Source organism: Coleofasciculus sp. G1-WW12-02 (genome assembly GCF_040219735.1).
Classification (GTDB): Bacteria; Cyanobacteriota; Cyanobacteriia; order Cyanobacteriales; family Coleofasciculaceae; genus Coleofasciculus.
Genome location: NZ_JAVJRX010000198.1, coordinates 1 through 57,671, shown reverse-complemented (window position 1 = coordinate 57,671; position 57,671 = coordinate 1). Strand labels below are relative to the sequence as shown.

The following is a 57,671-nucleotide window of genomic DNA, read 5'->3' as shown; positions in this document are numbered from 1 at the left end:
TCTGGAAGCTGATAGCTGGAAGTTGATGGAGTATTGTGGCAAACCTATTGATTTTTGGCATCTTCGAGATTTTTAGTTAAAAGTCTATTTTAAATGTTGAATTTTTGAATACATTGGGCTGATACTATGGTTTCAAATCCACAATTATTGATTCATATCGGTTACCCTAAAACAGCTTCAGGATGGCTACAGAATGGTCTCATTAAAGATGAGACCCTAGGCTTTTTGGCTCCGTGGGGATCACCCTCTGCTGAAGCTATCGAACAATTTGTTATTCCGAACACCTTCCGTTTTTCTGCCGAGTCAGTACGTAGAGTATTTGAACCGGGATTAGAGGAAGCAGCTAGACGGAAACTTGTCCCAGTTTTGTCTCACGAACACTTAGGGAGTTGCGGCTTAATAATATACCAATCAAGCTTGGCTGAGTTGATGAATACAGCTTTCCTCACTGGTACTTTATTTTTACGCAGCTCCCTTAGCTGGTATTCAAATAATAGGAATATATCATGCTAAAGAGGTAGCAGATCGGATTCATACTGTATTTCCAGAAGCCCGGATTCTCGTCTTTATACGTGAACATCCTCCTCTGTTTGGGCTATAAAGGCAACCTGATCAGTTTGAAGTAACAGTTGACTAAAAAGTTTGCTTGCTGTATGGTATAAGAACAATACTACGCAACAACCAGATAGAAAAATGCCAACAAAAAACCTTACAACAAAACAATCTATCTATAAAAAAATCAAGAATATCATTGCAAAAAACGTCTATAAAATAACAAGATTTTTTTTAATACCATCCTATCCGCTAGAAAAGTTATTTCCTAATGCTGAAAAATTACATCCGATTAAGCCAGAAACTGTCCCGACTCCAGAATTCAAGCAAATAGAAAATGAAGGTTTAAAGTTCGATAAAGCTATACATAAAGAGGATTATTCTCTTCCAGCTATCTATACAGCAAATCTCAGTGAAGTCATTTATTACCCCAGATATGACCTGATCTTTACAAAATCAGGGAAAATCATCAAAGAAACTATCTCTACCCTATATTATCTAAATCCCTATCAAATACTGGATTTAATAAAAAAGGTTAATATAAAATTTACTAATCTATTTCATTTTGCTAGTAAACCCGAAAAAATATCAGGTACTTGTAGCTTAATTAGGGAATATGGTCGTCAAAAAAATCATGCTCATACGCTGGTAGATATAATACCGAAGATTTACTTACTGAATCAGCCTGAATATCAAAATATTGATGAAATTAAGTTATTGTTTTCAAGTGAACCTACGAATACCGAGCGTTTTTTGATCGAAAAACTTGCTCCTCAAAACATTAAATTGACTGTCGTTGAGAATGCAGAAAGACTTTATTCCATTGATAAACTAATATTTTCTACTAAAATGACTCGTTCAACTCGTTTATATTTGCCGCAAGAATATATTGAATATTTTCGACGAAAAGTATTACCCAAACGAGAAAGTAAGAAGGTTAACCGAATTTTTATTTCTCGATCTAAGGCAAGACACAGAAGAATGATTAATGAAGCTGAACTATTTGAAGCATTAAAATCCTATGGATTCAAAAAATATTTTCTCGAAGATATGTCAGTAGAAGATGAAATAGAACTGTTTTATGATGCTGAATATGTAGTCGGTACATTCGGTGCCGGACAAGCTAACATTATTTTTTCTCGTCAAATTAAAGTGTTAGAAATATTCGCAAATGAGTATTTTATGCCTGATTTATACTATCTAGCAAAATCCCTCGGACACACCTATAGATACTATAATGGATACTGTGCCGGACTGGATTCGGAGAAAAAACTAATAGGTAAAGATGATATGATCTGGTATAAACGTACCGCTGATTTCAGGGTAAATGTATCAGAAGTAGTAGAGTGCTTGCTTGAATTAGAGAAGCAACATCAGTTTTAACTAATGGAATGGTAAAATAAAAAATGTGTCAAACTCAAAAGGCAAGAGTTTTCTGTTGTCTGGGAAGCGCTCAATTCCCCAACCCCAAACTACAAAATATCCCTTTTTTTGAACCACTTTCTTGGTCTTTGAGAGAGTAATTATAACTTCGCCGTTTATATTTTTATCGGAAAGGAAAGACTGAATAGCAATAATGAAAATGAACACTATCCCCGTCGCCATTCTATGTGGTGGCAAAGGCACCCGCCTCAAAGAAGAAACCGAATTTCGACCCAAACCCATGGTCATGTCATGGTCGGCGATCGCCCCCTAATCTGACAGGGTGAATATGGAGAGACACCTTCATCATATCTATCGATTAAAACATGCGTTTATTAATAGTTCAGCATGCAGGAGATTACCGTGAAGCCGCCCAGCGTTTAGCTGAAGGGGGCGCAGAAACTTATTATGCCCAAAAGTATTCAGTTAACACCATCGCCGAAATTGCTAAACGGGTTGAAGACGTTACCGTTCTCTGTTTTTGTACAGCCACCGCCTATAATCAAGTCCTGCCCAATGGGGTGCGAGCAATCGGTGCAGGATTTCAGCGCCAACTCAACACCAAACACCTGATTAATATCATTGAAGCCCAAAATCCCAATCATTTAATTCTGCGTACCAGTCTCCCCCATATCCTCAAGTGTGTCGTCAACAAAAAGATTAGAACCCTGGCTATTTTTGCTGAATCATTTCAACGTAAAACTCTCCGCAAGAGAGCAAAATACTATTTTTTATCAAGACTTTTAAATCAAAACCCGATTGAATGGATTGCCAATCATAATCTGAATTCCTGCTTATCGCTTCAGCAAATAGGCGTTAATCCAGAAAAAATAATTCCCTGGGATTGGCCCCCTGTGATTACCCCAGAATCTTTTCCCGAAAAACGCCTCCGCCGTCATGAACCTCCGTGGCATCTTCTGTACGTTGGTATTTTGAGTGAAGCTAAGGGAATTGGCGATACATTAGAAGCAATAGCCTATTTAAAAGCCCAGGGATTATCCATCAAGTTAAAAATAGCCGGGATCGGCGAAACCGAGTATTTTGTCAAGAAAGCAGAAACTCGGCAAATTCAAGACTCTGTAGACTTTTTGGGATTAGTTTCCCATCATGAGGTGATGCAGTTAATGAAAAACGCCGATCTAATCATCATCCCCAGTAGACATACCTATCCAGAGGGTTTACCCATGACCCTATACGAAGCCCTCTGCACCCGCACGCCAATTGTCGCTTCAGACCATCCCATGTTTAACCAGGTTTTGCAACATCAAAGCAACGCCCTAATCTTTCCCTCCGGTAACTCCCTGGCTTTAGCCGCTTGTATTGAAACACTCGTGGCTAACCCCGAACTCTATCAAACCCTTTCTACTGCTGCATCCGCTACCTGGGAACGGCTGCAAATTCCGGTAAAATGGGGAGACTTAATTCAACGTTGGTTAAATAATTCCCCGGACGATCGACAGTGGTTGTTTGACCATAGACTGGCTTCAGGACGCTACAACTCATACCCACCTGTGGAACAATGAAACCCAACTATATGGTCATCGGTGCGGGAAAATGTGCCACAACCACACTCTGCACGCTTTTGGGACACCATCCTGATGTGTTCATGGTTAAGTGTAAAGAACCCAACTTCTTCTCCCATGATCCCATCTATGCCCGAGGATTTGACTGGTATGAATCCCTGTACAATGAAGTGGGGTCGAAACGGATGCGGGGAGAAGGGAGCAACTGCTACACAGCCAAGGAACGTTATCCGCACACCCTTTCTCGCCTTGTGGCTTACGCTCCTGACTTAAAGCTAATCTACATTGTCCGCGATCCGATCGCCCGCATTGAGTCGTTGTGGTTACAGAAACGATCGCACGGCGGGGAAGAGGTTCACTATGATTTCAATACAGCCGTGCGAATCAATCGGGATTCCCTGGTGGATACCTCCAACTATTGGCAGCAAATTGACGCCTATCGGACTCATTTTCCCGATGAGCGCATCCACATTATCTTCTACGAGGATTTTCAAGCCGATACAGAAGCGGTTATGCGTCGCTGCTTTCAGTTCCTAGATGTCGATCCCGATGCCCCCCTAGCTGATCCTCAGCTTCACCTGAACCCCTCAACGGGCAAAAAAGTACCCAGCCATACCCTTTCGCGCCTGCGTTCATTCTCTCTATTCCGCGCCACAGCCAAGCTAATTCCCCCATCTTTACGCCATCGACTCAAACAACAGCTATTCTTCCAGGAATTCTCAGGACGACCGCAATGGCAGCCCCAAACTCGTGAGTGGGTGGCAGATATTCTAGAAGCCGACACCTCTAGGTTCTTAGAGTACTGTAACCAACCCCAAGACTTATGGCAGCTTCGGGGTTGAAAATCTGCCGATAGCGGGTACTGAATTGCTAAACTTGACTAAAACACTATCTTATGCAAGAATTATCAACCCAAAAGCCACTACCCTACCCGGTGTACTTCATTAGCAAGAACATCCAAGTGTGGCAGGATGTCATGGAAAGCCCTCACCCACCCCCCGTAGAACAAATCATCGACCGATTCCGAGATGGTAATGATTCCTGGTCGGTGCAAACCTACGTCCAGCTAAAACGACGCGGCTTGAACGTACACCTAGTTCCTCGCTATATTCCGGGTCAGATCTGTGTCACCAGTTATGATCATCTAGGACTCAGGGACTATCCCTTCCACAGCTATGTTGTCGCCTGCCAACATGACCGAGGTAGACCGGAAATCTGCGAGCAACGGATCGTTCAGAATCGCTTAAACGTGATTGATTCGACCGACCACTTTATACCATTCTGGCCCCAAGTGGCACTCAAACCCCGCGATCGCTGCCGAGGCAGCAAAGTTGAAACCATTGTTTACAAAGGTAGGAGTATCTATTTTGCCCAACCCTTTCAGAGTCCAGAATTTTTGCAGCAACTGCAATCCCTGGGAATGACCTTATCCCTTAGCACAGACTTATCCCAAGGGGGGCATAGGGTTTGGACAGATTATCGTCAAGCCGACGTAGTGTTGGCAGTCCGAAACTGTACGGAGTATGATTTATCGATTAAGCCAGCGAGTAAATTGATTAACGCTTGGTTCGCTGGGTGTCCCGCCTTACTCGGTCCAGAACCCGCCTTTGAACACCTGCGGCAATCGGAACTGGACTATATTGAGGTAAGGAGTCCCCAGGATGCGATCGCGGCACTAAAGCGTTTGCGGGATGAGCCAGAGTTGTATGCAGCAATGGTAGAAAACGGTTTTCGACGGGCTAAGGACTTTACACCAGATCGCATCGCTTTGCTCTGGCGTGATTTGTTGGCAGGTTCGATTGCAGAAGGTTATAATCGCTGGCTGAGCCAATCTCCAATTCAGAAACTAATTGGACGACCTATTAAGTTTATGGGGAGGGCGATTAAGCACAAGCGTGAAAAACAACGTTTTTGGGTCAGTATCCGCAATAGTTGAAACAGAAACATTTAATTCAATTCTTATACATTGGAGACTATTTTCGTTTAAGTGCTTTTTTCACAACACGACCGCAATTCAAGCAATTTTGGCAGGTATAGTGGGGTTTAACAGCAACCGTCGCTACACCGAATACTTTGCCAAAATACTCAAGCCAGCAACGCAATAAACTTCCGGCTTCGGTAGTGTCCTTAATAACTTAGCCGCTTATAATTTGATTAAAAAGGGAGGACTGAATACTAATGAACACTATCCCCATCGCCATCCTATGTGGTGGCAAAGGCACCCGCCTCAAAGAAGAAACTGAATTTCGACCCAAACCCATGGTCATGGTCGGCGATCGCCCGATGATCTGGCATATCATGAAAACCTACGCCCACTATGGCTTCACTGACTTCCTCCTCTGTTTGGGCTATAAAGGCAACCTAATCCGCGAATACTTCTTCAACTATGACTGGAATCACAACGACGTGATGCTAGAATTAGGCAACAAGCGAGTCACCCGACTCAACTCCAGTCATCCCGAAGAAAACTGGCGGATTTGGTTAATCGACACCGGACAAGAAACCATGACTGGCGGACGCCTAAAACGCCTCGCCCCCTACCTGGATCAAATCGGTAGTGACCTATTCATGGCGACTTACGGTGATGGTGTATGTAATGTTAACATAAAAGACCTACTCGACTTCCATCGCAGCCACGGCAAACTAGCCACAATGACCGTCGTTCACCCCGCCTCCCGATTTGGGGAAATGAGTATCGAAAATAACCTAGTCACGTTCTTCCAGGAAAAACCGCAAACCAGTGCCGGTTGGATTAACGGTGGCTATTTTGTCATGCACCGCCAGGTGTTAGATTTAATTGAGGGAGACGAGACCATATTTGAGTCAGACCCCTTAAAAGCCTTAGCCGCCAAGGGAGAACTCGCCGTCTACAAACATGATAGCTTCTGGCAATGTATGGATACCTATCGCGAACTCGAACTATTGAATAAACTGTATAATTCTGGCGAAGCCCTGTGGAAAGTATGGTAATGGACTCATTTTGGCAAGACCGTTCTGTTTTCGTCACCGGCTGTACTGGACTCCTGGGAAGCTGGATGACACAGGAATTGGTCAATCGAGGGGCAAACGTTGTCGGTTTAGTGCGAGATTGGGTGCCCCAGTCTCGCCTATTTACAGAAGGGTTATCCCAAAAAATTGTCACCGTCTATGGGCGGGTGGAAGATATCGCCACCTTAGAACGAACCCTGAGTGAGTACGAAATCGATACCGTCTTCCATTTAGCCGCCCAAACCATCGTCGGCGTCGCCAACCGGGAACCTCTAGGCACCTTTGAAGCCAATATCAAGGGGACTTGGAACCTCCTAGAAGCCTGTCGCCGAGTTGGGGGAGTTAGTCGTATCGTTGTCGCCTCCAGTGATAAAGCCTACGGCGACCAAGAGATTTTACCCTATGACGAAACCACCCCCCTCCAGGGAGAGCATCCCTACGATGTGTCCAAAAGTTGTGCTGATTTAATTTGCCGCACCTACTTCGTCAGCTACAACTTACCCGTCTGTGTCACCCGCTGCGGTAACTTTTACGGTGGGGGTGATCTCAATTTTAACCGGATTGTCCCTGGCACGATTCGCTCAATTTTACGGGGAGAACGCCCGATTATTCGCAGTGATGGTAGCTATATTCGGGATTATTTTTATGTGAAGGATGGGGTATTAGCCTATCTCCATCTCGCCGAACAGATGGAACGCCAAGAGATTTGGGGAGAAGCGTTCAATTTTAGTAATGAACTGCAAATTACGGTGCTAGAACTGGTTGAGAAGATTATACGGCTTATGGATAGAAAGGATCTAGAGCCATTGATTCTCAACCAAGTCAAGAATGAAATTATCCATCAATATCTTTCGGCGCAAAAGGCACGACAATTGTTAAACTGGGAGCCTCAATACTCCCTTGATGAAGCCTTAAAAGAAACCATTGATTGGTATCGGGCGTTTTTAATGCCCCATCTGGAACTGACATCCTCTGTCACTCGTTGATAACAGTAGCGGCGAAACATTGTAGGGGCGCACAGACGTGCATTGGTGTCAACTTAAGGTAAAAAGCACGACTGGCAAGCATTTCACCCTCATCCCCTAACCCCTTCTCCCATCAAGGGAGAAGGGGAATTGGAACAATCAAGGATGAAAAATGAATGTAGGTGGCTACGCCTGCAATATATCGCTCTTTTGTCACTCTCGCCAGAGCAAACTCTGGAAGCCTTACACAGAGCGACTTTCACTCTAGAGGCTTAAGACATGGGTTTCTATTAGTTTGCGATCGCTCTATTGTCCATGGGGTTTGACTTTCATCAGTTGGCAATGATTTTACTTTTCCCAGAATGACAGAAGAGGGATAACACCTTTCTTGCTCCCCTCTCCCCGGCGTGGGAGAGGGGCTGGGGGTGAGGGGTTTTCCGCTTAAGTTGACAACAGATGCAGATCTTTACTTGCGCCCGATTCAATGGTCAAATCTATTTCAAGTTTCCTCTGAGCAGCTAGAGCCGCGACTACAGGAGGCAGAGCCTCCCCAAGGGCATTCCCAGGCGGAGCCGGGGAACGAGTGTGACACCTACTGGCTGGCGTGCCGTATGTTCGGATATAATAACGGTCATGAGTTACCTGAATCAACTAAAAGACCGTCGCGTATTAATCACGGGCGCCAGCGGTTTCATTGGTCGCCATGTTGTCGAACTAGGTCAAGCGGCTGGCGTGGACATTCACACTCTATCCCGTCACTCAATCGACAAACCGGGACTCACCTCCTGGACAGGCAATTTGACCGACGACAACTGCATCGCCGAAATTATTACCAATATTCGCCCTGATGGTATCCTCCATTTAGCCGCTGGCGGTGTAGCCTATGGTACTGGTAAACCCCCCGATTTACTCCGGGTCAACACCGTCGGTTTAGCCGTCTTGCTAGAAACCGTCACATCTCTCAACTTACAGCCATCAATCGTCATCGCGGGGTCAGGATTTGAATACGCCCCGCAAAATCGCCCCCTCAAAGAAACTGATCTCATCGCCCCCCCCTCCGCCTATGGCGTATCCAAAGCCGCCTCAACCCTCCTCGCCCAACTCTACGCCACTCAGTTACCGATTACCATCCTGCGACTATTTAGTATCTATGGTCTTGGGGAAAAAGAACCCCGCCTCACCCCTTATATCATCGCTCAAGCCCAACGGGGTCAACCCGTAGAAATCACCCCGGGCGAACAACTTCGCGATTATACTTATGTCAAAGATGTCGCCCAAGCCTTTTGGCGGGCATTAACGATTCCCCCGGATAATCAGCAACTCCGGGTATTAAATGTGGCGTCTGGTCAAGCCATTACTCTGCGGGATTTTATCCAAGCAATTGCCAATGAACTCAGCCGCCATCATATCACCGCTGATCTACGATTTGGGGCTAAACCCTACCGACCCAATGAACTGATGAACTATACTGCAGATATCAGCAAACTTCAAAACCATCTCAATTGGTTGCCCACAACCTCACTCCAACAGGGACTAGCGGAAATGGTAGAGGAACAACTGTGAATAAACTAGACAAGGTTAACTTAATCCCCAGAACATTGAGAAGTGACGACCGAGGTTGGTTCCTCAAAGTCATAGATGGCAAAGAACAGGGACTCCCCCATCACACCGGCGAAGTTTACCTCACTCTAGCTGTACCCGGTCAAAACCGGGGCGGTCATTACCACATCAAAGCCCATGAATGGTTTACCGTGGTTCAAGGTAGCGCCCTGGTCAGTTTAGCCGATACCTCCACCCATGAACAACGGGACATGACCTTAACCGCCACTGAACCCGTCACCCTCGTGGTTCCGCCCGGTGTTGCCCATATCTTTTGTAATCCCCCAGATAGCCATGAGCCGATGCTGTTAGTCGCCTACTCGGATGAATTATACGACCCCGCCGACACCATCCCCTATTCGTTCAACTCATAAGCATGACCACTCAGCTTGACATTAAACATCCAACCCAACCCGCCATCGGCATTCAGCCCACAGTGACACTGCTGATTCCTGTGTATAAGGGTGGTGCGTACTGGCAAGAGTGCTGGCAAAGTGTCACCCCCTTAGCCCATAAATTTGATCGCATCCTGGTTAGTTTTAATTATAGTGAGTTACAACAGCAAGACTTGCAGGTGGTTGAAGCCGATAAACCGGATAATGTGGAGGTCATCGTTCAACCCCAACTCCTCCCCACCATCACCGCCCATCTTGTCTCCCTGATTGACCACGTTGACACCGATTATATTTTTTTCTTATGTGCTGATGATTGGCTGCTGGAAGCGGGATTAGTAGAAGCCCTGGAACTGTTACGGAATCATGGCAATCAGCATATCTCAATCGTCGGGTCTCATGAATGGTATGAAACCACTGAGTGCTATTCAATCGTAACCCAACATCTATCAACGTTTCCCCAAGGAATGCAGCCGCCCGACTATATCCTGATGGATATGCACAGTCGCTTTTTCATCCAATTATCGGGTCTAATTACATCAACATCTAGCCTAAGAACCTGCCAGCCCATGATGAAGATGTTTTCCACAGGCTGGCGATTGGATGACTTTGTCGCCGCCCACCCCGGAATCAACCGATTACAGCAAAGCTTACAACCCAGCGTTAGGATTAGGAGACATCCAGGACAAGTGAGTCAACAAGGCGCTCTGGTTAGACTCAGTACGGTGACAGACAATGTGAGCTATTATTTGATCCAAGCCTTCCACAGTTCAGAGCCTCTATTAATCTCTCGTGCTGTGGAAAAGGTATATCGAATTTGGAGCCAATGTCAACTTATTCCTCATTTTCTCCCAGCTGGTTGGCACATCCTGCGCCTGGTGCTAGCTAGCTTAACTTGGCAGAATTGTCCGGGTCGCCTAAAAACGATAGGCTATTTAGGGCTTTATGCGCCCCAAGTCTTCTCCGGCGTTTTCAATCAAATCGTTTCTAGAATAAGAAGGAGATTATCTCCATGAAGATAGTCTTTACCGTTGGTTCTTTATCGAGTCAAGAGGACTTAGAATTCCAGGGGGAAACCAACCCCGATGCTCAAACAGGATTATCCCCCCTCCACCAATTAAAATCCCGATTGTCAGGCTTAGGGTTTCACGTCGTAATAACTCGCCAGCCAATTGCCTTAGAGCAAGCCGATATAGCTGTATTTTGGAATATAGACAAAACCTTGTATAAAGACTGTCTTTCCCTACCCGAACAACTCCCTTGCCTGCTCATATCCAATCAATCTCATCTTGATGGGGGATATAACTTGGAGACTCTTTCCAGCAAAGGCTGGGTCGCTGTCTTAACCTGGAATCGCTCCTTCCAAGCTCCTCACATTTTACACTATGATATGCCCTTTTTCTACGATAAATCAGTCCTAGAAAAAAAAGTTTGGGAAGCCGATGTAGGCTCTTCCCGTTTAACTAAGAGTTCGGCGCGAGGCGTGGCGTTGAGCCATGCTAAACAGGACAAAAGGGGACTAATACCCCAAATAAATTCCCTTTATCGAGAATTGGCAACGGCTGGACATATAGATTTAGTCGAAGTTACTGGGACTTTACCACAAAACAAAATAGAGACACTAAGAAAATATCCCTACTCCCTTGTGGCGGAGGAAGCACTTTGTCCTGGCTACGTCACCAAAACACTAGCGGATAGTATCATCGCCGGAATTCCCGCGATTTACTTGGGCGATGTCACCACAGCCGAACGACGATTTCCGGGATGTTTTGTTCAGCTTAAGGATTTATCGGTGGATTCGTTCCTGCAAGCTCAGCAAGAGTTGCTCGAAAGCTATGATAGTCTACAGCAGAATATTCTCAGCGTCCGCCAAGACTCTCACACTTGGGGGCAAAACTTCTTAGGGGTTGTTGAAACAGAAATCCTGAAGATAAAACAAGAAAATGTTGCCAATAAGGCTGAAATTTAAATTTAGCTGCTTGAACAACTCTACAGCTAGTTAACTTGAGTCCAAGGTTAAAATCATAATCCAATATTCTTAATTAATTGTTCACCATGACTACAGTTTATCTTCACATTGGTACGCATAAAACAGGAACAAGTGCTATACAAAAGTTATTATTAAACAACCGAGAACAACTTCTCAGTAAGGGTTTATTCTTGCCTTTATCGAAAGGTAGTCACCACAAACTCATTCAAAAAAATGATAATGATAAAGATTATGGTCTCAACGCGGAAAAATGGGAAGCGCTGCTCCAGGAAATAAGGTCTCAGGAATCTAATAATATTGTCATTAGCTCAGAAGATTTTTTTAGATTAGACTCTGGACTAATTCCTAAGTTGAAAGATTATCTGTCAAATTACGAAACCAAGATAATAGTTTACCTAAGAAGACAGGATAATTATTTGATATCCTTATACTGTCAAGCTGTAAAAACAGCTCACCATTGGGATAGCCTAAATCAACATATTTTAGATAATAAATATTATGCTGATTATTATCAAAGACTAGAACCTTGGAAACAAGCCTTTGGTAAGGAAAACCTAATTGTCAGGGTGTATGAGAAAGATCAGTTATCTAATGGGTTATTCAATGATTTCTTGAAATCCATACATATAAACTCCGATGGTTTAGACTTGAAAAAAGCCCAGTCAATAAACATTTCTCCAACCCTAAGAACAATAAAAGTAATTCGATTTTTGAGTGGTATTGCTATTGGTCAAATGTCTATTTCAAAAAAGAAAATGACTGGACTCTACTATACTTATTTAATTCCCGATACTAACCTGTCCCGACTAATAGCAAGTTTACCTAATTTTTTGCTCAGTAATGAATTGATGACAACTCAAGAGCGAATTGATCTCCTCAAGGAATTTGAAGAGTCTAATCGAAAGGTAGCTCAAGAATACTTAGGGCGACCCGATGGTCAGTTATTTTATTCAACTCCCATTGTAGGATAATATTCTTTCTCAAAGGGACTCTGGCGACTGAAAGTCGCAGCTACACAAACAACGTCCGCCTACACGGACTAGACTATAAAGGGGGTAGTAAACCCGGATTGGGTATGAGATGCACCCTAATCCTATCGAAAGCTGTATACGGCAATGGTGGAAAATGGCAAAATAGCCTCGCTGTGGCGCGAATTGTTAACTAGACCCATTGCCATAGGGTATGAGCAGTGGCTGCATCAATCACCCATTAGACCACTCGTAGGACGACCGACTCAGTACGTTTGGTGAGCGATTAAGCACCAGCGCCAACGTCGGTATTTCTTTACCCATTTCACAAAGGCTCAAGGCTGTTTCCTGAATGAAAATTATACCTGTTGCGCGATCGCGAGTCTATCCTCATGTCTAATATCACTGAACCCAATTCCCCTTACCCGGTGTTAGTAGTTATTCTTAACTACCGCACTCCCAGCATGACTATCGATTGCCTCCACTCCATAGTCGATGAAGTCCAATCCCTACCCGGTACTCGCGTTGTTGTGACCGACAACGCCTCTGGCGACGGGTCAGTCGAACAAATCAGCACCGCCATAGAAACCGAAGGTTGGAGTGACTGGGCATCGGTTATGCCATTAGACCACAACGGCGGCTACGCTTTTGGCAACAACGCAGCCATTCGTCCAGCCCTTGATTCAACTAATCCCCCTCCCTACATCCTACTCCTTAACCCAGACACGATCGCACGTCCCAATGCCATAAAAGCGTTGGTAGACTTCATGAATGACCATCCTGATGTAGGAATCGCTGGAAGTCGCTTAGAAGAGCCCGATGGCACCCCCCAATGTTCAGCATTTCGCTTTCATACAGTTCTCAGTGAAGTGGATAGCGGTTTCCGTCTAGGCGTCGTCTCGAAACTATTGACCAAATGGGTGGTATGGCCCCCCGTTCCCGAACAAGCCTGTCCCACCGACTGGGTTGCGGGTGCTAGTATGATTGTCCGTCGTGAAGTATTTGAACAGGTGGGCTTACTTGATGAAGACTACTTCATGTACTACGAAGAAATGGACTTTTGCCTACAGGCAAAAAAAGCCGATTGGAGTTGCTGGTATGTCCCTGAAAGTCGAGTCGTCCACCTCGTTGGACAAAGTTCCGGCGTCACCGACACCAAACGCCCCCGCAAACGCCGTCCCCAATACTGGTTTAATTCCCGGCGACGGTACTTTATCAAAAACTACGGTTGGCTGTACGCTTCCCTGGCTGATATATCGTGGGCTTCAGGTTTTGCCCTGTGGCGCTTGCGCCGAGTGCTTCAACGTAAAGCTGATAATGATCCGCCCCAACTGTTGGCAGATTTTGTCCGCAATAGCGTATTTTTCAAGGGCGGTGTATCATAGCGATCAAACTATTGTCGTGTTTAAGTTTAAGTCAACTTTAGCCATGGCGATTGGAAATCGCGGCTAGACAAACAAAGTCCGCCTACGCGGACTAATACCGAAAAACTAGAGGGAGCATTCCGATTTTGCGCGTTAGCTCTTTTTATAGGGCTGAAACCATTGAAATATCGTTGCTTTGGGGAATAGGGTTTCCAAAATGGGATGCTCCCAAACTAGAGATGTGGAAACCCGCGCAGGCGGGTTTAGTTTGTGTAGCTGCGGTTACCCTACGGGAAGCCGCTCCGCGTCTACAACCGCCCAGTTAACAAGAAAAACTATGGTCGTGCAACCAGAGATACAATCTAATATAGAGGAATCAGTCCCTAACAATCTTGGACTCTGGCAACAAATCAAAGAAGACTGGATTGCCCATGGACGCGATTGGACAAGACCCGGATTTCGCGCTATCGCCGTTCAGCGCTTTGGTGTCTGGCGCATGAAAATCCAACCCAAACTATTGCGAGCGCCCTTTAGCATCCTTTACCGGGCATTCTATCGCAAAATTCGTAACACCTACGGAATTGAATTACCTTACACGGTTCAACTCGGTCGCCGCGTTATCATAGAGCATCAGCATGGCATCATCATCCATGGAGACTGTGCGATCGGCGACGATTGTATTATCCGCCAAGGTGTTACTCTCGGCAATCGTTACCTGGATCAACCCTTTGATGCACCAAAATTGGGAACTCATGTCAACGTCGGTGCGGGTGCGAAAATCTTTGGCAATGTCACCATTGGAGATAATGCCAATATTGGTGCTAATGCAGTGGTTCTTTGTGATGTTCCAGCCGGTGCAACTGCAGTGGGAGTCCCTGCCAAAATTATCACTCCCCTCAGGTCAGATGCCAATCTTGGAGACTATCAGCCAACTTAACATAGGAGTTTCCCTGTGATGTCAACCAATCAGCCAATAGTTCTAATTGTGGAAATTATCCTATCTGTAATAGCCTTGGCATTGCTTATCCCCATCGCCACTCTGTTTATCGAATGTCTGGCGGCGTTCTTCCCACCGCGTCAAGACACAGAAGAAACGCCAACCCCCCGCCCCAAGGTTACCATTTTAATACCAGCACACAATGAAGCCTCTGATATTGCTGTCACTCTGAAGACAATACTCCCACAATTAACTGACTCAGACCGACTTATCGTCATTGCTGATAACTGCACTGATAACACAGCCGAGGTTGTGCGTCAAGTCGGCGCAACGGCGATTGAACGAGAAAATCCGGATTTAAGGGGTAAAGGATATGCCTTAGATTACGGCTTACGCTGCATCAAGACAGAACCCCCTGACGTACTGGTACTCGTTGATGCCGATTGCCAAGTTAGTCCCGGTTCAATTGATAAAATCGCCCGACTAGCAGGGGCTTCAGAACGCCCGGTTCAAGCCACTTACCTGATGACTCAGCCCGACAATCCTGGAGTCAACGATTTGATCTCAACCTTATCACTGCGGGTGAAAAACTTAGTTCGTCCTGTCGGACTCACGCGACTGGGATTACCTTGTTTGTTGATGGGTTCAGGAATGGCTTTACCCTGGTCGCTGATGAGTAAGATATCCTTAGCAGGATGTAAAACAGTGGATGATATGCAGTTGGCTGTGGATTTAGCCATTGCTGGACATCCGCCCTTATTTTGCCAAGATGCCCATGTCCAAGGGCGTCTGATGAAAGATAAAGCTGCCAAAAGCCAAAAAGCCCGTTGGGAACATGGTCACTTAGAGATGTTGTTCACTGAAGTCCCTCGACTGCTGCAAGAATTTATCTCTCAAAGACGGTTTGATCTACTCGCCCTCGCCCTAGAACTGGCTGTACCGCCCCTTTCGCTGTTACTCTTAATCTGGGCAGCAGTTACAGGAGGAGCATTCGTAGCGGCAGTATTGGGAGTATCCTGGATACCAGGGATTGTGTTGGCATTAGAAGGACTACTGATTCTGATCTCAGTTATTGGCTCTTGGGCTAAGTTTTGCCGTGCAGATATACCAGGACGGACGCTTTTGGCTGTTCCCTTTTACATCCTCTGGAAGGTTTCCCTCTACCCGGCTTTTCTAATCAAGCCTCAGAGTCGCTGGTTAAAAACCGAACGGGATACAGTGGATGTCACTGAGTCGTGATTAGCTTGAGCTATAAGGTTTATTGCTAGTACGTGGTTGTTTTAGCTATTAAACTTGTCCTAACCTTTATAGCGACAGCTATACCTCTTTACCTGTTAGTCATGAGTTGGAGCTTTTCTTTCAGCCAGAAATCGATAGTAAGCATCAGTTGTCTGTTTTATCTGCTGCTGGATACTTAGTTGTTCTTCCGCCAAAGCCCGTGCAGCAGGTCGCATCTGCTGTAATGTCTCTCGGTTTCCCAATACTTCAAGACCTTTAGTGATAAAACTGTCTCGATCAATCTCGCAGCTAAAACCTGTAATGCCTTCACGGATTGTAAATTCCCAGCCACCAGTACGAGTACCTAAAACTGGACATCCGCAGGCTAATGCCTCAACTGTTACAAGTGCAAAACCCTCCTCCAGACTAGGTAAGAGTAATATGTCTGCTGACCAGTAGGCTAAACGTGGATCATCCACCCAGTTATGGAGTTGGCATACATCTTCCAGATCCAAAGTGTGAATACGTTCTTGTAATGCCTCTTTCAGCGAACCCATTCCAAACAGAGCAAACCGTAAGGCTTTTAAACCAACATCCCGCGCTGCTGCTGCTAATGCCACGACCGCATCAGGTTGCTTTCGTTCAATAAAATTACCCAGGAATACAGCCATTATTTCATTTTTACCTACGCCAAATCGCATCCGGGCTTCCTCACGTTCTACTTCAGTAGGTGGGCGAAAATGATCACAATCTGTACCATTGGTAATGAATTGAACATCTTTTGGTTTAACGCCGAGTTTTGTCGTGACATACTCCACAGCTTTGGGGTTGAGTGCGATTATCCGGTGTGCTAGGGGGGAAAAGTATTTACGAACGAATCCCAGGTCTAATGCTCCTACCTGATCAACAAAGATAGAATTGTGCAGGGTGAAAAAATCAGGTTTGCGACCAGCGAGTATGCACATTAATGAAGGAGCGCGACCATGTACGTGAACAATATGGGGTTTGAACACTTTGAGGTAGTGTCGGACTTGTCTCACGCAGCCCAGCAGCTTAGGAATCTTCCTAACCGACTACGGGTAAAGAGGGCCAGTCAGGATTGCAATCATCAGCAAGGATTAGTACGCGCATAGTTGATTCAATTCCTGTTTTATTAATCCACCAACTGACTACGCTACCCTAGCAATCGGCTCAGATGGATTAGTAATACACTAAACAATACTCTAATTCGCTATAAAAGTCTACTGACTTGTTGATGATTAGTTAGGATAAAGGGTGGGCATCGCCCACCCTACTACATCGGCAAGGTTAAAATTGTGGGTAAAATTTTTCTGGATAGCTACTCTCATAAGGGTTTGGCGAAAATACTTGACCAACGTTTTAACCTTGCCAGTGTACTACCCATGTAACCTGGAGTTAAACAACCTAACCGAGAAGAGAACTCTAACTCAACGCTTCCAGATAATCCCGCACCCGATTCCGCCGCTTGGGTTGGCGTAACTTCTGCAACGCCTTAGCCTCAATTTGCCGCACCCGTTCGCGAGACAGTTCCAGCGCCCGCCCAATCTCAGCCAAGGAGTAGGGATGTCCATCGCCCAAACCAAACCGCATACAAATCACATCCCGTTCGCGACTAGTCAAATCAGCTAGGAGTTGCTGTAAGTCCCGCTGTAAAGCCTCACGCATCAATACGTCTTCTGGGGAGGTTTCCTCGGTTTCGAGTAAATCACCCAGTTCTGTATCCTTCTCCTTCCCGACTTTAATCTCTAAGGAAACCGATCGCGGAACTCGCATCAGCACTTCCCGTACCTGCGGCGCATCCATTTCCAACTCTTTGGCGATATCCTCAATCGTGGCTGTACGTCCTCGTTCCTGAGAAATCTTCCGCTGGGCTTTCTTAATCTTATTCAGCTTTTCGGTAATATGAACCGGTAAGCGAATTGTCCGACTTTGAGTCGCGATCGCACGAGTAATTCCCTGACGAATCCACCAATAGGCATAGGTACTAAACCGATACCCCTTAGTCGGATCAAACTTCTCAACTGCCCGTTCTAATCCTAAGGTTCCTTCCTGAATCAAATCTAGCAGTTCTAAACCGCGATTTTGATACTTCTTCGCCACCGACACCACCAGGCGCAGGTTAGCTTTAATCATGTGTTCCTTCGCCTGCAAACCTTGGGCTTGAACCTGTTCCAGTTCCTTAACCGTCAGTTCCGCTAAATCCGCCCAGCGCCGTTTCCCCGCCACCAGACTTGGCTTCAGGGTAGCCACATCCACCCCAGCAGTTGTCGCCCAGCGTTCTAAGGAGGGACGATGTCCTAACTGAGAGGCTAAACGGTCATGGGTTTCGATTAAATGAACGAAATGCTCAATAACTGGCTCCTCTGGTGTGGCGAACTTGACGCGCAAGTCCAGTAGTCGCATATAGCGCTGAACTTTTTGAGCTTCTGAGACTTCCTCATCTCGTCTCAATAAACGAACCCGACCGATTTCTTGAAGATATAGCCGCACCAAATCGGTGGTGCGGCGGTTGGCACTTTTAGCAAAGCTAGTCGTGTCGATGTCCTCTTCAATATCTGGATCAACGAAATCATCCACAGGATTGTCTATATCGCCGTGGGTATCATGCAAATCCAGGCTGTAGGTAGGTTGGTCGTGGTCGAATTCGGTGTCGGTAAAAGGAGTGGCTGGCATAGTGATCTCTTAGATTACGACCGATAACGACACTTGATCGAAGTGTGTCATCACTTATTACTAGAATTCCCACCCTTGATGACCGGATAACAGCGTTTTTCGTTTTTCTCAGCGATAAGGGTTACCTGTTTTGCCAGGAAACCCTTACTGAGATTTACTGCTAACGCATCGCCACAGTTTCCGTTTTTACAGAATTCTCAGCATTTTGGGCTTAAAATCTGTCTTAGGTTAGATGACTGGGCTTCTCCTCTAGCAGATAGTATACGCGATACCCTCTTGGGGAATGAGTGACCTTAGTCAAAGGCTGTATTAATCTACATCACCCATCAGACGGATTCCAGAAAGATTATTGAGACTTGTTTGGGAAACCGTTTTTTGACCAGAGTATCATCCGCGAAAACTGGATGGATAGCATGGGGTTATAACGCTAACTCCATCTCTTTCTATTCCATTGTATAGAACAGGCGATAGGAAGTAGGTAACAATTTATATTTTGAACCCGTTTGTCGGGTGTCGGGTATCGGTTATGGGGAAAAACCAAAGCCCTTAGAGTTCCCTCCCTGAAGGGGTGACAAGCAGTCTAAAACCTTTTAAAATCAGGCTTTGAGCGACATTAGTATCTCCAAAGATGAAGCCTTATTGACACCCTTATTGACACATAAATACCACAGCCATGAGATATATTCTAGCGTTGCGTTGCGCAGGGGGTATGGGGGAGGCGCTCGTCCCCCAGATAAAACTGCTATCTTTGACCCTATCTGTGACAAGAAGAAATGGTCTAAAAGCAGGATGGCTCAACACTTCAGCGAGCTTGTCACCCCGTGAGGTTCCCTCCCCTTGCGAAGGGGAGGGTTAGGGAGGGGTCTGTCTCAAGGTATTGCTTTCTTTTTGAGCTTAAGTTGACACAGATGCACGTCGGGAAAGGGCGCACGTCGGTGCGCCCCTACGGAATACCGCTGATTTTCAAAACGTCACTCAGGGTAGGACAGTATGTTGGTAAACCGAATGTCTGGGGATTCACTGGGTTTTGATAAGTGAAATGGCGATAGTTGAGGCAAAATCGATCCCACGCCGCCATCTGAATCCGGAATAAGATAATTAATAGATTCGCTAGTCCAATCGATAACGGGACTCGAACATAAATTTTTTTACCGAAATAAGTACAGACTTCTTCTACCGCCTGATTCACGGTGAGGCGCGGATTTCCTAAGACTAAACGATTTGTCAATAATACGTCGTCTGTGTTCGCTGTCAACTCCTGACTCGGAGGATGATCAACCAGATAGCGCACTACCTGAGCGATATCCTGGGCGTGCATAAAGTGGAAACTCCCATCGGCTTTGAACCAACGAATTAAGTCCATCCATTTCACCACATCCTTAATCCCTGATGAAATATGGGAGTAAGGTTTACGCTCATCTCCCCCCAATACCAACGTGGGAAACACTGTAGTAATTTTAGGCGCGATCGCGAGTTTTGAGAGCTGCTGTAAACAGTCATATTTGGAACGGATATAGTCGGTTCCCAGTTGACCGGCTTGTTTGAGTAACTGGTTTTGCTGATTGAGAATGCTAGCAGTGGAAAAATAAATGACTTGTTCACAACGTTGAGTATCCAGCAAATCCAGCAACCGCAGGGTTTTGACCACATTAATATCAAAAACTTCCTGTACTCCTCCCCAAGCCGTTGCTGCCAAAATAGCTACATCTACAGTTTTAAGCAAATCGCCAAACTGATCAATCTGCCGTAAATCAGCTTGACAAATTGTAATACCCGGACGAGCATGGTAGTCAAATCCTAATTTATCTGGATTTCTGACCAATAAATACAACTCGTGATCTGTTTGTTGAATTAAAGTTTCGGCTACATACTGACCGATACAACCACTAGCACCGGTCATGAAGATTCGCTTGGGAGCCATTTGATTTTAGATCTTGAACAAAAGTTGAGCGCAGTCCCCATCTAAAATCGCAAGATTTAGGTGGGGGAAAGCGAAACACTAACAATTTTGGTATATAGCACTACGCACTAAGGTTAGGACATATCAAGAAAAATTTAAATCGCTCAATCCCTTGTCAGGTAAGCTTTTTTCTTCACTATTGCCTATTGCCTATTCCCTATTCCCTGGCGCGTAGCGCTATAATTCCGACAGGTACGGCGGCATTTATTTGTTCGGCACGACCTACAGAACCTAGAAAACTTAAGATTAGGGGGTTCCAGTAGAGATTATTTGTTACAATAACGCATCTACTGGGTAAAAATAAGAGTGCGTTTTTATGGCTTTTCAGTCTTAACTCCGATTCAGAAATGGCGAGGAGGGGCATAAAGGACCCAAGTTCCTGATGTCCACCGAGAACAGCGGCTCTTCGTGGTAACAGCAGGGGAGAATCCCCAACTAATTGCTTGCAATTAGTTGGGGTCTGTTCAATATCCTAATCCTAGCTCAACCTCTATTCCACAATTTTAGCTGTATCACGCTAGTAGTGGCGTCACCTGCATTTGTGTCAGGGGCGGGTTTAGTCAAATCGGGGTGAGGGAAGAAACGATAGTAGTTAAACCCGCCCCTACATTAAAAACCAGGTTCCCTCGATCAAAGGGAAGGGTTTACCCATCCCCAATCTCTTACGCATGAACGGTGAGCAATTGATCAACTTGTTTGGCTGTCTCAAAGAAGAACCTGACGTTATCTTCTGGGGTTCCCGGTAATACACCATGACCCAAATTAAAGATATGACCTCGGTTTCCAGCTTTACGAATCGTATCCAAAATGCGATCGCGGATGAAGTCCTGTGACCCAAATAGCACGCCAGGGTCCATGTTACCCTGAACGTTCTTATGATAGCCTAACCGCTGTCGCGCTTCTGCCATATCCACCGTCCAGTCTACGCTGATAATATCCACACCGGATTTACTCATACGCTCTAATATACCTGCACTCCCACTGATATATAAAATCAGAGGCGTATCTGGATGGGTGGCTTTCACCTGCTCAACCACTCGCTGCTGATAGGGTAAGGCAAAGGTATCGTAGTCTTGGGGACTCAGTTGACCCGCCCAGGAATCGAACAGTTGCACGACTTGAGCACCATTATCAATTTGATAACGCACATAAACCGCGATCGCGTCGGCTATTTTCCCCAGAAACTCATGCAGCATGGCAGGTTGGGAAAATGCCATCCCTTTAATAATCGAGTAATTTTTGGAACTTTTCCCCTCAATCGCATAAGCGGCTAACGTCCAAGGTGCACCGACAAAGCCTAATACAGCGGCTTCGTTACCGACTTCCCGGCGCAGCGCTTGTAAAATCTCCCCGACAAATGTTAATTTTTCTAACTCTAAGGGATGAAGCCCGTCAATTTGTGCTTGGGAGCGAATCGGCGGATCAATAATTGGTCCTTTGCTTTCGATAATATCAAAGGGAATACCGAGTCCGGGTAGGGGAGTGAGGATATCAGAAAATAGAATCACTCCATCAGGGCGAAACGCCTTCCAGGGTTGGAGAGAAATTTCAATAGCAATTTCGGGAATTTCCGAGCGTTCCCGGAAACTGGGATACTTATCGCGTAAATCCCGATAGGCTTTCATATATCGACCCGCCTGTCGCATCATCCACACCGGCGGACGTTCTAATTCTTCACCACGAGCGGCTCGTAATAAATAAGGAACCTGGGTTAACCCAGTCATCAAAATACCTCCGATGTAGGAAACTCCGTGTCTTTTGACCAGAGAGGAATACAACAACAGCAGTGTTAACCGCCTCCCCCTTGCGGGGTGGATGAATAGGGTACCCCGTTACTTTCGTGCGGGTTGCTGACACTAGACCTACCCTATGTGACAGACTCTCCAACTCAATCGAAGATTAGAGTTGAAGATTCTAAGTATCACTACTTAGATTTCCTGGTTATTTCCTGGTTTTGGTTTTTCACCACTTATCTAGAACAGCCCCATGGCTTATTCCCGACAGACCGATTGCCCAGGCAGTTTCCTTTCCGCACAGTCCATGCGTACTTGCTATAAAGTTTTCGATGCATTTGTTAGCTTACCATTCCGGGCTGACGATTATTTATTAATTTTTCCAACATAATGTTCCCTGATCCCCATCCAGTTCAACCCAGCGTCCCACAGGCAAAGCCGCGTTGACACCATCGTGACCAAAGGGAAAATCGGAGACAATGGGGATATCGAGACCCATTAAGCGATCGCGTAATACCTCTTCAACCGTCCAACTTGGTATATTCTGGGGGGGATAGCAGCGGCTAAACCGTCCCAAGGCAATACCCTTAACCTTGTGTAACATGCCACTCATCCGCCATTGAGTCAACAGGCGGTCAATTCGATAAGGCGCTTCAGTTACATCCTCTAACGCCAGAATCGCCCCATCTAGCGGTGGAAGAATCGGCGTACTCAGTAAATGGGTTGCCACAGTCAGATTCCCTGGCAAAAGCCACCCCCTAACCTTACCCCCGCCCCAACCCTTCCCAGTTAAGAGGGACACAGAACGTCCTTCTACACAGTCAAATAAGCGATTTAGCGACCATTCCGGTTCACTGGCTAATGTAGTTAAGACTGGACCATGAACACTGCCAATTCCCACTCCAGCTAGACTCCACAAGAGACAAGTTATATCGGAAAAGCCAATCAGCCATTTGGGGATATGGGATTTTGGCTCAAGACTCCCCTGTTCCCCAAGCAGGGCGGGTTTAGTCAAGTTATCGGTTTCTTGAGTAGCGTTATCGGTCAAACCCGCCCCTACAACCTGGGGTGGTATCGGAGACGTCCACGTCCAGTCTTCCAGAAGACGAGCGCTACCATAGCCGCCTCGGATACAAAGAATCCCCTGACATTCTGGGTCATACCAAGCGGCGGCTAACTGCTGGCGTCGTTGGTTATCTGTACCCGCCAGGTAACCATCCCTAGCATCCCAATTAGCTGGCAATTCAACTCGATAACCTCGACGACGCCAAATTTCCACTCCCTGATGGAATGCGTCAACCTCTCTTAACGCACCACTCGGAGCAATCACCCGTAGCAAATCGCCCGCTTGTAAGGGATAGAGCTGATTTATATTCACCAAATTTACCTCACGGTAGAGACGTAGCATACTACGTCTCTACACATCACCATCATCGCCATCATCACCATCTTTCCCATCTACTAATACAGTTACTCACCCTCTAACTCAACCGCGCCGTGCATTCAAGAATCAACTTTTGATTAACTAAAGAATAGGGTTGAATTTCCAACGCCCTACGAAAGGCTGTAATTGCCGCTTGATAATCTCCCAACGCCGCATGGCACAATCCCAAACCATGCAGCGCCCCAAAATGAATAGGATTAAGTTGGATAACCTGCTGACAATCGTCTCTTGAGTTTTGATACTGTTTAAGTACGTAGTAAAGAACGGCTCGTCGATTCCACGCTTCGGCAAAATCAGGTTGCTCTCTAATAATCTGGGTCAGCAGCGCTTCAGCTTGGGCTGCTTCCCCACGTTCTAATAAAATCTGTGTTCGTTCCAGCCGTTCCATACCGGAGATTCCCTTTTGATAGAACCAGATACGCCATAATGCTTCGGTTGCCTGCTTGCGGACATTTTCGTCAGGGTTTTTTAAGTCCTCCAGTAAGGAATTGATGGATGATTCACTCATATCTTGTCCTCTTATCTAGTATGTAACGGATTACTCAGATTGATACCCACTACCCTATTTTCCCGCCAAAATTTGAATAGAGTCCAGATTGTTGCGAGTAAAGATTCCATAAACTTTACGGATGTACCAGTCTTATGACTGCATTTTGTAAAATGGGCAGACTGATACTAAGTTCGCTTACTGTGCTGGTTTTTTGCGGGAAACATAGCTAGGAGAGTCATTCTAGCTGTTCCACTCCAGCAAGGATGTTGAACAAACTAGAATTCAAGCAGTCAGTCCAACTCCCACAAGGGAATGTGTCTCCGCCGCTAGGAGGTTATATGAGTCCTTCTGTGAATCGGTCTTCCGACTCACCCAAGTCTTCTGGTGAAAATCTGCCAGAAGCATCCAGTGTGCAACCGCCACACCCAGCCCCGCCCAATGGCAATTCTCAAAACGTGACTAACTCATCTACTACAACGGATTCAACCGGGACAATGCCATCAGATGTCCAACGACAACAACCTATTCCTCCACCCAGTGAACCCATGCAGTACCGAGCAATCGGTCTGATTCGGGGAAAATATATGCCCTCTGCTGAGCAATTGACACGGGGTACTCTACTCGCAGATGACGGTACCTTAATTGATGCCGTCTTACTGGGTCGGGTCATGAGTTTGGTGAAAAATCATCTTGATTTAGCTCTATCCCATCTTTGGGTAGTTTATCCTCGCACGAGACAACAAGACGGAAATTTGCACGTCCAAATTGTCGGTGTTTGGGAACCTGAAACACTCAATCAAAATCAAACAACGGCTTCGGAATCAACCGACTCGCCACCGGAAGAGTCAACCCCTGAGGCGCAAACGTCTCCAGATGATTCTCAACCTGAACCAACAGAGCAACTACCAGAAGGTTATTTTTCAATTCGGGGTCAAGTCATTTACCAGTCGCGGGAGAATGAAGACGTGATTGTCAAAATCAAACAGTCTCCCCGTAAAGAGTCAGAGAAAACCAAATTTTTCAAGCTTCAGCTCAAGGGATTGCTTGGGGAAAAGGTGATTAATCACTTTTGGGATTTGCACGTCAAACTGCATACCAATACCCTGATGATTGAGGAAGGCAATGATATTGGTATGGTTCATGCACCCAAAAGGCGATCAAATAAGAATTTTCGCCCACGCCAAGGGTCAAGACCTAAAAAGAGTTCTCCCCGTCGTGGTGCGGGCGAAACAACAGGAACAGGAACCTCACTCAAGCGTTCAGAACCCTTATCCAAACCGGTTCAACGTAGGGACAAGCCAGGTAAAGGTAATTCCTAAGAGCGATTCCTGATAGGCATGGATCAGGATTCCGCCGCCTATTGTATCGTAACGTGGGGGGGAGAGGGGGAGCTATAGAACCCCATCCTCAACCCAACGAAGTGGAGTAGGGTGGGGATGCCTTCACTCCCCCAAGTAAAAAGCAGGCATATTGAATACCTGCTTTTTACAATCTCTCCCGTCCTATGCTAGGATGTCCGACGAGACACCAACGCCGCCATCAATATTTTGATGTTAGCGTTGCCCGGTCTTGCACAACTACCGTCGGGCAGACGGAAAGTTACGCCTGGGGATGAGATGACCCCCTGCTCTTCTGGGGAAACCCAAACGAGTAAGGTTGCTCGACGAGCCAGGAAACCCCGTCAGTAATGATGGGAATCCCCACCACGACTCGCAAGCAGGGTGGGGAGGATGTCAAGCTTCTACCTCATCGGTGAAGTGGTAGTTAGGGGCGGTTATAGGACGTTAAACCTGTAAAGTGCTAATATAACAAAGGACAAATGACAGATGACAGATGACGCCAATCCCACGACTGAAGGTCGTGGGATTGGCTTAATCTATAGTTATTTGAGCGCCCCAGCGATCTTGAGGCAGAAAGGAACGATCCATGGGAATGGATGCCACGGGTTCGGTGAGAGTAAATTCTCCCCTTTCAATCCATTGCTTTAATTCCAAAGCAACTTGCCGTGAGAGAAATAGACTTGCCAAGGGCGCCGTCCGCACAGATTTGCCGTCAATAGTAATGCGCCCCTGCTTCAGTTGGGCGTAGCTGACTAATCCAAAGGTGGGACGAACGCGACGGGGTATCGAGAAATCAACCACTGGGGCGACAATCTCTTGATCCGACACAGCACAATGCTGAACAACCTCTTCACTCAAGACAGGTAAGGGTACACCAACGCCCAACATCAGAGACGGGCCATAATTTTTAAAGTAGCAACCCCGTACCCACTTGGGATTCATCTGCTTGGCATCCCCAATTAATGCCAATGTAGCGGCAGGACCAATGGGCGTGTGATTGGGAAGGCGTTTCTGCAGGGGAAAATGTTGAGTCCCTTCCCAAGCGATGTAACCAATACCCCCACCCAAGAAAATTTTCGTGCCAATTCCAATCAATTTGAGTTCAGGATCGTTAAGGAGTGGGGAAATGGCTCCAGGATTGGAATAGACTGCATTGCTCAGTCTGGGCTGGAGCGGACCTAGATAAGTGTACAAGAGGCGGTCGCCCCCATTGACGCCGACGATAAAATTTTGATAAAGATTGCGCGGATTGTAGAGATAGAACTGGTTAATCGTTTCGCGAGTAATCGTCGTATCACAAGAGGCTCTAGGATAACAGTCTGTTACCTGTCCCATCGCTCGTAACTGCACCGATTTACCAGCAATCAAGTCTTCAATCACATGGGAACCACCCCGTTCCCTAGATTCCTCAACCTCTGGCAGATCTCCCATATCGGTAGAGTCTACGACTTGAGTCGCGCCCAAATACAAATCCACTGCACCAAAGCCTGCATAAGCAGGTACACCATCTAACCAACATTTACGAATCTTAATCGGAGGGTCTGTGTGACCTAAATTAATAATCGCGCCAGAGGACTCCATCGGCTCAAATGTACCTGTGGTAATCACATCGACGTTCTTAGCCGCCTGAGTAACACCTATCTCGGCGACTCGCGTTTTTAATTCCTCGACCGTCCAGACGACTGCACGACGATGGTGAATTTTGTCATTGATCTCAGCTAGGGTTCGCACAATCAACAGTTGTCATTGGTCATTGGTCATTGGTCATTTGTAAGGGTTCGAGGAATATTTACAAAATTTAACAGAGTTCGGTTTATTTCCATCAACCTACTTAGTGGCTCTTTTCACTATTATCGTTTTTTTCCCGCTCTAATGTTACTCAACCTGCCCTGATGGGGTGACAAGTCGAGAATTGGGCGTACAGACGTAGCTACGTCTCTACATTGCGTCTTCTGCTCCCCCTGCTTCCCCTGCTCCCCCTGCTTCCCCTGCTCTCCTTGCTTCCCCTGCTCTCCCTGCTTCCCCTGCTCTCCCTGCTTCCCCTGCTCCCCCATCCCTTAGGGTATCAGCAGTGGGAGAAACAGCAAAGGTTGTTGCTACAGGTTGAGCATCCTTGTGACTCGGATGATGCCATTGGTCAAGAATATCTTTGACTAGAACCTCCTTGAGCCAAACCTGAGCCACTACCGTTAGGGGAAGCGCTAAGAATAATCCTAAAAATCCAAAGAAGGTCACGAAAAATAACTGGGCGAGCAAAGTTATGGCGGGTAGCAGGGATACCTGCTGCGCCATAACTAAGGGCGTGAGTAAATTAGTTTCAATCTGCTGAATCACAATATACAGAATCAATACAGCCAAGGCTTTCCAGGGCGAATCCAGCAGCGCGATCGCTATGGGTGGGATCACACTCAACGCGGGTCCAATATTGGGAATAAATGTCAAAATTCCAGCTAACGTAGCTTGTGCCAGTGCCAGGGGAACTCTTAACAGCAGCAAGCCGAAAAAACTCAACAAAGAAATAACTGCCATATTAAACAGAATACCCGCTAGCCATCCTCGTAACGATTCATTACACCGTTGCAAAATCTCATCGACTCGACGCCGATAAAATGATGGAAAAATGCGAACAAAACTTTTCCGATAAGGGTTAGGATCTGCAAGGAGCATCAGTGTTAAAATCAGGACAAGCAAACTATTAAGCAGAACACCCAAAGCATTATTAAAAAATGTGACTCCACCCCCTAATACACGATTAATTAAGGGAGGAAGCTGTTGCAGCAACTGGTTAATATCTGGGATATACTGATCGAGCAATCCCGATGAAATATCCGCTTCGATGGCTTCTATCCACTCACCTAATTGTTCGATACCCTGGGGAACCAACTCACTCAGTTGTAGAAATTGCTCGGCAAAAGGAGGTACAATTAGGAAGTAAAATACGACCAAAACACACAGTAACAGAAAAAGCGACAGCAGAACCGCGAAAAAACGCTGCATTCCAGAGCGTTGGAATCTTCCCACCAAAATATTCAAGGCATTAGATATCACAATTGCAGCAAATATAAGCATTAAAATCTGCCTAATTTGCCACAAAATAAATAGTGAAATAATAAAGGCAAGTATACCAATCCATTTACCCAGACTCACTGCCCTACCTCCACGCTACTCTGGTTTGATCATGCTGGAATTCCCCAACTCCCTCATCTGCCCCATCTCCCCTATCTACCCTATCTACTTTATTATCAATACAGACTGAAACAAAAAACAACTTTTGCCATGCTGCACTAGAACACCAGTTCCATAAATGTAATACAAATGTCTGTAAAGTACTTTTTTCTATCCGATGGCTGGACTGTGGGACGAGTTTGGGAGTTTGGAGGACTCTGGAATGTTAATGCTTGGCGACGGGAACCCGAAATCATCCGTCTAAACCTTTGCATCCTGGAACAGGGGGAAAAGTTATGGCTATATCGGGTTGAGGATGCGGTACTGATGGTAGAAGTTAAACCGACACCGGAAGCCTCACCCCAATCCGCAAAAACCATTGGTCAAGTCGTCCTCAAACGTTTGATGAGTGCTGAACAAGTGATTGAGCGATTGACCACCGCGCCGAGTGTTTTGAATCTCTCCTCAGAAACTGACGATTCTTGATTAGCGATTGGATAGCTCTCGGAGCAGAGGAACCGGGGGAGGGAGTAACTCAAAACTTCCCCTCGGCTTGCAATCGTTTCTAACAAAAGTTACACTTCTTTAACGTAGTCGCGGAAGTCCTCACCCTCAGCGTTAGCAGGGTGAGGATGGACAGCGGACCCTCCGGAGGTACGGAGTCAATCAACAGACTGCTACTATAAAAATGGTTGTTGACCCGCCTAGGCGTATGGACTATCAGACAGGCTAACTTCAAAGTAGCAGTAAGATGCTTGCCGCAGAAACATCGCAGCTAGGGAAAGAACATGACCGCTGGTTCGTTAGGTTACGCCCTACGGTAAAAGATAAGCCAAGTTATGTTGTACGAGTAAAAAATAACTGCCTGTGGAAGACGGGCGGCTGCCTGTGGACGCTGAGTAAGACCATCACCAGATTGAGTTCTGGACTTTCTGCTCTTAGGAATTAGAAAGTGCCCAACGTGGCATCGGCGAATGAGACGGGAAATCCCAAAGACGAATAAGACCGTCCTTGTTTAGCTAAGTTGGAAGCCCCAACTTCAGCGAAGCAAGTTGGGGTACTTCACAGTCAACTGACTCGCCTAGCCGTATAGAACATAGAGGTTAACCTCAAAAAGTAATCGGTTCATTATTCTAGGCGGGTAAGATCAATTTCTAATATCTTGATTCAAAAGAAGCGTCAAAGTAGAAACTCTATCTCTAGGAGGAGCGTAGTCGATGGGACTACCGTGGTATCGAGTACATACAGTCGTCCTGAATGATCCAGGGCGTCTGATTGCTGTGCATCTGATGCACACTGCCCTTGTGGCGGGCTGGGCTGGTTCGATGGCTTTGTACGAACTAGCCATATTTGATCCGAGTGATCCAGTCCTCAATCCCATGTGGCGTCAAGGAATGTTCGTGATGCCGTTCATGGCCCGTTTAGGGGTCACTGACTCTTGGCGGGGTTGGAGCATTACTGGGGAAACAGCGACAGATGTCGGCTATTGGTCTTTTGAAGGTGTCGCGGCGGCTCATATTGTTCTGGCAGGTCTGTTGTTCTTAGCAGCCTGCTGGCATTGGGTTTACTGGGATTTAGAACTGTTTAGAGATCCCCGCACCGGCGAACCGGCGTTGGACTTGCCGAAAATGTTTGGCATTCACCTGTTCTTGTCGGGTCTTCTCTGCTTTGGCTTTGGTGCATTTCACCTGACTGGGCTTTTTGGTCCGGGAATGTGGGTGTCTGATCCTTATGGTCTAACGGGTAACGTTCAACCTGTAGCCCCAGCGTGGGGTCCTGAAGGATTTAACCCTTTTAACCCAGGCGGTATCGTGGCTCACCATATCGCTGCAGGTATTGTCGGAATTATTGCTGGACTTTTTCACTTAACAGTTCGACCCCCAGAGCGACTTTTCAAAGCGCTGCGGATGGGGAATATCGAAACAGTACTCTCTAGCAGTATTGCCGCTGTATTCTTTGCAGCGTTCGTCGTGGCGGGTACGATGTGGTACGGTTCTGCGGCTACACCGATTGAACTGTTCGGTCCAACCCGTTACCAATGGGATCAAGGCTATTTCCAGGAAGAAATTGATCGCCGTGTGGAACTGGCGATGGCAGACGGAGCCAGCCGCTCAGAGGCGTGGAATCAGATTCCGGAGAAGCTGGCGTTCTACAACTATATCGGCAACTCTCCAGCTAAGGGCGGTTTGTTCCGCACCGGTCCAATGGACAAGGGTGATGGTATTGCCCAAGCTTGGTTGGGTCATCCGGTATTTACCGATGGCGAAGGTCGGGAATTGACGGTGCGCCGTATGCCTAACTTCTTTGAAACCTTCCCGGTCGTTTTGACCGACGCCAATGGCGTTGTTCGTGCGGATATTCCATTCCGGCGGGCTGAGTCGAAATATAGCTTTGAGCAAACAGGTGTCACGGCTAAATTCTACGGTGGTCTTTTGGATGGTCAAACCATTGAAGAACCAGCGGTTGTCAAGCAGTATGCCCGGAAAGCGCAACTGGGTGAGCCGTTTGAATTTGATCGCGAAACCTTAAACTCTGACGGGGTGTTCCGTACTAGTCCACGGGGTTGGTTCACCTTCGGTCATGCGGTTTTTGCTCTGTTGTTCTTCTTTGGTCATATCTGGCATGGTTCCCGGACTCTGTTCCGAGATGTATTTGCTGGGGTTGATCCTGACCTAGACGAGCAGGTCGAATTCGGTCTGTTCCAGAAAGTGGGTGATAAGACCACTCGGAAAAAAGAAGCCGTGTAAAACAGCAAGACTTCGTTAATCGGTAGAGGGCAAAAGAAAAAGTACTTTTTCTTTTGCCTCTTTCGCTATTGTGGTTGATCGATATAATGATATTCCCTCGTCTTCAGACAGGGGAGTGTCAATGAGCAAGTTAAACTGGTAGTACAGTAGATAATTGGGTAAGTTGTGACATGGAAAGCCTCATTTATACATTTTTCTTGATTTGCGCTCTTGGCGTTCTGTTTTTTGCTATCGCCTTCCGGGAACCGCCTCGGATTGAAAAGTAGCGATGGCGGCGCTGTTCTTCCTCTGAGAAAGCGTCCTCGTATCCCTGATGATGAGCGAATTTTATCAGTTCTCTAGGATACCCTGAGCCGAATACGGTCTATATGATTACTTTTGCCGATAGGGATTCGAGTCGGAGGAAATTAGATAGACCTGTATCGGCTCAACTTTCTGTATTTAACCAGTCTCTAAAGACTTGCTACTATGCGATGCCCCTATTGTCAGCACACCGACAGCCGCGTTTTGGAGTCTCGTTCAACAGAAGCAGGACAAAGTGTTCGGCGTCGTCGGGAGTGTTTGCTTTGTAAACATCGCTTCACGACTTATGAGCGGATTGAATTTGTACCGATTACTGTCCTGAAGCGGGATGGCAAGCGGGAGTCCTTTGACCGTTCTAAGTTGTTACGGGGAATGGTGCGGGCTTGTGAAAAAACAGGAATTTCCCAACGACGCCTCGAAGCGATAGTCGATGAGATTGAAGCTGAAGTTCAGCAGCACTATGGACGGGAGGTCACCAGCAATGAAGTGGGTGAGTTAGTCCTGCGCTACCTGCGACACGAGAGTGAAGTGGCGTATGTCCGGTTTGCCTCAGTTTATCGAAAGTTTCAGGGCATTCGGGATTTTATCGAAACCCTAGAGCATCTCAGAAATGATGCTGAACTAGACAACCCAGGGATGCCGCCTGTACCACCAGCTATCCCGAAGGATTCGGATGATTCGGAGACATCAGCCTCCCTGGTTACTCCCGCGTCAGAGGAGCAACAGGTTTTACGGTGAGAGGCGCTAAACCATTATCAGATAGAGGTTTTATCATTTTAGGCTACCCGTATATCCGATTTCATGAAGTTTTGTGTACTTCTCGATCTCAACAGGGCGCTCCAGATTGAGTTATAATTACCTGTCTGGACTTTATTAAATCTTTTAAAATAAGGTTAGGTTGAGACAAAGCAATGTAGGTGTAGGTGGCACAATACCGACGTGCGAGTACATCGACAGGAGGCATAGTCATTACGGAGATTAAACAAGGAAACACAACGCACATGCTCAGTCAGAAAACAAATACAATAGATATTGGCTTCACTCACGACGATTTTGCCGCCCTCCTCGACAAGTACGATTATCACTTTAGCCCTGGTGATATTGTCGCAGGTACAGTATTCAGTCTGGAGCCAAGAGGCGCTCTGATTGACATTGGTGCTAAAACCGCCGCTTATATTCCCATACAGGAGATGTCAATTAATCGGGTTGACGCCCCGGAAGAAGTATTGCAGTCAAATGAAACGCGAGAATTTTTCATTTTGACTGACGAGAATGAAGATGGACAGCTCACCCTTTCCATTCGGCGCATTGAGTATATGCGGGCTTGGGAGCGGGTAAGGCAGCTTCAAGCGGAAGATGCGACAGTTCGTTCTCTGGTTTTTGCCACAAACCGAGGTGGGGCGTTGGTTCGCATTGAAGGGCTACGGGGCTTTATTCCCGGTTCTCACATCAGTACTCGCAAACCGAAGGAAGATTTAGTGGGCGAAGAACTGCCGCTAAAATTCTTAGAGGTAGACGAAGACCGAAACCGTCTGGTTCTCTCTCACCGTCGCGCTTTGGTTGAACGCAAGATGAACCGCTTAGAAGTCGGTGAAGTCGTCGTGGGTTCGGTACGGGGTATTAAGCCTTACGGTGCATTCATTGATATTGGTGGTGTGAGCGGATTGCTACACATTTCGGAAATTTCTCATGATCATATTGACACGCCTCACAGTGTCTTTAATGTCAATGATGAATTGAAAGTGATGATCATTGACTTGGATGCTGAACGCGGTCGGATTTCTCTGTCAACGAAGCAGTTGGAACCTGAACCGGGAGATATGATCAATAATCGGGATCGAGTCTACGAGAAGGCAGAAGAAATGGCTCAGAAGTATCGGGAGAAGATGCTGGCACAACAGCAAGGCACTAATCCTGAATCTCCAGAGCCAGAGTATGAAGTTGAAGAAGAAGAGTTTGTATCAGCGACGGAAGAGTAATCACGGCGTAAGGACAGATTTATCTAGTTGTGGGGGGAGAGGGGAAGCAATAAGACCCACGCCATAATTTTTAATTTGGCGTTGGGATACACTGGACTTCCCCACCTCTTTTTTTTTAACTGTACTTTTGCAGGACTTCAACGGTTTTCTGTCCGGTTTTTGCCCAACTAAATTGGCGGGCGCGTTGGAGTCCGAGGGTGCTAAGGCGCGATCGCAGTTGGCTGTCGATGGCGATAGAGTCCATAGCCGCCGCGAGTTCTGAGGTGTTGTAAGGGTTCACTAGGATAGCCGCATCACCTGCGACTTCTGGGAGGGCGGAGAGGTTAGAGGTGATTACCGGAGTGCCACAAGCCATGGCTTCTAGAACCGGGAGTCCAAAGCCTTCCCAGAGACTGGGAAAGATAAGTGCGATCGCGCCGTTGAGGAGGATTGGTAGTTGGTTGTAGGGAACATAGTTGAGAAATTTAACCTGATGGCTTAAACCGAGGTGGTTGGCTTGGGATTGAAGTTTAGGGGTGTAACGTCGATCACTTGACCCAGCAATCCACAGTTCATAGTCGCCGCAGTTGGGAAGTGTGGCAAAGGCGTCGATTAGTCGGTGTAGGTTTTTATAGGGGTCATGACGTCCGATGTAGAGGAAGTAGGGGTTAGGGTGGGCTGAAGTTGCTTCGTGGGGCTTTTTAGGAAACGCAGAGGAGCGCAGAGGGTGGCGCAGAGGGACGCAGAGGGGGCGAAAGTGGTTGGCGTCGTAAGCTAGGGGAATGGGCGTGATTTTGGTGGCGGGGATAGGGTAATAGTCGGTAATGTCTCTGGCGGTGGCGATGGAGTTACAAATAATGTGTTGGGCTTGGGTGAGGACTTGGGGGATGTAGTAACGGAAGTAGGGGGTGAGGGGGGAGTTAGGTTTGGGAAAGCGTAGTGGGATTAGGTCATGAACCATGACGACATAGCCACAATTGCGATTAAGGGGGGCTTCGGGGATGGGAGAAAAGAGGAGGGGGGAGTTTAAGCTGTGGTAGAGGCGGGGAAGTTGGAGTTGAGTCCATAAAAGGCGACGGAAGTGACCTTTTGTTCCTTGGGCGGGGCTGAGATTGGCGGGAACAGGGTAGCCGATAAAGTCAGAGGCGAGGGGGAAGTGGTTTGAGGCGAGGGGTGAAATCAGCAGGGTGGGATTCAGGGGTTTTAAGTAGGGGAATACGTTGGCAGCATAAGTGGCGATACCAGTGGGTTGGGAAAATAGAATGGAGAGGTTGACTAAAAGGTGATCAGACAAGGTTAAATAATGGATTGAGGAATTTATGAACTGAGTAGAGATTTATAGGCGTTTAAGGTTGCTTTCGCCGTTCTTTCCCAAGAGAATAATTTAGCTCTTTCTTTGCCCTTTTGAATTAAGTCCTGGCATAATTGGGAGTCACTGATGATTTTTAAGATAGCGTCTGCTAACTGTATGGGGTCGTTGGGATCAATGAGAAGGGCAGCATCTCCAGCGACTTCCGGGAGAGAGGAGGTATTGGAGGTAACTACAGGTGCGCCTAGGGTCATGGCTTCGAGAACCGGAAGACCAAAGCCTTCGTAGTGGGAGGGATAGACAAAGACATCAGCTTTAGAGTAGAAAAGGGCAACACGTTCATCTGAGAGGTAGTCAAGATGATGGATATGGTGATTCCAGGGAGAGTTCTCAATGGCAGCAAATACGGGTTTATGATGCCAGCCTTTTTGACCGATGAGGATTAGATGATGCTCAATTTTATGGTTTTGTTTGAGGTGGTTAAAAGCAGCAATTAGGGTGATAATATTTTTTCTCGGTTCGATGGTGCTGACAAAGAGGATATAGGGGTAGGAGAAGTCGTAGTTAACAGATGGGTTAGAGGGAAAAACTACATCAGAAGCGTAGCGGCTGGCTAGGGGCGTGACGTGGATGCGGTCGGGATTTACGTTGAGATATTCAATAATATCATTTTTGGAACTTTCGGAGATTGTGATCACTAAATCTGTCCAAGTTAGACATTTTTGTACGCGCTTTGAATAGGTCTTAACTACGGAATCAATATAATCAGGATATTTAAGAAAAGTCAGGTCATAAATTGTCAGTACTTTTAGACTATTCGGATAAGGAAAAATGGTATAGTTCGTCCCATGTATAATTGTGGGAGAGTCCAGATCATGTCCGAGATGGCTTGAGAAAATGTAGGGAAAGTAATCAAGAAGAAGGTTAGTAATTCTAACGGGTAAAGGCAGAAAATAGCGGTTTGAATAGCGAGAAAGCGAGTTGGGAAAGTCTCGGTGGAGGCGTAGCCAGTTTCTGAGTCTAGGTTGGTAGATTAATGCAAGTTGAAAATTTTCGTTGTATTGGATAGGATAAAGATAATGGATTAGGTTGGCTACGTAAAAACTGATACCACTGGGCTTACTGGATAGAGGAGTAACATCAATTCCAATGTGATACATAAATATTCATCAACTTACTTAGTTTAATTCCTTTGAGATTCAATACCTACTCCACAATCAAGCTTATTCTTCGGATTTTTTGTTTGAAATAACCTGCCTTAATTCAATCTCTTGTTTGAGTAAACTTATTTCTTGAATAAGAAGTAAATTTAATTTTTCTTGTTTGTTGACTTTGATTATTAAACGATAAAGATAGATAAAAACACAAACAAATAAGCCTGAAAATAGTATGATGAAGGGAAACTCAACCCCGACTATATGAGCTAAATATACTACAAGTTTAGGGGTAAAAACAAATATACCCGGAAATATTGCTAATGAAGAAAGCAGGAAAAAATCGTATAAATCTATCGTATTCTTAATTGTTTTTTTTAGCAATACAAATAAATATATTACAATAAAGATTAGGACAGATACGACGGTCTGCGGTGTCGGGGTATAATTCATCGTTTAAACAAGCGTTTTATTCATCAAGAGCTTCTATAAATAGGGGATGAAATAGTTACAGATGTCGTCCCATTCTCACTAAAATTAAATATCCAATCACTCGGATCATATAAAGAAATGATTTGATTCCAGTAATAGAACTAAAACCCTGCTCTCTTGAACGCATATTTACGGCAACTTCCCGTACCCTAAGACCCCGTTCAAGGGCTACAGCCAATGAAATCGGTTCGGGAAAATCATGGGGGTATTCAGTGCTAAATAATTGAATTGCTTTTCTGTCCATCATCCTTAATCCACTGGTCGGATCGGTGATTTTATGCTGAAAAAGCCATTGAATGACCCGGCTAATTATCTTAATTCCTAGGCGGCGTTTCCAGGTAGATTTAAACCCTTTTTCCCGAAGAAAGCGAGAACCAATAATTAAGTTTGCGGGTGACGTTAGGTAGCTTTCCATTAAACGGTAAACTTGGCTAGGAGGATGTTGACCATCGCCATCAATTTGAACACAGAGTTCATAATTGTGTTGTAGTGCATATTTTATCCCTGTTTGGACAGCACCACCAATTCCTAAGTTAGTTAATAGCTTCACACAGGGAGACAACTGACTCGCTACCGCATAAGTATTATCTTGAGACCCATCATCAATAACCAGGGTGTCGTAGCCAAGATTTAAGTCTTGGATTTCACGAAGGAGCTTACCCACATTATTTTCTTCGTTATAACAGGGAATAATTAAAATGGTGCTAGGATGGGTCATGGTTACACCGGGTCTATGACTTATGACTTATGAATAAGGGCGGGTGTGGTTGCGAAGTTGTTGGTAACAAGCTTGCTTGAGCGGCTAAAGAAAGTCCCTACCATTGACTTATGGCTTATGGGTTACCGAAGCGAAGCTTTAGAACGAAATAGAGGACAACAACTGAAGTTAATAATTCTTGAGCATAAGCCAATCTAGAACGAAATAGAGGACAACAACTGAAGCCAATAATTCTTGAGCATAAGCCAATAGATAAATAAAACTCTGCGGGGTAAGTTCTCCATTTTGGTGCGGGGTGTTCCTAACACCGCTCTAATTCCTTGTAACCAGATTCCAGCTCCCCTTTTTAGCTTCTGCCAAAAGAAGATTTGAATCAGATTGCGGCGACGGTGTTTTAACTCCTCCCATCCTCGTCTTCCTTGGGGACTAAAGCTGGTCAAACTTTCTGAATCATCCAGTTCAATTTTATTTTGACGATGTAATTGACTCCCGGCTAAAGGGGCGACAATAAAGATAGCAACTTCATCGAGTCCAGCCAGAACCATTGCGCGTAAATAATTACAAGATAATTCATAATCAGCTACCGTCTCGGCGGGATGACCCACTAAAAGACAGGCTTGAGTGTAAATTCCATGACGATGACAGGCTTCGATTAAGGCTAAACCATGAGCATGGTTAAAGGGTTTGCCAATGGCTTTAAGGACAGCCGGACTACCGGATTCAGGGCTAATGGAAATGTAACGACATCCAGCTTGAGCATAAAGGGGAATTTGCTCTAATTTTACGGTTTCCGCTTTGGTGCCACTGACAAAGTAGAAAAATATCCCGGCTTGGCGTTCAATCAGAAGTTGGCATATTTTATGCCATCGGGAATGTCTCACGGTGGGATTAAGATCCTCAACCTGAAAATGACGGACATTAAATCGATCGCGCAGCACGATCATTTCGGTCACCACTTCCTCCGCCGTGCGCTCGCGCCATTGCTGGTTATTGGTTTCGGGAACCACGCAGAAGTCACACGGATAGGGACAACCCCGTGATGTGAGTATCGGGAGGAAGCGTCTGGTTTTCGGTCCGTGGGAATAGGGAATCGACCAATAATTATTTAAATGGAATAAATCCCAGGCGGGAATCGGATAGGTGGGATGCTTTTCCACTTTCCGCCGCAAGATATGACTAGGGGGTTGGTTTGACACGATCACGTTTTCCGGAACAGGAACAGTTTGGCGATCCTGTAAGTAGGTGCTAATTTCATGCCAATTCCAGTAGAGTTCACCACATAGAAGTGCATCCACACCCGCATCAAAGAAGTCCTCAGCCAATTGAGAAACTGCATAAGCGGTAACGGCTTGGGAATTTTCCAATACCGCGATCGCACTTTGAGGGTGAGAGTGGCGCAAGTCCCGAATAATCGCCAGAATTTCCTGATGAGACATGACTGAGATCGCGTAAATTATCACCAGATCGGCTTGCTCAATCTCAGGAGTGTAAAGAAACTTCGTGAAAGGCTCACCTTGCAGGTAATGATCGCGCCTGGATTCCAGGGTGGTAGGCGAATTGCCAAAAAGGTCAATGACACAGATAGGATATCCTTGTTCCCTCAAAAACGCAGCTAAAACTGCAAGTTCAAGGGGCAAATAGGGGACTCCAGAACCCAGGAAATCTCCTTTTTGTACCGCCAGTCGTGGAGAGATTAACGTGATTTTCATATTAATCAAGGACTGGATAATGACTGGTTCTTTCCCGTTCCTGTTTCCAGCTATACTCCTGCTGTCCTGTCATTTGCCGAATCAGCCATTGAGCCGCACCGTAGCCAATGTCCATCGCATCTAACGTGCCAATATAGTTAAATGAACCTTGACGACCGATGGTGCGAAAATTAGCGAAGTGATCCAGTTGATTAAGAATCCCGTCTAACACAGGCTCAAACCCTGACTTATAGACAGGATAGGACGAAGGGAGACGGATGACCCGTTGATCAAGTATGGAAAATCCCGTATAACCCATATCTTTTAACCCCTGCTTAGCTAGGGCGATTAAGTCGCTGTCACAGCATTGACTCATGGCTCTGGTTTTTGATCCCATCACCTCACAACAAATAATACTACCCCCTGGAGTCATCTGTGGATCAAACGATTCCTGTTCGCTAAGCCGATGAAACACGATGTTTGAGTCAGGAACAAAGACCCAAGACTCATCCAATAAGCTCGGTTGGTCTATCTTTAAAAATACCAGGATCAGGTCGTTGAGCTGAATAATCTCCTGCATCCGAGCCGTTGTCGTTGGCTCAAGCGCATCACCCATGAGTTCGGTTAGTTTGAGTAGGGGGAGTGTAGACACCACCCAGTCATCTGGGTTCACCTGAATCTGTTGAACCGATCCGGTGACGCGATCGCGATAACGAATCCTTTGGATGGTATTATTTTCCACACTAAGGTGACACACTTCCTGATTCAGCCGATACTCACCTTGGTGGCTGGTTTGAGTCGCGATCGCATGCCACAGTTTTTGTAGTCCGCCTTTAGGATAGCGAAATTCTAACGCTTCAAAATTACTCGATTGGCTAATTTTGAGCAATCGCTTAACCAATTCCGTTAGGGATGGGGTTTGCACTCGTCCCTGAGACAGTTTGACATCTAATTGGGCTGGATCATCCCATAGTTTTAGCGCAATCGGTTTGAACAAGGCGTCATAGAGCTTTTTCCCTACCCGCCCCTGCAAATCGGCTTCAAAGGTTAGGGGACTTTTTGAGGTAACCACAGAACTAATCTGAGCCAGTCCATAGTCCCAAACCATTACCGAAAACGAGGCTAACCCATAAACCTGAATTAGTGAAAAAGGTGAGGGGGGATAGGGCAGAAAGTGACCGCCCATAAAAATACTACTTTTCTTGGGGCGAGTCAACCAGTCTTCAGGAGGCAAAAGGCGTTCGACTCGCGTCATTAAGTCTTGATTGAGTGTAAAAATTTTATGGGGACCTAAGTCATGAAAGCCGTTTCCTGACCAATGAATGGTTTGGGCGAGTCCTCCCAAACTCGACCCCCGTTCAAGCAGAACAAAAGAGGCGTTGCTATCTTGGGTTAAACCGTGAGCGAGGGCTAGCCCAGCCGGTCCACCGCCGAGGATATAAACTGTCATGGTTTAACTCGCGCCAGAGCCGTGGTTTGACTGGCATAATAAGGGATCGGAATCTGTTGAATCAACCGGGGGGTGAGTTGTTTCAATATCTGACTCAACGGAATTTTATAGAGGATTGCCATATCTTCCAAATAGCCAAATTGTAACGTTTGCCAATAGGGTTGAAAATGGAACACCTGAAAACCCGTGCGTTGGCAAATCGTGCTAAGAGTCTGGCGGGTAAAGTGATGCAGATGGACGGAAATAATCCACCAAAATCGATGACCTGCTAATTTTGCCTGCCAAGTGCCGATATCGGGATAATTAATCAGCAGAATTCCTCCTGGCTTGAGTAATGTTTGAATTTGCTCAAGTGCAGCTTTTGGATGGGTCAGATGTTCGATCACATCCCAAAGGCATACTAGGTCAAATGATGCCGATTCAAAGGGATGATTGTCCAGAGTTCCCTGTTCTATCTTCAGTCCGCGTTTTCTCCCTTGTTCGACTAAAAACTGTGAGGGTTCTAATCCCACAGCATTGTAACCAAACCGTTGAGCGGCTTCCAAGAACGCTCCCCCAGCCGTACCAATATCCAGAACCGTTGCGCCTTTTGCCGGAATCCGAGAACCCAGGGATAATAAGGTTCGATAAAAGCTTTCGACGCGCATCGGATACTGACTATCATGTCCCGATTCCTCAGATAGTAAATACCCTTGTAAAATAACCGGATCAGGAAAACGGGGAGTTTCATAAATCATGCCACAGTTTTCACATTCAACCAGCCGTTGAGTACCCGGAACACCTGAGGCGGCGCCGTAAAGCTTCTGGGGATCTTGAATGTCTATCCAGGGTTCATACTTAACCTTGTTTTGATTGGAGTCACAGACAGGACAGAGAACTTTTATTTTCATAACTTAGGATATGTTCTTGTGCAGTCAACTGAGCTAACGTCTTTATCGGCAATATCTCTATTTCTGAGAAGGTGGCGGGGTAAATTGCCACGAAATAGGGACTTCTGGGGTTCCGGCAAATCCCATATTAATCGGATAGACATCCACTTTATAACGTTCTGGACAGGGGAGTAATGTAAACGGCTGCCCTTGTCTTGATAAGGTTGTTGCCATTATTTTTCCCGTTGACGGACAACTTCCTGTAACAATGTAACGTTGGTAGGGGGGCTGTATTGGCTTTCCTTTGGGGTTATAAGTTTTTACGTTTATTGAACAGGTTAATTGTTGACATTTTTGCTCTAATTTTATTTCTTTTATATGCATATAATTAAATTCTATAAATCCAGATTTAACCAGAATTTGACCATAGAGTATACCGACAACAATAGGCAAAAATATTGGCATTAAAAATACGGATAGATTATCCCTTGATACAAGGTAACGATAGAAATTACCAGGACTTGCTACAAGTGCAAAACACCAGCTTACTAACATCATGTTACGGACAACGCCATATTTTAAATGAGGACTACCAAACGTTGGGCTACAAATATAAGCTAATGTTAAAATCGAACCAACCAGTATAGGAATTAAAATATTAGGCTCTACCAATGCTTTACTTTTCCTTTTGATGACTAGAACTATCACGAGTAAAAAGCTTGCCGGAATACTATACATTAAGCTGGGAATTTGCAACAAAAACGGCATCCGCCAAGAATCAAATTCAAAGCCAAAAATTAGCGGTTTAATTTTATAGCTTTGATTGAGACTAAAAAAGTTGGGATCGATAAACACTTGAACAAATTTAACCCAAAAATTATCGGGGTAAGTGGTAAATATTTCCCTAGCGAAAGGATTTTGTGCTTTTGAACTAGCATAAAGTAAGGGAACGCTAGTTTGGTGGGTAACGACAAGACTACCGTAAAACGTCACCGCGAAAGACAGAGTAACGACAATTAAATATCCAACACTATATTTAAAGTAATTTTTAATGCCACTCATTTTAATCGCGTTAACGCTCACGAAGAACCACCAAATTATCACACTTATTGATAGGGCAATTCCTTCAAAGGAACGGACTTGGGTAAGAAGTCCCAACGTTAAACCGAAAATACTCAACCCGAACAAACTTATTTTAGAGTTACCCTTTTTAAAATTATTATCAAGATATAAAATATACAGGATGCCTAACAGGGCAAGTAAGGTGGCGGGGAAATGAGACCAAGGAATGTCAGAAAATGAAACGAAATGGGCTGAAAATAATAAGGTAATTGTATAAATTAAGGCGATTAAATTAGAATCTTTTTGAAGAATGTATGTCCTTGGGGAAGAAACGCCCTTCTCTAGGTTTATTGATTTTAATCCTTGACGAGTGATAATTTTAGATAGCAGAAAAAACACGAGAACTGTTGAGACAAAAGAAAATCGATTCAGTAATACCAAAGCTGCTTGGGGACTGACACCCGTAACCTGGGTCACAATAACTCCTAGTGTCGTATAACCTGAACCGACTACACCATTTTCTATCAGCAAAGACGGCTTGCCTGCTAAAACGTCTTGAAGTGCCTTTAAAAAAACACTTTGATCCGACCAAGTTACTTGTACCACCTCTCCTTGACCTGAATAAGGCAAGTTCAGAGTAATGACTAAAAGCAATCCAATATAAAATATAGTATTATTGAATATAGTTTTGAGCATTTTTTTACAATTACCCAATTATTCGCAAATAGTCTTTTTCTATTTTTGACCCCGTATAATTTTCTTGCACAAACTTTTTCCCCTGCACACCTAACTGCTTCCTGACTGGCTCACCCATTAAATCTAGAATCACCTGAAACTCATCCTTATTCTTATACCAAAGTCCCCCTTGCGCCCGCCTACACTGTCCGACTAAAACATCGCATCGCCCATTAACTAAAACCGGCTTACCCACAGCCCAAGCTTCTAACAAAACCAGAGAAAGACTTTCATAAGGCGATGGCATGACTAGAATATCACAAGCCGCGATCGCATCCCACTTGGTTGGCTCATCCACAAACCCCAACGCGAGGATATCGGGATGCTGGGGAATGGGCATAGTGGGCTTTCCTAGTAAGACTAACTTTCTGGGTTTTGTTTCCTGCGATCGCAACTCCATGAAATAACCAAACAACTCCTCGCATCCCTTAGACGGATCGATTCTGCCAATATACAACAAAAATGGCTCATCAATCTTATAGTTGTGCCGAAACGCTGCTGCACTATAAACATCGGGGGGTTCTACCGCCACTCCCACAATTGGTCCTTCACACTTAGCATTGGGAAAGCGTGCTTGTATCAAATCCCGTTCTTCTGGCGTATTGAAGATAAACCCACAGGGTTTTTCAAACAACCTATCCCACATACTCAGATATAGCGTCCACTCATTATGAGCTAAAGGCGCTAAATACGCTTTTTGAGCCACCCAGGGTAAGATAAAATAAGTCGTCGCATATAAATACGTGAAAAAGATAAACGCATCATACTCATCTTGATACGCTTTGACATAGTTGATCAGGTCAGGGGACCAGGGTCCTTGAGCTTGCATCCAAGCCTCCTGCTCCTTTAGCGAGACCGTTTTGATCCGAGCGTAAATTTTATCAGATAACCGATTGAAACTGGCGATATCTCTGGGTTTTGCTACCGGAAAACGCCGCACTTTTACACCCAATACGTCTGAAACTCCTGGCGAATAGTGATTCTGCCAAGTCATATAGTCCAAAGCACAAGTTGTTAGGATTTCTAAATCCCAATACTGAGACATCCTTTGGGCAATCTGAAGACAGAGCGATTCCGCACCCCCATTAACCTCCAATCCGCAACGTTGAACAACAAAGGCAACTTTAGGCATTATTCTAGCTGGTCTTCAGGATAACTTCGATATAAAAAAGCAGGCTTTTTCTTCCCGGCTTTTTGCTGGTTGAGCGCCCGCACAAAAATATATTGTCCCAAATCCAGTTCTCGATGTTTCAAAAAAGGTTGTAATTGAGCGACTGAGCAGTAATGATTGGCAGAATTTTCGTGGACATCAGCCGTAAACATTGAGTCTATTGTAAACCCCATATAATTAAGTAACAAATACAACTCGTGCTTATTATATTCGCGATTGTGTCTGCCATAATATCCGTAACCCGAATAGGGATCATAAATATTAGCCCCAGCAATCATTTTACTAACATTTTCCAAGCGGCTGACATTGGGAGTTGTCAATACTAGCACCCCATTGGGTTTTAATACTCGTTTTATTTCCTGGATAACGGCGACAGGGTCTATTAGTAAGTGTTCGATAATTTCACAGAATAAAACAGCGTCAAATTCGCCATCTTTAAAAGGGAATTTATCACATTCTATGTTAAAGTGAAATGATTTAAATTCTGTTGAACATTCTTTGCCCCTGTGAAAATCTTTGTAGTTTACTTTTTGAACAATGTAATCTGTGATATGAGAACCAAAATAGTTGGCTAAGACTAATTCGAGTTGAGTAAATCTTTTGAGCAGCAGAGTGGTGAAATAGGGGTTAGCGCCTAATTCTAAGCACTTACCCGATACATCCCGGACTAAACCGTAGGTATAGACAAATCGTCGAAAATCTTGCTCGCAGTAATTCGCCATTTCTTGAGGAGGAGCATCAGCGACTAAAACCGACTTTAAATAATCCCGGAGTTCCGCCTCACTCACTCCTTCAGGCAGAGGCAATTCGGGGTTCAAAGGAAATAATTTATTTGGCGTTACATTCAATTTGTTTTTAACTTTATCTTTTATCTTTTTTGTATATTGAATAATTTTATCCATTTTTAATTTTTAAAATTTTCTAGGTTTGTACATAGATTGAGGATCTTTTGATTAACTATAGCCTGTCGGAAACTATCTCGTCTTTTCTGTTGAGCTTTGAGTACAGTATTTCGCAATCTCCAGTCTTTGACTAATAACTTCGCTAAAGCTGCAACCTGAATTAGGTCATCTTTATGAGTAAACAGAATGCCGGCTTCGCCCAATGTTTCCGGGACAGCACTACTTTTATATGCCAAAACCGGAATATCAAACCACATCGCTTCAACTAATGGCACACCAAACCCCTCGTGTTCACTCATCGACCAGAATAGGTGTGCCGTTCGGTAAAAGGCAAGCAATTGAGGTTCACTAACGAGTCCTGAAACTAAAACATAATCCTTTAAACCGAGTTCTTGTATTCTATCCAGAAGGTGACAGTAATAGGGATCATTGGCATCTCCCCATCCAGCCAGAATTAGCCTCGCCTCTTGATCCATCGTCAGGTAATGGTGGAATGATTCTACCAGATGAGTCTGGCATTTATTGGGGGTAATACGACCAACAAAAAGTAAATTGGATTTGCTATCCTGTAATTGCTCCATCAAAGTAGCATCGGCAGGCATATCCCATTTGCTGGGGTCTACGATTATCGGCAACACCCCTGGCTGATGAAACCCAACCCCTGCGAGTTCCGCCGCATTATAGGCAGAATCGGCTACGGATAAAGGAAAGGATTGAGCCAATTGCTTCAATTGAGCACGTCCTTTTTCCAGCAGTTGTGCAAATTCGGGTTTGTAGGGTCGAAAAAACTCCGCAGGCGTGATATTATGATAGACTAAGCACTTTGAACCCGGATGCGCGATCGCATAGTCGGTGAGTTCTGAGCCAATCGAATGGTGGTAGATGATCCCATCTTGCGGGCTAATGTGATTTGGGTTAAAGATTTTGGCTTCATGGGCAACTCGCTCATCGATATAGCGAACAAAAATATCGGAGTGATAACCACAGCGACGCAGATAATCTCGAATGGCTAGTGCCTGATTTGAGATGGCATCCCCATAAGCTAGATTGGGCAGAAGTTGATGAATTTGCTTGAGTTTTCCCCGTCTAGTCGGCTGTAAAAGCTGTTTGACTGGCTTATACTGTTCACGGCAGGTAACCGAGCTTTTGTCAGGGTTGGTGGAATCCTTCACAACCTGACAGGATAAGCTCCCTGTAGGGAAGTATCTGGTGAGATGCTTCACTCCGCTATCGCTGGGTTCAGAATCACAGACTCTAACCGGGCGAGATAATCCTAGGGCAACTTGATAACGTTCAATCACTTTATCCCATACGGCATGCTCTTGGGCATAAGCTTGACCCCTAGCCCCATAGCTTACCAGTTGTTCCTCTGCCATCTGATCAATTTTGGCAAATAATTCTGCCCATTCTCCCTCACTCCCCGCTAACCAACCCCCTTGACTGGCTTCCACCGCCATCGCTGTGGCTAAACAGTCTCGATTCGCCGCCACAGGTTTCCCGTAAAACCAGGCTTCCATGATTACACGGGAGAAGCTTTCATTACGGCTGGGTTGAAATAATCCGATACAGTGGGTAAGTAATGCGGCTTTTTCCGGTTCACCTACTAAACCTAAATCAATCACACCCTGTTCTGAGTGATCATAGGATTGATTACCTGAACCAGCCAGGACTAATTTCAGGAGCGAGTTCGGATAATTCTGTTTGAATCTGAGATAAGACTTGACTAAAAAATGTGTGTTTTTGGTGGGATCACGACGCCCTAAGTAAAGAATAAATCGTTCTGGGTATTCTTTATCTACCCTATTAATTAAAGGCTCATCCTGACTAACTTCTATCCCTTCCCCAACGACTACACTTTTGGGAATAATCCCGGCACCGTATAACCGTCTCGCCAGTTGAGCTTCACCGTCGCTATTAAATAATAAACCCTTTGCCTGATGAAAAATCGTCGCAATTTCTGGCAGATAAGCATAAACTTCATCATGCAAACAGGGCTGCAAAAACGCTTGACTGGACACAATAGGCAGTCCGTTTAAAATTATTCCATACAGATAAGGAATAAATAGAAATGCTTGATAGCGTTGGGCTTTTTTGGACAAATAATTCAGCAATTTTGGTGAATTAATATTTTCCGAGGCAAAAATAGCTGATTCCCCAGATTTAACCGGATTAACCCCGGGTTTAAGTTGACAAGGGGGTAAACTTAGCATAACCCGATTCACCTGATCAAACGCCGCGCGATCGCGACGACTCACCGGAAACCGCCGAATGAGTAACCCATTCTCCCGACTAACTCCGGCTTTGAGATGATTCACCGCCCAGTCATCATGAAAGGAACGACAGCAGGTAGTTAGCACTTCAATTTTATGACCCCGACGTGCTAAACGGGTAGCTATTTGCCACGCTTGTTGCTCGGCTCCTCCTGTTAAATTCTTACCAAACCAAGGTGTTACGATAGCCAGGGGTTTCATGGTTTGTACCCAATCACTGCATAATCTTGTGAACCATAGAAATACTCATTAAAGCGTTCTGCAACTGGAGAACCACTCAGTTTAAACGATTCATCATAAGGATGGAGGTTGATAATGTCTACTTGTGCCAATCCGCAGTGTTCTAGCATAAATTTCACTAAAGCACTCGGTAAAGGTTTGAGATGACTGGGATCAAGGTAGAAATTATGCGTTCCCACTAAGACATTTTGAGGATTTGGGGTTTCAAAGATGACTAAACCTCCTGGCTTTAATACTCTGACACTTTCCTCAATTAAGTTGATTAAAACTGGAAAAGGTAAATGCTCGATCAAGTGAAATCCTGTAACTGCACCCAGGCTACCATCAGGTTGAGATTGTAAATAAGTTAATGCATCCGCTTCGATAACATCAAGCTCTCTAGTTTTACACTGCTCCACCATAATCTGATTAAGATCTAAACCCTGTGCCACATATCCCGCATCTAGCAGCAACTCTAACCATTCCCCACGCCCACATCCTATATCCAAGATAGGCGAGTCTTGTGTTCCAATTTTAGCTTCAGCAATTCGGGGTAAGTAGACCTTTAATCGAGCCAATATTTCCTCTCTACTCCCACGAAAATGATCTGTAAGGACTCCATAAAACCCATCGAACAAGCCTTTTTCTTCTTGGAAGGTTTGCAGTTGATCTGAAGTAAAATGTTCAGGGAACCAAGGACGTGTCTCATCTAAAAAACAGGCAATTACTTGCTTTTGTTGAGTTAAATCATTTTTGATACTACTGTATTTTTTAAGATGACGCTCATCCATAGACTTAATTTTATCTTGAAGAACCGCGATTTGCTGGTTCAACTGTTGATTCAAAGCTAGCGACTCTCTCAGAGCTTGAATTAAAGAGAAATTAACAGCACGTTGCTCTTTAAAGAGAAAGGTATAAAGTTTCAAAACAAACCTCTGCAAATCTCGGCTGATTGTAAACGGAAAACGATTCAGTTTTTCCGGAAACTCTGTGCGAACTTGAGACTTAGATTCGGCATTATTGAGTAATGCCTGTATTTGGGAAATAATCCGCAGGTTGATGCCATTATTCGGCTGCAAATTAATGCCAGTAGATTTTTCTTTCCATAACGGTTTATTCTGAAGTTTTGCTACCTCTTCCCGAACTTTTTTCATTAATTCGTCAACATCAATTTCTGGGTTATTTGCTTCAATCATACTTACTAACAGGAAAGAAACTTGAGTAATTTTTGGGTTAAATTTTTGAAATTATGGGGTCAGACAAAAAACAGCCTCAGGTTTGACCTGAACCTCGGCTTGCAAATCGACGACGCCTTCACAATGATTGCCATTGCTCACTTCAAACACGACTAAATCATCAATCCAGTCATAACTTAACCCTTCTTGAGAATGAACTCCTATGGTTACTGTATAAATTCCCTTATGTAAGTTACAAGGAATTTGAAATCCTACACTCAATTCTTGTCCCCTGTCAAGCTGGGGCAATTGACAGTTCAATAATTGAGTATTCGTGCCATACATAACCAACCCCATTAAGTTTCTAATGGAAATACCAATAACCAAATCGGATAGATTTGCATTAACGGCTAATTTTACCTGAATATTAAACCGAGAACCCGTTTCTATCGTCTCTACCTTGCGGTTATAGCTATTGGTAATATTGACCTCATTAATTACGGCAATTCGGGTACCATGTCTGTATTCATGTAATTCAGGTAGGGTTCGGTTTGATGAAGTTTCGGGTTGGCAATGATCGAACTCTAGCCTTTCTCTAGGCGAAATAATTTGTTGATGATTACAGGACTTATCTGAACTCAATAGCGCTGTATAATGATCAATAACTCGTTTAGGCTGACCCACCTCAATGATTGAGCCATAATTTATCAATGCCGCACGAGTACAAAGCATTTTAATGCTGGCTGAATCGTGGGAAACAAAAAGAATGGTTACGCCTTGCTCTTTAAGCTGGCGAATTCGTTTCATGCAACGCGCTTGGAACCGAGCGTCACCGACGGCAAGAGCTTCATCTATGATTAGAATAGTGGGATCAATATTTGCCACCACAGCAAAAGCTAGGCGAACAACCATTCCACTGGAATAGGTTTTCACGGGTTGGTCGAGAAAATCACCGATATCCGCAAAAGCCGCAATGCTATCAAACTTTGCTGCTATTTCTTCCCGACTTAATCCCAGAATTTGACCATTAAAAAAGACATTTTGCCGTCCGGTAAACTCTGGGTTGAACCCACTCCCTAACTCCAATAAGGCGGAAACTCGACCATTAACCCACACCTCACCTGTCGTTGGTGTCAGCGTTCCGGCTATGATCTGTAGCAGGGTACTTTTCCCTGAACCATTCTGTCCCACAATACCCAAAGTCTCCCCTGGGGCAACTTCCAGGTTGATATCGCGCAATGCCCAAAACTCTTGGGCGCGGCTCTTTCCTGGCAGTACTATTTCTTTGAGTCTATCGAGGGGACGGTCATAGCGCTTATAGCACTTGGAGACATTTGTCAATGAAATCGCTATCTCACTCATCACACCATTAGGGTTTTAGCAACCTCTAGAGGACATCAGCTGACGCTAATCGCGTCGCTGTTCAATTCACACACCACACTAAAACACTACCAAATAAACTTACCTAGCGCACCTCGCTAGGTCTTGGGAACAAGTCAGAACACAAAATGTTCTTGGAGGTTGGGTAGAGCGTAAGCGTTACCCAGCCGACAAAGGTAATATGCTCCTATGGTCTTGCCATTACTGACCGCTGCTTACCCCGTGCAGTTCCAACATCTTTAAGACTTACACAAAGATGCTTCCTCTGCCTGCTTAGGGTTAGTAGCACGCTCGATAAGCATTTGGGCAGTGCCTCCACCCTTGATATACCGTAGGGTGGGCATTGTCCACCAGCCTTAAATCAGTACCATTCTACTTTGGGTAAGTCGGGTGTCGGGTGTAGTTTGTACTTATTTGACTGAGCCTAAATCAGAGCGAACAGGAGTCTGTTTTGGATCAGAAGTAGCAACTTTTTTTAAATTCATTGCCTTTTTGAAAAAAGGCTGAGCCAATTGTCTATCTTGAAGTTATCTGCTATCCTGCAAAACCTTGTTTAACTGAATACCCAAAGGTCTTTTATCTAAACTAACTCCCAAATTTATCGGTGTGAAGCACCTTGATAGTTTAATTTGCAGTGAAATGTTAGAGCCTGTTTTTAATTGAGAGATATCCAAACTTTCCTGATACTCACCTGGAGAATTAATCAAGCGTTGGTAGTAATAAATCGTTTGTCCTTGTTGTTCTAAGTTGAAGTCAATAGTCAGAGGACGCCTTTGAGCATCGGCATGATGGACAATATAATTGAGCATGAGATAATTTCCAGTGACTGTATAGGTTTCTTCAAACAAACCGCTAGTCTGGCGGTCACTGTATTCAGCAGGTTTGTAACAGAAAAAATGTGATTGGAAAGGAAGTTTACCATAGCTAGTTTTTACTTCATAAATGGCTCCGACGACTATGGCTGTTGTCATTGCTATAAGGAAATAAAGCCAAGCTTTAGGCAACGGTATAAGCCGGATTATCGGGGCAATAGATTTTTCTTGTTGTTCATTTACATTGGATGCTCCTAGCAAGATAAACAGTAAGAAAAGCAGGTTAGGTATCAACAGGGAATGACCATAGATATTCCCCGAAAATAGTCCCAATATCAGTATAGTTATGATTCCCGTGTGTCGATTTCTTAGGTACAGACCTTGGTAAAGAAATAAAGAACAAAAAATAACCAACCCAACCAGACCCGTTTCCACGAGAATTTGCAGAAAATAGTTATGGGCATTTTCTCCATTATATGTTGCAAAGAAATCAGACTGGCTAAACTCAGCAATTGAACTTTGGCGATAAAAAATGCCCTTACCTAAACCCACAATGGGATAGTGGCTGTACATTAATAGATTGGAACGAAATATTTCGGGTCGCTGACTTAGGGCAGTGTTGAAGTCTTCAAAAGATTGAGATTGTAACACTGAATAAAGTCTGCTGAATAAGCCTCTGTTATCCCAGTGAATACTTAAATAAGCTGTTCCTAAAACTAGAATAAAACTCAAGACAACTGTTGTTAGCTTACCTCGGTTTTTATTTCGGAAAACAAAAAATAAATAACTAATAACGACAATACCTAACATGACGATCGCAAAGCGAGAAGCACTAACAACGACTCCAGCAACCGCCAGTAATGAAAAAGCCCCGGCTATCCATTTAATCAGGACATTAGTGCTGCTTAAATAATAGAGTCCCCCCATAACAGCGGCTAGGGCAAATCCTCCATAAGCGTGAATATCGGGGAGAAAGCTGTTGACACCCAGCGCGACGCCATCTCGGTTGTAGCCAAGTCCCGTTAACTTTGACCACAGCGCATAACCTAAGATGATAGTTGTCGCGATAGCCAGAGGTATTAAGAGGCTTTGTTTTAACTGTGACGGAGTGCGGATTAGGCTGAGTAACCTGATGCTGAGTATAATCGCAGCGGTAAAAATAACCAGATCTCTGAGCGGAAAATAGTCATCATGAAAGCTGAGGTAGCGGATATTAGCAAGATTGTAGAAAAATCCTTTAACCGAGTAGGGAGATACAGACTGGTAAAGATTGCGAGATATAGCGATCGCGACGGTTATAATGATAACAAGGTGAAAAGCAATTAGCAGGAATTCAAGTATCCTAGCTTGATCTCGGTCTGTATTCCGATCAATTTTTAATCGCTTGGTAAAAACATATAGAAGAAATAGCCCGAATAAAACCCCAATCACACAATCTAGGCTCAAAATATCTGCCATGGGAATGGCGATATTAAATAGGGCTTGAGTTTGAGGGAAAACACCTGCTGTGAAGGGAAGTAAAAATACTAAAATACCAATACCATAAAGAGGATGAATTACCGTTGATATCAATATTCCTAAAAATAGGACTACATTTACCCAATGTAAGGCGTTATAAGCGTTGAAAAAAACTTGGATAATGAAGCAACTAATCAGAAAAATTGTTGAAGCTAAAAAGTGAAATTTTATTACCTTAGTCATCAGCGAATATACATTGAACTTAAGTATTATCTGTTACCGATTCCCTGTTCCATTTCTGACTGTTTACAGACAGGGTAATCTTCCAGAACAGTAATACAATGCTGGGCGGTTTTCCAGAGACAGTCAGGAGGTAAGCTAGTTGTAGTCGCGTCTAAGAGAGTCGCGATCGCCTTTTGCTGAGATAAGGGTGCTGGCGGTTGACTGGAAACTGCTAGAATTTTGGGGTGAGCGGTGGGTATGACTTGTTCTGTGGCACAGACTAACGATTCATGCAGTTTCTCACCGGGACGCAATCCTGTAATCTTAATTGGGATATCCAGTTCTGGCATGAAACCCGCTAACTGGATCATTTGTTGTGCCAAGTCTAAGATTTTTACAGGTTGACCCATATCCAAAATTAGGGTTTGACCGGATTGTCCAACAGCAAGGCTCTGAATCACAAGCTGAGAGGCTTCAGGAGTGGTCATGAAATAACGGGTCATATTGGCATCAGTGACGGTGACAGGACTACCTCTGGCAATTTGTGCCTGGAAAATTGGGATAACACTACCGCGACTTCCCAAAACATTGCCAAAGCGCACCACAAGAAAGCGGGTTTGGCTTTTGGCGGCGCACGCTTTAACCAGGAGTTCAGCTAAGCGCTTGCTTAAGCCCATAAAGTTACAGGGATCAACGGCTTTGTCGGTAGAAATGAGGACAAAGGTATCTACACCCTGTTGTTCCGCCAGTTGTGCCAGGTGAGCCGAAGCCAAAGCATTGTTTTCCAGGGCTTCAGTAGGGTTATGCTGCATTAAGGGAACATGTTTGTGAGCCGCCGCATGGAAGACAATTTGAGGTTGCCAGGTTTGGAAGATGGTCTGGATACGACTCTGATGGCGGATATCGGCAATGATCGGCGTTGCTTTCAGGTTGGGGAAGTCTCGGCGCAGTTCTTGTTCAATGTTGAAAATGCTATTTTCCCCGCGTCCCAGTAATAGGAGGTGTTGGGGGTCAAGACGGGCAAGCTGGCGACAGATTTCTGAACCAATCGTACCGCCTGCACCCGTAACTAGAACCGTGCGCTGATAGACTTGCGATCGCGCGGAGGGAAATTGCTGATTAAATTCATCGGCAAAGTCGAGTTTAATCTCCGGGCGTCCCAAGATATCCTGAATTTGGATGGGTCTAGCTTGGGGGGTCAGCGAGCGATCGCACAACAGTTCTGCCTGTCCCGGTAATACTTTCAGCTTCAAGGCGCTACCCTGGGCGAGATCCACCACTTTACGGATTTGGGATGCCTTAGCCGAGGGCATAGAAATTAGCACTTCATCGGCGTTGAGGCGTTGGGCAATGGGTACAAGTTGGGATGTCGCACCGAGAACAGGTATACCCTCCACTTTACGTCCCATCTTCGTGGGATCATCATCCAGAAAGCCAAGAATTTCTAAGTTAAGCTGGCGATTTTGGTTGACTTCCTGGACAATTTGTGATCCCGCCCGCCCCGCACCGACTAATAGTACCCGCTGGGGCTCTTTAGGTGAAGCCGTGCGATCGCGTGGGTGGTAAAGGACAAATCGACGACGGGCATAGCGCAGGGCTATCATCCCCATCACACAAAAACTCCAGTCAATCACAGCCACACCCAACGGAATTCCCGAAAAGGAGGTAAAACGGGGAATCAGTAAGCGAGTGATGACTAGAAGTAGTAAGGAATATAGGGTGATGGACTGACAAAGGGTGGTGGCATCTTTGAGTCCAAACAGACGCCAGACTTGCCTGTACAGACCAAACGTGGCGTGAAACAGCAAACGCCCTGGAATCGCCAAGAGGGGAAGCATCCAAGCCAGGGTTTGGTGAGAAGCGGGAATATGACCGTCAAAACGGAACCAGAAAGCAAGGCTACAAGCTGACCAAGCTACAAATCCATCGAGTCCGAGTTGTCCCAATCGATATGCGGAAGGAAAGAGCCTTTTTTGGGGCATGAACGGCACCTCTAAGGCAATACTGGCTGCAACAAGGTATGATACATTGGCTTTAACGTCCTGGCTAGGATCACTTTTGTTCCCAATAGACCAGAATATCAGTCGCTCAAAACGTTTTCGGTTATGATCGCTCAGCAGGTTCGTAGTGGGAACTTTAGTTCCCTAAGCGTCGCTACTTTTTCTGGGAGAACTCATCCTTAAGGCGTCTGGCTTGATCGCGGATAATCGCAGCAAGGATGGCAACCATGAAACTGGCGATCGCAGCCAGTACGGCAATTTGTACTAGGGAGCGCGTCGGTTCGACTTTGGATTCGCTTAAGAGTTGGATAGAAATAATTTGAGAGGTAAACTCAGCTAGATTCTCCTGAGCCGGTTCGAGATACTGTTTGTCAAATTCTAGGGCGGCGATGTGAGCTAGAACTCCTGCTCGTTGTGTCTCTAGCGCCTCCAGCCTGAGAGTGGTTCTAATCCGTTCTGGATCGATACCATTGGAGTCACGAACTTGAGCAATTTGTTGTTCGAGCTGTTCGAGCACCTGTTGCTGTTTGCTGATTTCCAACTCGATGCTGAAGAGACTATTCGCGATCGCTTGACCAAATATGGCTTGAAACTCCTGCTGGAGAAGGGTAGAGACTTGGGTGCCAGCTTCAGTGATAAAACGGGTATCGGGCGATCGCACGGTGATGTCAATCTGCTGGGTTTCGGTGTTATAGTTGGGTTTGACCTCAGTTTCGTCGATTTTGTCGTAGTGATTCTCCAACAGTTTCACGGTTTGGTTACTGGCTTGCTGGATATCAACGCCAGGGATACCGGAAACGGAGATGGGAACCGGGGTGACTGAGAGGGTGAGCTGCTTCTGGTATTGTTTGGGCATTAGCAGGGAAAGAGCGATCGCGACGGCTGAGAGTCCCAAAGTTCCCCATGCCATAAACCTCCAGTTGCGGCGGAAAAACTGAATGATATCGAGTAAGGAAATTTCATCCTCATCCTCAATCGTTCTCAGTTGTGTATTTTGCCTCAATTCCATATTTCTCCTACACCGATAAGCATGATTACAATTAGCATACAGCGTCTAGCTGTAGCGTCATGAGATTGAACTCAATGGCTGATATCAATCAAACCTTTCTAGACTTACAAGGGAAAATCAGTAACCCTGGTGCCATTGTTGATGGGGTAGGGATGTGAGGTTCTACTGGACTGACACAGCTAAAATGGTGGTGTCAACTTAAGGTGAACCCCCCTCTCCCCCAGCCCCTCTCCCACCAGGGGAGAAGGGAGCCGTGTTCCAAATGTGATGGTTCCCCAACTGCGTCTCCCCTTTGTAAGGGGAGGGTTAGGGAGGGGTTATGGGATGAGGGTGAAAGGCTTATCAGCATGGCTTTTTAGCTTAAGTTGACACATACAAAGGCTTGGCGTCCCAACGGTTTCCAGGCGTAAGGTTAATCCATCAAATCTAGATTAGGCAAGCCAATGGAAGAACTACTAGAGTTGAAAGGTTTACTCCTCAAAGGTGATATTTCTGGAGCATTGGTCATTGTTGAAGAATTGGAGGAAATGAGTAGAGACGACAAAATCAATAATATTCGTAACTACGCCAAGATTTTGCTCCTCCATTCAATCAAACAACAAGCTGAAAACCGCACCACCCGCTCTTGGGATGTCTCTATTCGGAATTGTGTCCTAGAGATACAGAGCAAAAATAAACGACGCAAAGCAGGCGGTTATTATCTTAAACCGGAGGAATTGCGCCTCGCCATAGAAGAAGCCTATGAACAAGCCCTCAATGGCGCATCTCTCGAAGTCGCTGAAGGATTTTATGCTCCAGAAACTTTAGGGAACATGATTGACCGCAACAGTATTATTGATAGCGCCATGCTCCTCATTTTACCTAACTCAGACCCATCGAATTAGGTTGTATGCCCTACAGTTAATTTACCCTCGAAAATCTTCCACCAGACTTGGGCATTACAATTCAAGAACGGCTTGGACTTCTTGCCACCGTGCCAGAATGGGTTGGGGCGGGTTTAGTTACATCTGGTTCATTGGAAAGGATAGTAGTCAAACCCGCCCCTACACTCCCAACAAGACAGAAAAGTGATTTGGAGTATGAGAACGATGAATCTAGAGGCTGAATACGATCTGGACTTCTATGCTTGGATTCGTAAAAATGTAGAATTACTGCGGCGAGGTCGTTTGTCCGAAATTGATGTTGAGCATATTGCCGAAGAGTTAGAAAGTATGGGCAAGCGTGACCTCCGTCAACTTCGCAGCCGCTTACAGATTTTAGTCATGCACCTGCTCAAGTGGCAATATCAACCTGACAAACAAAGCAAAAGTTGGCTGGTGACAATTGATCATCAGCGCGATGAAATTGAAGCCCTATTGCTAGATAGTCCGAGTTTAAGAGGCGAGTTGGAGCAGGGATTGGCAAGGGTGTATCCGAAAGCTGTGCGGGATGCCTGTCGAGAAACGGGTCTTCCTGAGAGGACATTTCCCTTATCCTGTCCTTTTGAGATAGAAGAGATTTTGGCTCAAAGTTTTCTGCCGGATTGCCGTTAGTTTTTTTAACTACTGTGATAATAAATCCGCCATAACCCGTAGGGTTGGTTAGGCGGTACTAAATTTAGGAAATGAACCGTTCAATAATAAATCCACCGTAACCCACCAAGTTATCATTGATTCCGGGTTAAGCTGTTCGGCATTTAAACCTGGCTCTTCTAGAGTGGTTATGATAAATTACCTCTAAAAAAAACAAATAATTGCAATCTTTTTACGCTTGAAGTTGCTTTAAATCCTTGCTGTGCCTTGATTTAATGTCAGGTTTTATGATATAAAATATTTTGGCGGTGGG

Annotated in this window: 48 protein-coding genes and 1 pseudogene (1 of these 49 running past the window's edge); 24 read left to right on the top strand and 25 right to left on the bottom strand. The window is 45.2% G+C overall.

Annotated elements, in window-relative coordinates:
* From RID09_RS31295 to RID09_RS31270, 6 genes and pseudogenes are all read left to right on the top strand, one after another.
* Positions 1–76: the end of a sulfotransferase domain-containing protein gene (locus RID09_RS31295; RefSeq protein WP_446339801.1), read on the top strand. The gene continues 773 nt to the left of window position 1, outside the view; only the last 76 of its 849 coding nucleotides appear in the window; the start codon falls outside the window, past its left edge; it ends in the stop codon at positions 74–76.
* 617 nt (positions 77–693) lie between these two features.
* Entirely contained in the window at positions 694–1,935 is a 1,242-nt protein-coding gene (locus RID09_RS31290; protein ID WP_446339800.1) for a glycosyltransferase family 61 protein, read from the top strand.
* Between the two features lie 199 nt (positions 1,936–2,134).
* Positions 2,135–2,221, top strand: a pseudogene (locus RID09_RS31285) (glucose-1-phosphate cytidylyltransferase); the annotation flags it as partial.
* 79 nt (positions 2,222–2,300) lie between these two features.
* Positions 2,301–3,497 carry a glycosyltransferase family 4 protein gene (locus tag RID09_RS31280; protein ID WP_446339799.1) on the top strand — a complete coding sequence of 399 codons (1,197 nt, stop codon included), beginning with the start codon at positions 2,301–2,303 and terminating at the stop codon, positions 3,495–3,497.
* Entirely contained in the window at positions 3,494–4,339 is an 846-nt protein-coding gene (locus RID09_RS31275; protein WP_446339798.1) for a sulfotransferase domain-containing protein, read from the top strand. The genes RID09_RS31280 and RID09_RS31275 overlap by 4 nt, the downstream gene beginning before the upstream one ends.
* A gap of 53 nt (positions 4,340–4,392) precedes the next feature.
* Complete coding sequence (locus tag RID09_RS31270) at positions 4,393–5,433, top strand: glycosyltransferase (protein WP_446339797.1); 1,041 nt, start codon at positions 4,393–4,395, stop codon at positions 5,431–5,433.
* 37 nt (positions 5,434–5,470) lie between these two features.
* Here RID09_RS31270 and RID09_RS31265 read toward each other — a convergent pair whose 3' ends face one another.
* Positions 5,471–5,599, bottom strand: a complete 129-nt coding sequence (locus tag RID09_RS31265; protein ID WP_446339796.1) for a zinc ribbon domain-containing protein — start codon at positions 5,597–5,599, stop codon at positions 5,471–5,473.
* 76 nt (positions 5,600–5,675) lie between these two features.
* Here RID09_RS31265 and rfbF point away from each other — a divergent pair, with 76 nt between their 5' ends.
* The 10 genes from rfbF (at position 5,676) to RID09_RS31215 (ending at position 15,939) form a co-directional block, all read left to right on the top strand.
* A complete protein-coding gene (gene rfbF / locus RID09_RS31260) occupies positions 5,676–6,467 on the top strand; it encodes a glucose-1-phosphate cytidylyltransferase (RefSeq protein ID WP_446339795.1) in 792 nt (263 codons plus the stop codon).
* Positions 6,467–7,471, top strand: a complete 1,005-nt coding sequence (locus RID09_RS31255) for a GDP-mannose 4,6-dehydratase (protein ID WP_446339832.1) — start codon at positions 6,467–6,469, stop codon at positions 7,469–7,471. Before rfbF ends, RID09_RS31255 begins: the two co-directional genes overlap by 1 nt.
* Before the next feature lie 612 nt (positions 7,472–8,083).
* On the top strand, positions 8,084–9,013 hold the full coding sequence (locus RID09_RS31250; protein WP_446339794.1) for an NAD-dependent epimerase/dehydratase family protein: 930 nt from the start codon (positions 8,084–8,086) through the stop codon (positions 9,011–9,013).
* Positions 9,010–9,423 (top strand): polysaccharide biosynthesis C-terminal domain-containing protein, encoded by a 414-nt coding sequence (locus RID09_RS31245; protein WP_446339793.1) that lies wholly within the window; start codon positions 9,010–9,012, stop codon positions 9,421–9,423. The genes RID09_RS31250 and RID09_RS31245 overlap by 4 nt, the downstream gene beginning before the upstream one ends.
* A gap of 2 nt (positions 9,424–9,425) precedes the next feature.
* Positions 9,426–10,457 carry a glycosyltransferase family A protein gene (locus tag RID09_RS31240; RefSeq protein ID WP_446339792.1) on the top strand — a complete coding sequence of 344 codons (1,032 nt, stop codon included), beginning with the start codon at positions 9,426–9,428 and terminating at the stop codon, positions 10,455–10,457.
* Positions 10,454–11,410, top strand: coding sequence for a hypothetical protein (locus RID09_RS31235; protein WP_446339791.1), 957 nt, complete (start codon positions 10,454–10,456; stop codon positions 11,408–11,410). Before RID09_RS31240 ends, RID09_RS31235 begins: the two co-directional genes overlap by 4 nt.
* Before the next feature lie 86 nt (positions 11,411–11,496).
* The gene (locus RID09_RS31230; protein WP_446339790.1) at positions 11,497–12,402 is read left to right on the top strand and encodes a hypothetical protein; all 906 of its coding nucleotides are present in this window, start codon (positions 11,497–11,499) and stop codon (positions 12,400–12,402) included.
* 389 nt (positions 12,403–12,791) lie between these two features.
* Positions 12,792–13,784, top strand: a complete 993-nt coding sequence (locus tag RID09_RS31225; RefSeq protein ID WP_446339789.1) for a glycosyltransferase family 2 protein — start codon at positions 12,792–12,794, stop codon at positions 13,782–13,784.
* Positions 13,785–14,100: 316 nt separating this feature from the next.
* On the top strand, positions 14,101–14,700 hold the full coding sequence (locus tag RID09_RS31220) for a serine O-acetyltransferase (RefSeq protein WP_446339788.1): 600 nt from the start codon (positions 14,101–14,103) through the stop codon (positions 14,698–14,700).
* 18 nt (positions 14,701–14,718) lie between these two features.
* The gene (locus tag RID09_RS31215) at positions 14,719–15,939 is read left to right on the top strand and encodes a glycosyltransferase family 2 protein (RefSeq protein ID WP_446339787.1); all 1,221 of its coding nucleotides are present in this window, start codon (positions 14,719–14,721) and stop codon (positions 15,937–15,939) included.
* Positions 15,940–16,034: 95 nt separating this feature from the next.
* Here RID09_RS31215 and RID09_RS31210 read toward each other — a convergent pair whose 3' ends face one another.
* From RID09_RS31210 to RID09_RS31185, 6 genes are all read right to left on the bottom strand, one after another.
* On the bottom strand, positions 16,035–16,970 hold the full coding sequence (locus RID09_RS31210) for a glycosyltransferase family 4 protein (RefSeq protein WP_446339830.1): 936 nt from the start codon (positions 16,968–16,970) through the stop codon (positions 16,035–16,037).
* Between the two features lie 391 nt (positions 16,971–17,361).
* Entirely contained in the window at positions 17,362–18,612 is a 1,251-nt protein-coding gene (gene sigC / locus RID09_RS31205; RefSeq protein WP_446339786.1) for an RNA polymerase sigma factor SigC, read from the bottom strand.
* A 943-nt stretch (positions 18,613–19,555) separates the two neighbouring features.
* Complete coding sequence (locus RID09_RS31200) at positions 19,556–20,533, bottom strand: NAD-dependent epimerase/dehydratase family protein (RefSeq protein WP_446339785.1); 978 nt, start codon at positions 20,531–20,533, stop codon at positions 19,556–19,558.
* Positions 20,534–21,234: 701 nt separating this feature from the next.
* Complete coding sequence (hemE, locus tag RID09_RS31195) at positions 21,235–22,296, bottom strand: uroporphyrinogen decarboxylase (protein WP_446339784.1); 1,062 nt, start codon at positions 22,294–22,296, stop codon at positions 21,235–21,237.
* Positions 22,297–22,678: 382 nt separating this feature from the next.
* Complete coding sequence (locus RID09_RS31190; RefSeq protein WP_446339783.1) at positions 22,679–23,713, bottom strand: S66 peptidase family protein; 1,035 nt, start codon at positions 23,711–23,713, stop codon at positions 22,679–22,681.
* Positions 23,714–23,786: 73 nt separating this feature from the next.
* Entirely contained in the window at positions 23,787–24,257 is a 471-nt protein-coding gene (locus tag RID09_RS31185; protein WP_446339782.1) for a tetratricopeptide repeat protein, read from the bottom strand.
* A gap of 245 nt (positions 24,258–24,502) precedes the next feature.
* Here RID09_RS31185 and RID09_RS31180 point away from each other — a divergent pair, with 245 nt between their 5' ends.
* Positions 24,503–25,558, top strand: a complete 1,056-nt coding sequence (locus RID09_RS31180) for a hypothetical protein (RefSeq protein WP_446339781.1) — start codon at positions 24,503–24,505, stop codon at positions 25,556–25,558.
* A gap of 552 nt (positions 25,559–26,110) precedes the next feature.
* Here RID09_RS31180 and RID09_RS31175 read toward each other — a convergent pair.
* Together RID09_RS31175 and RID09_RS31170 are read right to left on the bottom strand one after the other, a co-directional pair.
* The gene (locus RID09_RS31175; protein ID WP_446339828.1) at positions 26,111–27,310 is read right to left on the bottom strand and encodes a homocysteine biosynthesis protein; all 1,200 of its coding nucleotides are present in this window, start codon (positions 27,308–27,310) and stop codon (positions 26,111–26,113) included.
* A 207-nt stretch (positions 27,311–27,517) separates the two neighbouring features.
* Positions 27,518–28,726, bottom strand: coding sequence for an AI-2E family transporter (locus tag RID09_RS31170; protein ID WP_446339780.1), 1,209 nt, complete (start codon positions 28,724–28,726; stop codon positions 27,518–27,520).
* 168 nt (positions 28,727–28,894) lie between these two features.
* Between RID09_RS31170 and RID09_RS31165 the strand changes: the two genes are divergently transcribed.
* The 5 genes from RID09_RS31165 to RID09_RS31145 all read left to right on the top strand — a co-directional run bounded on the left by RID09_RS31165 (position 28,895) and on the right by RID09_RS31145 (position 33,773).
* The gene (locus tag RID09_RS31165) at positions 28,895–29,230 is read left to right on the top strand and encodes a hypothetical protein (RefSeq protein WP_446339779.1); all 336 of its coding nucleotides are present in this window, start codon (positions 28,895–28,897) and stop codon (positions 29,228–29,230) included.
* 731 nt (positions 29,231–29,961) lie between these two features.
* A complete protein-coding gene (gene psbB, locus RID09_RS31160) occupies positions 29,962–31,491 on the top strand; it encodes a photosystem II chlorophyll-binding protein CP47 (protein ID WP_446339778.1) in 1,530 nt (509 codons plus the stop codon).
* Between the two features lie 170 nt (positions 31,492–31,661).
* Entirely contained in the window at positions 31,662–31,757 is a 96-nt protein-coding gene (locus tag RID09_RS31155) for a photosystem II reaction center protein T (RefSeq protein WP_446339777.1), read from the top strand.
* 202 nt (positions 31,758–31,959) lie between these two features.
* Positions 31,960–32,532 (top strand): transcriptional regulator NrdR, encoded by a 573-nt coding sequence (gene nrdR, locus RID09_RS31150; RefSeq protein WP_446339776.1) that lies wholly within the window; start codon positions 31,960–31,962, stop codon positions 32,530–32,532.
* Positions 32,533–32,795: 263 nt separating this feature from the next.
* Positions 32,796–33,773 carry a 30S ribosomal protein S1 gene (locus tag RID09_RS31145; protein ID WP_446339827.1) on the top strand — a complete coding sequence of 326 codons (978 nt, stop codon included), beginning with the start codon at positions 32,796–32,798 and terminating at the stop codon, positions 33,771–33,773.
* A gap of 115 nt (positions 33,774–33,888) precedes the next feature.
* On the opposite strand, the gene RID09_RS31140 is transcribed toward RID09_RS31145, so the two are convergent.
* The 16 genes from RID09_RS31140 to RID09_RS31065 all read right to left on the bottom strand — a co-directional run bounded on the left by RID09_RS31140 (position 33,889) and on the right by RID09_RS31065 (position 55,847).
* Positions 33,889–35,046, bottom strand: coding sequence for a glycosyltransferase family 4 protein (locus RID09_RS31140; RefSeq protein WP_446339775.1), 1,158 nt, complete (start codon positions 35,044–35,046; stop codon positions 33,889–33,891).
* Between the two features lie 23 nt (positions 35,047–35,069).
* Positions 35,070–36,221, bottom strand: coding sequence for a glycosyltransferase family 4 protein (locus RID09_RS31135; RefSeq protein ID WP_446339774.1), 1,152 nt, complete (start codon positions 36,219–36,221; stop codon positions 35,070–35,072).
* 63 nt (positions 36,222–36,284) lie between these two features.
* Positions 36,285–36,668 carry a DUF2304 domain-containing protein gene (locus tag RID09_RS31130; protein WP_446339773.1) on the bottom strand — a complete coding sequence of 128 codons (384 nt, stop codon included), beginning with the start codon at positions 36,666–36,668 and terminating at the stop codon, positions 36,285–36,287.
* 55 nt (positions 36,669–36,723) lie between these two features.
* Positions 36,724–37,425 carry a glycosyltransferase family 2 protein gene (locus RID09_RS31125; RefSeq protein ID WP_446339772.1) on the bottom strand — a complete coding sequence of 234 codons (702 nt, stop codon included), beginning with the start codon at positions 37,423–37,425 and terminating at the stop codon, positions 36,724–36,726.
* Positions 37,426–37,619: 194 nt separating this feature from the next.
* Positions 37,620–39,134: a B12-binding domain-containing radical SAM protein gene (locus RID09_RS31120; protein ID WP_446339771.1), complete on the bottom strand. Its 1,515-nt coding sequence runs from the start codon at positions 39,132–39,134 to the stop codon at positions 37,620–37,622.
* A 1-nt stretch (position 39,135) separates the two neighbouring features.
* Complete coding sequence (locus RID09_RS31115) at positions 39,136–40,563, bottom strand: protoporphyrinogen/coproporphyrinogen oxidase (protein WP_446339770.1); 1,428 nt, start codon at positions 40,561–40,563, stop codon at positions 39,136–39,138.
* Complete coding sequence (locus RID09_RS31110; RefSeq protein WP_446339769.1) at positions 40,560–41,453, bottom strand: class I SAM-dependent methyltransferase; 894 nt, start codon at positions 41,451–41,453, stop codon at positions 40,560–40,562. Before RID09_RS31110 ends, RID09_RS31115 begins: the two co-directional genes overlap by 4 nt.
* Before the next feature lie 57 nt (positions 41,454–41,510).
* Positions 41,511–43,190 (bottom strand): hypothetical protein, encoded by a 1,680-nt coding sequence (locus tag RID09_RS31105; protein WP_446339768.1) that lies wholly within the window; start codon positions 43,188–43,190, stop codon positions 41,511–41,513.
* A 10-nt stretch (positions 43,191–43,200) separates the two neighbouring features.
* Positions 43,201–44,361 (bottom strand): glycosyltransferase family 4 protein, encoded by a 1,161-nt coding sequence (locus RID09_RS31100; RefSeq protein WP_446339767.1) that lies wholly within the window; start codon positions 44,359–44,361, stop codon positions 43,201–43,203.
* A complete protein-coding gene (locus RID09_RS31095) occupies positions 44,361–45,302 on the bottom strand; it encodes a class I SAM-dependent methyltransferase (RefSeq protein ID WP_446339766.1) in 942 nt (313 codons plus the stop codon). Before RID09_RS31095 ends, RID09_RS31100 begins: the two co-directional genes overlap by 1 nt.
* A gap of 2 nt (positions 45,303–45,304) precedes the next feature.
* Complete coding sequence (locus tag RID09_RS31090; protein ID WP_446339765.1) at positions 45,305–47,773, bottom strand: glycosyltransferase; 2,469 nt, start codon at positions 47,771–47,773, stop codon at positions 45,305–45,307.
* A complete protein-coding gene (locus tag RID09_RS31085) occupies positions 47,770–48,987 on the bottom strand; it encodes a class I SAM-dependent methyltransferase (protein ID WP_446339764.1) in 1,218 nt (405 codons plus the stop codon). Before RID09_RS31085 ends, RID09_RS31090 begins: the two co-directional genes overlap by 4 nt.
* A 51-nt stretch (positions 48,988–49,038) precedes the next feature.
* Positions 49,039–50,328 carry an ABC transporter ATP-binding protein gene (locus tag RID09_RS31080; protein WP_446339763.1) on the bottom strand — a complete coding sequence of 430 codons (1,290 nt, stop codon included), beginning with the start codon at positions 50,326–50,328 and terminating at the stop codon, positions 49,039–49,041.
* Positions 50,329–50,873: 545 nt separating this feature from the next.
* Positions 50,874–52,859 carry an O-antigen ligase family protein gene (locus tag RID09_RS31075; protein WP_446339762.1) on the bottom strand — a complete coding sequence of 662 codons (1,986 nt, stop codon included), beginning with the start codon at positions 52,857–52,859 and terminating at the stop codon, positions 50,874–50,876.
* 26 nt (positions 52,860–52,885) lie between these two features.
* A complete protein-coding gene (locus tag RID09_RS31070; RefSeq protein ID WP_446339761.1) occupies positions 52,886–54,820 on the bottom strand; it encodes a polysaccharide biosynthesis protein in 1,935 nt (644 codons plus the stop codon).
* Between the two features lie 172 nt (positions 54,821–54,992).
* Positions 54,993–55,847 carry a hypothetical protein gene (locus RID09_RS31065; RefSeq protein ID WP_446339760.1) on the bottom strand — a complete coding sequence of 285 codons (855 nt, stop codon included), beginning with the start codon at positions 55,845–55,847 and terminating at the stop codon, positions 54,993–54,995.
* 443 nt (positions 55,848–56,290) lie between these two features.
* On the opposite strand from RID09_RS31065, the gene RID09_RS31060 reads away from it, so the two are divergent.
* A complete protein-coding gene (locus RID09_RS31060) occupies positions 56,291–56,731 on the top strand; it encodes a DUF29 family protein (RefSeq protein WP_446339759.1) in 441 nt (146 codons plus the stop codon).
* 204 nt (positions 56,732–56,935) lie between these two features.
* Positions 56,936–57,379, top strand: a complete 444-nt coding sequence (locus RID09_RS31055; RefSeq protein ID WP_446339758.1) for a DUF29 domain-containing protein — start codon at positions 56,936–56,938, stop codon at positions 57,377–57,379.
* Positions 57,380–57,671: the final 292 nt, after the last annotated feature.

Bases quoted from the DNA above. Each gene is read 5' to 3' on its own strand.
- RID09_RS31240 (WP_446339792.1), top strand. From the start codon at position 9,426: ATGACCACTCAGCTTGACATTAAACATCCAACCCAACCCGCCATCGGC.
- RID09_RS31155 (WP_446339777.1), top strand. From the start codon at position 31,662: ATGGAAAGCCTCATTTATACATTTTTCTTGATTTGCGCTCTTGGCGTT.
- RID09_RS31165 (WP_446339779.1), top strand. From the start codon at position 28,895: ATGTCTGTAAAGTACTTTTTTCTATCCGATGGCTGGACTGTGGGACGA.
- RID09_RS31275 (WP_446339798.1), top strand. From the start codon at position 3,494: ATGAAACCCAACTATATGGTCATCGGTGCGGGAAAATGTGCCACAACC.
- nrdR (WP_446339776.1), top strand. From the start codon at position 31,960: ATGCGATGCCCCTATTGTCAGCACACCGACAGCCGCGTTTTGGAGTCT.
- RID09_RS31090 (WP_446339765.1), bottom strand. From the start codon at position 47,773: ATGAAACCCCTGGCTATCGTAACACCTTGGTTTGGTAAGAATTTAACA.
- psbB (WP_446339778.1), top strand. From the start codon at position 29,962: ATGGGACTACCGTGGTATCGAGTACATACAGTCGTCCTGAATGATCCA.
- hemE (WP_446339784.1), bottom strand. From the start codon at position 22,296: ATGACTGGGTTAACCCAGGTTCCTTATTTATTACGAGCCGCTCGTGGT.
- RID09_RS31255 (WP_446339832.1), top strand. From the start codon at position 6,467: ATGGACTCATTTTGGCAAGACCGTTCTGTTTTCGTCACCGGCTGTACT.
- rfbF (WP_446339795.1), top strand. From the start codon at position 5,676: ATGAACACTATCCCCATCGCCATCCTATGTGGTGGCAAAGGCACCCGC.
- RID09_RS31065 (WP_446339760.1), bottom strand. From the start codon at position 55,847: ATGGAATTGAGGCAAAATACACAACTGAGAACGATTGAGGATGAGGAT.
- RID09_RS31095 (WP_446339766.1), bottom strand. From the start codon at position 45,302: ATGGATAAAATTATTCAATATACAAAAAAGATAAAAGATAAAGTTAAA.
- RID09_RS31110 (WP_446339769.1), bottom strand. From the start codon at position 41,453: ATGAAAATAAAAGTTCTCTGTCCTGTCTGTGACTCCAATCAAAACAAG.
- RID09_RS31080 (WP_446339763.1), bottom strand. From the start codon at position 50,328: ATGAGTGAGATAGCGATTTCATTGACAAATGTCTCCAAGTGCTATAAG.
- RID09_RS31180 (WP_446339781.1), top strand. From the start codon at position 24,503: ATGTTGAACAAACTAGAATTCAAGCAGTCAGTCCAACTCCCACAAGGG.
- RID09_RS31280 (WP_446339799.1), top strand. From the start codon at position 2,301: ATGCGTTTATTAATAGTTCAGCATGCAGGAGATTACCGTGAAGCCGCC.
- RID09_RS31190 (WP_446339783.1), bottom strand. From the start codon at position 23,713: ATGCTACGTCTCTACCGTGAGGTAAATTTGGTGAATATAAATCAGCTC.
- RID09_RS31215 (WP_446339787.1), top strand. From the start codon at position 14,719: ATGTCAACCAATCAGCCAATAGTTCTAATTGTGGAAATTATCCTATCT.
- RID09_RS31120 (WP_446339771.1), bottom strand. From the start codon at position 39,134: ATGAAAATCACGTTAATCTCTCCACGACTGGCGGTACAAAAAGGAGAT.
- RID09_RS31130 (WP_446339773.1), bottom strand. From the start codon at position 36,668: ATGAATTATACCCCGACACCGCAGACCGTCGTATCTGTCCTAATCTTT.
- RID09_RS31250 (WP_446339794.1), top strand. From the start codon at position 8,084: ATGAGTTACCTGAATCAACTAAAAGACCGTCGCGTATTAATCACGGGC.
- RID09_RS31115 (WP_446339770.1), bottom strand. From the start codon at position 40,563: ATGACAGTTTATATCCTCGGCGGTGGACCGGCTGGGCTAGCCCTCGCT.
- RID09_RS31100 (WP_446339767.1), bottom strand. From the start codon at position 44,361: ATGCCTAAAGTTGCCTTTGTTGTTCAACGTTGCGGATTGGAGGTTAAT.
- RID09_RS31145 (WP_446339827.1), top strand. From the start codon at position 32,796: ATGCTCAGTCAGAAAACAAATACAATAGATATTGGCTTCACTCACGAC.
- RID09_RS31200 (WP_446339785.1), bottom strand. From the start codon at position 20,533: ATGGCTCCCAAGCGAATCTTCATGACCGGTGCTAGTGGTTGTATCGGT.
- RID09_RS31085 (WP_446339764.1), bottom strand. From the start codon at position 48,987: ATGATTGAAGCAAATAACCCAGAAATTGATGTTGACGAATTAATGAAA.
- RID09_RS31060 (WP_446339759.1), top strand. From the start codon at position 56,291: ATGGAAGAACTACTAGAGTTGAAAGGTTTACTCCTCAAAGGTGATATT.
- RID09_RS31290 (WP_446339800.1), top strand. From the start codon at position 694: ATGCCAACAAAAAACCTTACAACAAAACAATCTATCTATAAAAAAATC.
- RID09_RS31075 (WP_446339762.1), bottom strand. From the start codon at position 52,859: ATGACTAAGGTAATAAAATTTCACTTTTTAGCTTCAACAATTTTTCTG.
- RID09_RS31230 (WP_446339790.1), top strand. From the start codon at position 11,497: ATGACTACAGTTTATCTTCACATTGGTACGCATAAAACAGGAACAAGT.
- RID09_RS31055 (WP_446339758.1), top strand. From the start codon at position 56,936: ATGAATCTAGAGGCTGAATACGATCTGGACTTCTATGCTTGGATTCGT.
- RID09_RS31185 (WP_446339782.1), bottom strand. From the start codon at position 24,257: ATGAGTGAATCATCCATCAATTCCTTACTGGAGGACTTAAAAAACCCT.
- RID09_RS31220 (WP_446339788.1), top strand. From the start codon at position 14,101: ATGGTCGTGCAACCAGAGATACAATCTAATATAGAGGAATCAGTCCCT.
- sigC (WP_446339786.1), bottom strand. From the start codon at position 18,612: ATGCCAGCCACTCCTTTTACCGACACCGAATTCGACCACGACCAACCT.
- RID09_RS31225 (WP_446339789.1), top strand. From the start codon at position 12,792: ATGTCTAATATCACTGAACCCAATTCCCCTTACCCGGTGTTAGTAGTT.
- RID09_RS31105 (WP_446339768.1), bottom strand. From the start codon at position 43,190: ATGCTCAAAACTATATTCAATAATACTATATTTTATATTGGATTGCTT.
- RID09_RS31125 (WP_446339772.1), bottom strand. From the start codon at position 37,425: ATGACCCATCCTAGCACCATTTTAATTATTCCCTGTTATAACGAAGAA.
- RID09_RS31135 (WP_446339774.1), bottom strand. From the start codon at position 36,221: ATGTATCACATTGGAATTGATGTTACTCCTCTATCCAGTAAGCCCAGT.
- RID09_RS31270 (WP_446339797.1), top strand. From the start codon at position 4,393: ATGCAAGAATTATCAACCCAAAAGCCACTACCCTACCCGGTGTACTTC.
- RID09_RS31070 (WP_446339761.1), bottom strand. From the start codon at position 54,820: ATGCCCCAAAAAAGGCTCTTTCCTTCCGCATATCGATTGGGACAACTC.
- RID09_RS31235 (WP_446339791.1), top strand. From the start codon at position 10,454: ATGAAGATAGTCTTTACCGTTGGTTCTTTATCGAGTCAAGAGGACTTA.